This window comes from Streptomyces odontotermitis (assembly GCF_050510915.1).
Lineage (GTDB): Bacteria > Actinomycetota > Actinomycetes > Streptomycetales > Streptomycetaceae > Streptomyces.
Map to the genome: position 1 here is coordinate 226914 of NZ_JBNJLS010000011.1, position 57671 is coordinate 284584.

Genomic DNA, 57671 nt, shown 5'->3' on the forward strand with positions numbered 1-57671 from the left:
CGCCTTCGGGTAGACGAGGGAGACCCGGCGGGCGATCGAGGGCAGGTACAGGACCCGGTCCCCGGCGCGCAGTTCGCGGGCGGCGACGGCCGAGATCGCCGCGTGCCGCTCGCTCCCGTGCCCGGCCGCCCTGTCCTGCCGCAGCACCGGCAGCTGCCACCAGAAGGCCCCCACGACCCCCACCACCCCCGCGACGACGGCGGCCCCCGGCCGCACCACCGCCCCGCTCCGCCGCAGCACCGCCCCCGCCGCCCCCGCGACCCGGTCCGCCCCCGCGGCGACGAGCAGCGGCGCGCCCGCGAGCGCGAACAGCACGTACCGCTCGTGGTAGAGCGGCGCCCGCTGCGACACGGCGAACAGCACCGCGGGCGGGACCAGGAGCAGCGGCAGCGCCACCGTGGCCGCCGAGAGCCGCCCCGGCCGCGGCAGGGGCGCGGCCACCGCGCAGAGGGCGAGCAGCAGCTGCGCCACGAACAGCGGCTCGGGGTACCCGAGGAACGAGTGCAGCAGCCGGTCCGCCTCCTGCCCGTCGGGCGCCCGCAGCCACGCCACCTGCCCGGCCTGCCCCCGCGAGACGAGCAGCAGCGGCAGCAGCGCGAGCGCGCACCCGCCCGCCGCGGCGCCCCAGGCCCGCCACACGGCGCGCGGCACCCGGGAGAGGAGCAGCGTCGCGGCGTGCGCGAGCAGCAGCAGCGCGGCGAGTTCGTGCAGCAGCGCGGTCCCGGTGACGGCCGCCCCGTACGCCCACCAGGCGCGCCCCCCGGTGCCGGTGCGCGCGACGGCCCGCAGGAGAAGGAGCGTCGCGCCCACGGCCCCGGCGGCGACGGCGGCGTAGGAGCGGCCCTCCTGCGCGTAGTGCCCGGCGACCGGCGTGATCGCGTACAGGAGCCCGGCCCACAGGCCGACGCGGGGGCGGACCAGCCGGGCGCCGAGCACGGCGACGAGCCCGGCGGCCGCGGCGGCCGCGGCCACGGACGGCAGGCGCAGCATGACCTCGCCCGGGTGCAGGGCGAGCACCGGGTGCATGAGGAGGTAGTAGAGGCCGTGCACCGCGTCGACGTGGTGCAGCAGCCACCAGATCTCCGGCAGGGAGCGCCGCGCGACCTGGAACGTGGCCCCCTCGTCGCGCCATATCGTGCCCCGGTCCAGGCCCCAGAGGCCGAGGGCGGTCATCACGGCGACGGGCACGAGGACGGGCACGACGGCGGTGCGCGTCCGCCGGGACGTGAGGGCTTCCGTGACCTGCATGAAGCCGAGTTTGTGCTATTTACTCACTTTTGCTGAGCATTGACGCCACGTCGGCTTCGACCAAACAGTCTTTATCGGATAATTATCAGCAAGCCCTAAGATTCCTCCCGTGGAACGCACAGCGCCCCAAGAGCCCACCGCAGACCTGGCCGCCGACCAGGTCTGCGTCGTTGTGATCGGCTACAACGACGCAGCGCACGTCACCGACGCGGTGCGCTCCGCCCTCGCCCAGGGCCCCGCCGTGCGCGAGGTCATCGCCGTCGACGACTGCTCCACGGACGACAGCGAGAGCCTGCTGCGCTCCCTCGCCGCGGCCGAGCCCCGCCTCAAGGTCGTGCGCCGCGCGACCAACAGCGGCGGCTGCGGCACTCCGCGCAACGACGGGATCGACGCCGCCACGGCCCCGTACCTGATGTTCCTCGACAGCGACGACGTGCTCCCGCCGGGCGCCGTCGACGCGCTCCTCGCGGCGGCCGTCACCCAGGACACCGAGGTCGCCTCCGGTCTGTGCATGCGCCGCGAGCTCCCCTCGGGGCGCGAGGTGCCCTGGCAGCCGGTGCTCTACAAGAAGGCGCGCTTCGTGGCGCGGCCCGAGCTGCGGCCGCGCCTCGTGCACGACACGCTCTGCGTCAACAAGCTCTACCGCACCGACTTCCTGCGCGCGCACGCGATCCGCTTCCCCGAAGGCCCCGTCATCTACGAGGACTTCGTCTTCACCGCGCGCGTGCTCGCCGCCGGGCCGCGCATCGCGCTGATCCCCGACACCGTCTACATCTGGCACGTGCGCCGCGCCGCCGCCAAGCTGTCGATCTCCCTCGACCGCTCCGGCATCGCCAACTGGCAGGCCCGCCTGGAGGCACACCGCCAGTCCGTGGAGATCCTGCGCGAGTCGAGCGGCTCCGGGGGCAAGCAGCTCGCGCGGGCGGGCCGCGCCAAGTTCATCGAGCACAGCCTGCGCATGTACACCCGCGAACTGCCCGCGCGCGGGCCGGAGTACCAGCGCGAGTGGTGGGCGCTCACGCGCGCGTACCTCGCGGAGTTCGACACCGCCGACCTGGAGGCGGCGCCCGCGCCCGGCCGGGTGATCGCCCGGGTCCTCCTCGCCTCCGAGCAGCCGCGCGACCTGACCCGGCTGAGGCAGGTCGCGGCACGTCCGGCACGCCTCGTCCCCCCGTACGTGAAGGACCGGGCGGGCACTCCGGTCTGGTCGGACGAGCTGCCGCAGGTCACCCTGGAGCACCTCCTGGTCCGCCCGATGCGGCTGCTGCCGCTCGCCGTCGACGGTGAACTGCGGCCCCGCGCGGGCGGATCGGCGCTCGCACTGCGCCTGCACGAGCTGTACGGGCGGGTCGCGGACGCGGGCCCCGAGTCGGTCGACGTGGAGCTGGTCGACCGCTCGGGCCGCGGGCCCACGCTGCGGCGCACGGCGGCCTTCCGCCCGGACGGCCCCGACGTGTGGGCGGCGCAGGTCCTGCTCGACCTCGGGACGCTGCCGGGGCGCGGGGTCTGGGACGTCCGGCTGCGGCTGCTCTTCGCGGACGGCACGGCGCGCGACTCGACGGCCCGCGCCGTCGCCGGTCCCGGGCTGCTGCGGCGCGCCGTGGTGCCGAGCCGTCGCCGCGGGGTGCTGCTCACACATCCGTACGCGACGCAGGCGGGCAATCTCGCGGTGCGCGTCGCCCCCGGGGTGCGCGGGGTCGCGGGGATCGCGCGGGGGCGGCTCTCCCGGCTCCTGAAGAAGGCGGCGGGGGCGGGCCGCTGAGCGGGGGCCGCCGAACGGGGCCACCGAACGGGGGCCGCCGGGCAGGGGCCGCGGGGCCCTCTGCGACACTGGACGCGCTGGACGAGCAAAACCGACAAGACAGGACAAGCTGACCATGACCTGGCTGATCACCGGCGGCGCCGGATACATCGGGGCCCATGTCGTCCGCGCCATGACGGAGGCGGGCGAGCAGGCGGTCGTGTACGACGACCTGTCCACCGGCATCGCGGAGCGCGTCCCGGACGGCGTGCCGCTGGTGGTCGGTTCGGTCCTCGACGGCGAGACGCTCGCGCAGGTGCTCAAGGAGCACGCGGTCACCGGGGTCGTGCACCTCGCGGGCAAGAAGCAGGTCGGCGAGTCCGTGGAGCGGCCGCTGCACTACTACCACGAGAACATGGAGGGGCTGCGGGTCCTCCTGGACGCCGTGGTCACCGCGGGCGTCGAGTCCTTCGTCTTCTCCTCCTCCGCCTCGGTGTACGGCATGCCCGACGTCGACCTGGTGACGGAGGAGACGCCCTGTCTGCCGCTGAGCCCGTACGGCGAGACGAAGCTCGCGGGCGAGTGGCTGGTGCGCGCGACGGGCCGGGCGACGGGCCTGCGGACGGCGTCGCTGCGCTACTTCAACGTGGCGGGCGCGGCCCGCCCCGACCTGGCCGACACCGGTGTGTTCAACCTCGTGCCGATGGTCTTCGAGCGGCTCACCGCCGGGGAGGCGCCGCGCATCTTCGGCGCCGACTACCCCACGCCGGACGGCACCTGCGTACGCGACTACATCCACGTCGTCGACCTGGCCGAGGCCCATGTGTCGACGGCGCGGAAGCTGGCGGGGGCGCCCGGCGGCACCGATCTGACACTCAACATCGGCCGGGGCGAAGGGGTTTCGGTCCGCGAGATGGCCGAGCTCATCAACGAGACCACCGGCTACGACATCCCGCCCGTGGTGACCGCGCGGCGCCCCGGCGACCCGGCACGGGTCGTCGCCTCGGCCGGCCGGATCGCCACGGAGCTCGGCTGGCACGCCCGGTACGACGTCCGGGACATGGTGACGTCCGCCTGGGCGGGGTGGGTGCGGCTGCACCCGGAGGCGGCCCGCTCCTGAGCCGCTCCGGGTGCAGCCGCACCCACCCCGCCAACGTCGCCTCACGGGCGGCGCAGGCCCTCGATGGCCCGGCGGGGCGGCCGTTAGGGTGACTCCGTGCCTGCCATCGCCGAGTTGATCACCTATCCCGTCAAGGGCTGTGCCGGACGGCCGCAGCCACGCGCCACCGTGGCCCGGACCGGCCTCGCGCACGACCGCGCGTTCCTGGTCGTCGACGGCGACGGCGTCTTCCGTACGCAGCGCAACGAGCCCCGCCTCGCGGTGATCACACCCGAGGTCGGCGCCGACGGCCGCGAGCTCACCCTGAGCGCGCCCGGCGCCGAGCCGCTCCGCCTCGACGTGGACACCACCTCGCCCCCGCGCGCCGTCGAGCTGTTCGGCGCGACCCACCAGGGCATCGACCAGGGCGCCGCCGTGGCCCGCTGGCTCTCCGAAGTCCTGGGCGCCGAGCGGCGGTTGGTGCGGGTGCCGCCGGAGTACGAGCGGACCACCGACGGCCTGGTCCCCGGCCGTTCCCTCTACGCCGACAGCGGCTCCCTGCACGTCCTGTCGCGGGCCAGCTTCGACGAGCTGAACCGGCGCATCGTGGCGGCGGGCCGCGCGCCGCTGCCCCTCTCCCGTTTCCGGCCCAACATCGTGCTCGACGGCTGGGCCGAGCCGCACCTGGAGGACCAGGCCCGGCACGTCACCGCGGGCGGCACCGAACTCGCCTTCGCCAAGCTCGCGGTGCGCTGCGCGGTCACCCTCGTCGACCAGGAGCGCGGCGAGCGGGCCGGACCCGAGCCGCTGCGGACGCTCGCCACCTACCGGCGCGTGCCCGAGGGCAAGGGCGTCTCGCTCGGCGCCAAGTACACGGTCCTGCGCACCGGCGAGCTCGCCGTGGGCGACGAGTTCGCCGTGCGGGAGTGGGCGGTGGAGAAGCCCGGGGACGCGGCCGAGAAGGCGGTCTAGGGCCTGATCCGCCGGACAGGCCCTAGCGCGCCTCGGCATCGACCGTGATCTCGTGCACCGAGTTCCGGGCGCCGGGCGGGGGCTGGACACGGCCGGTGCGGTCGGTGGCGCGGGAGCGGACGCGGTGCGGGCCCGCCGTGAGCGGCCGGGTCAGGGTGAAGCGCTGCCAGACCGGGCCGTCGTCGGCGCCGAGCTCGTCGAGCGCGGCGCGCTCCCAGGGGCCCTCGTCGACGGACACCTCGACGGCCGCGACCTCCGTCGTGCTCCAGGCGTGGCCGGTGATCTCCACGTCTCCCGCGGGAAGCCGGGCACCGTCGGCCGGAGCGGAGAGCTTGCTGTTCACGTCGACGTCGCGCACGGGCGTCGGGGCGTCGGCGCCGGGCAGGACGCGGGTGTAGAAGCGGGTGGTGAACATGTGCTCCGGGCGCCGCTCCGCCAGCACTACGCGCGTCAGCCACTTCACCGAGTTCGTGCCGAACATGCGCGGCACCACCGCCCGTACGGGAAAGCCGTGCTCCGCCGTGAGCGGCTCGCCGTTCATACGGTGGGCGAGGAACACGCGGCCGTGCGCGTCCTCCAGGGGCAGGTCCTTGGTGTACGTCAGTCCGTCCTCGCCGTGGAAGGAGCCGGTGTCCACGCCCTCGAACCACACGTGCCGGGCCTCGTCCGACGGCCGCGCCTCGTCGAGGAGTTCGGCCAGCGGGAAGCCGGTCCACGCCACGTTGGCCACCGCGCGCGTCGGCACGTCGGGGGCGAAGGGGCTGCCGAAGCACTCGTGGACGGCGGCGAGCCTGCGGGCGGGCCGGGCGAGGACCTCGGCCAGATCCAGCCGCAGGGGCCGCTCGACGAGCCCTTCCACCGACAGGGTCCAGCGGTCGGGGTCGACGTCGGGGACGCCCATGTGCGTGCGGACGAAGACGTCGGGGACGGGCGTGAAGAAGTCGGGTGCGCGTTCAGGGCGGAAGCCGGGCGCGAAGTCGGGTGTGAAGTCGGGTGCCTGATCCATCTCCGGGTGACCCGATGTAGGGGGCGTAACCATGCAATGACCCTAACGCGCGCGGGAGTTGGGCGCAGCCCCCGGATACCGCCCCCGCAGCACCGCCCACGCGGGCGGCAGCGTGCCCGCGAGGGCCGTCGCGGCGACCACGGCGACGATCGGCGCCGCCTGCGCGAGCGGCAGGTGGGGCACCGTGCGCGCCGTCGCCAGGCTGAACGCGAGCAGCGGCACCGACGCCGCCGCCGCGCCCACCACCAGTCCCGTCACGGCCGTCGCCGCCGCCTCCAGGCGGAGCATGCGGCGCAGCTGGCCCCGGCCCGCGCCGGCGAGCCGCAGCAGGGTCAGTTCGGGGCGCCGCCCGACCGTGATCAGGGCCAGGGTGCTGAGGACGGCGATGACCGTGTAGCCGCCGATCGCGCCGACCGCCGCCACGGTGACCACCTCGCCGAGTGCCTGGTCACCGGCCTCGACGCGGACGGGCTCCGGGTGCCGCAGCACCTGGGCGCCGGGCACCGCGCGGGCGAGGGCGCCGACGGCCCGCCGCTCCGCCCGGCCTCGGTCGGTGGCGACCAGGACCTGCTCGCCCCGGCCGGGCGCCGCCGTGTGCCGGGCGAGCTCCTCGCGGGAGAGCAGGAAGTCGCCCAGGGCGAGGGCGCGTTCATAGGTCGCGACGACCCTGAGGCGGGCCTCCTGCCCGTCCCCGAACCGCAGCGTCACCGTCGAGCCGGGGTGCGCGTCGAGGGCGCGCGCCCGGTCCCCGCCCACGGCGACGGTGCCGGGCCGCAGCGCGCGCAGGTCCCCGCCGGTCACCTCCGGGTCGAGGGTGCGCTCCAGGCCCTGCGGGGTGACGCCGAGCACGGGCAGCCGCTCCAGCTTGGGCGACCCCGTCTCGCGGCCGGCGAGGACGACGGTGCCGCGCAGCACGCCGGTCGCCGCCCGCACGCCGTCGACGGCACGGATCCGCTCCACCGCGTCGCCGGGCAGGCCGCCGTCCGCGCGCACCGCGAGGTCCGCCCGGGCCGCCCGCTGTGCCTGCCCGTCGCCCGCGTGGGTGAGGGTGGCGCCCGCCGAGAGCTGCACCGCGGCGAACGCCGTGACCAGCACGATCGGCGTGATCGCCGCCCCCAACCGCCGTGCGGACGCGGCACAGTTGGCGGCCGCGAGCGCACCGCCGACACCGCCGAAGCGGCGCATCGGAGTGCCGAGGACCCGCAGGGCGCCCTGGGCGATCCAGGGCCCGAGCAGGGCACAGGCGATGACGAGGGTGACGGTGGCGGCACCCGCCGCCGCGGCCGCGGCGGCGCCGTGCTGCAGGGTGGCGGTCCCGGCCGAGCTGAGGCCGACGAAGAGCAGCACAAGTCCGCTGATCCGCCGGGCCGTTCCGGGTGCGGCGTCCCGCAGGGCCTGCGCCGGGCGCACCTTCGCGGTCCGCGCGCAGGCGATGAGCGCGGCGATCCGCGCGACCAGGACGGTGAGCCCGGCGGTGACGAGGGGCGCGGCCAACAGATAGGGCGGCAGCGGCAGTTCGAACCCCTCGGGGAGGGCGCCGCGCGCGTGGAGCAGGGCACGCAGCCCGACGTACACGGGGACGGCCCCGACCGACCCGACGAGCGCCGCCCCGGCGGCGATCCGCCCCACCTCCCGGCCGACGGCGCCGCGCAGCTGCCGCGGCGTGGCACCGACGGCACGCAACAGGCCCAGCTCATGGGCGCGTTGCTGCAGGGCCTGCACGATCGTGGAGGAGACGACGAGCAGCGCGACGAGGACCATGGTGGCGGTGACGGAGGCGAGCAGCCCCAGCATCTCCTGGCGCGCGGGCGCGACCCCCAGGAACTCGGCCGCGCCCCGCCCGTCGCCGGTCAGCACGCGCAGCCGGGCGGAGTCGCCGTCGGCCCGCCGGCCGACGCTCTTGAGGCGCTTCTCGTCCAGGGCGTGCCGCACGCGCTCGTACAACTGCTGGGCGGATACGCCGGGTTGGGCGCGGATGCCGATGGCGGCGAGGGAGCCCGGGTGGCCGGCGAGGCGGTGGGCCTGGGCGGCGGAGAAGTAGACGGCGGTGTCGGCGTCGCCTTCGGTGCCGGTACCGGTGCCGGCAGGGATGCCGGTGGGGATGCCGGTGTCCGGTCCGTGGGTGCGTCCGACGACGGTGTACGGGCGGTCGGCGCCGCGCACGCGGACGGTGACGCGGTCACCGAGCCGCACACGCCGACCGCTGCGACCGTCACCCACGGCGACTTCGTCCGCGGTGCGCGGGGCGCGCCCCTCGCTGAGGCTGTAGGGCGCCAACTGGGCCGCTTCCCAAGGGCGTCCGACGCCCGCGCGGCCGCCGATCCCGACGGGGAACACCTCATCGGGAACGGCCACGCGCACGCCCGGGACCTTCCGCACGACGTCGAGGGCCGCCGCCGGAACCCGTACCCGCTCGGTGAGCCCGGCCTCCGCGGTCTCCGGGTCGCTGCCCCACGGCTTGGCGGTGTAGCGGGTGCTCTGGTCCCCGGCGACGACGAGGTCGGCGGCGGCATACCGCTCCACGCGCGCGTGCCCGAGCCCCGCGGAGGCGAGGGTGAGCGCGAAGGCGCCGAGGAGGAGCGAGGTCAGGGCGAGCGCGGCGAAGACGGCGGCCCAGGCGCGGCGGTGGGTGCGGGCGGCGCGGACGGCGAGAAGGCGCGTGACGGTGCGGGCGGCGGGGAGACGCGGGGCGGTGCTCATGCGTGCACCTCCTGGGTGGCGGTCGCCGCACGCCTGCCCAACTCCCGCATGATGCGCCCGACTTCGGCGGCACCGGGCCGGGACAGGCGTCCGGCGACCCGCCCCTCCGCGAGGAAGAGCACCTCGTCCGCCCAGGCCGCCGCCGTCGGGTCGTGGGTCACCATCACCACGGTGTGGCCGTCCGCGTCGACGGCCCGGCGCAGGAGCGCGAGGACGTCGTCGGCGGTGGCGGGGTCGAGGGCGCCGGTGGGTTCGTCGGCGAAGACGACCTCGGGGCGGGTGACGAGGGCGCGGGCGATGGCGACGCGCTGGCGCTGGCCGCCGGAGAGCTCGGCGGGCCGGTCGTCGCCGCGGTCCCCGAGCCCGACGGCGTCCAGCCCCGACCGGGGCCGCTCTCCCGGGTCCTCGCCGCCGAGGAGGAGGGGCAGGGCGACGTTCTCGGCGACGCTGAGGGAGGGCACGAGGTTGTGGGCCTGGAAGACGAACCCGACGCGCTCGCGGCGCAGGCGCGACAGCTTGGCCTCGCCGAGTCCGCCGAGGGCGGTGCCGCCGATGCGGACGGTGCCGGTGGTGGGGCGGTCAAGGCCCGCGGCGCACTGAAGGAGGGTCGACTTGCCGGAGCCCGAGGGGCCCATGACGGCGAGGAAGCGGGCGCGGGGGACGGTGAGGTCGAGGGGGTGCCGCGCCGGTAGGTCCGGCTGACGCCTTCGAGGGTGAGGGCGTCGAAGGTGCCCTTCATGTCCGTACGTCCTTCCAGTGGTCCTCTTGTTCCACTGGAGACGCTAGAAAGTGCAGGTCAGAGGGGCGAGAGAGCAGGGTCCCGGATGCGGGGTGGAGCTGGCTACACCCCGCCACGCCCCCGCCCCTCACCCCTTGTTCAAGTAAGCCAGCACAGCCAGAACCCGCCGATGCCCCGAATCACTCGGCGGCAGCCCCAGCTTCAGGAACACATTGCCGATGTGCTTGCTGACCGCCCGGTCGGAGACCACCAGCGTGGACGCGATCGTCGCGTTGTCCCGCCCCTCCGCCATGAGTTGGAGTACCTCCCGCTCCCGGGGTGTCAGCGAGTCGAGAGGGTCGTCCCCCCGCCGGGTCAGGAGCTCCGTCACCACCTCGGGGTCGAGCGCCGTCCCCCCGTCCGCCACCCTCTCCAGCGCGTCCAGGAACTCGTCCACCCGCCCCACCCGGTCCTTGAGCAGATAGCCGACCCCGCTCGCGCCCCCGCCCAGCAGCTCCGCCGCATACGTCTCCTCGACGTACTGGGAGAGGACGAGCACGGGGAGCCCGGGGATCTCGGTGCGCGCCGCGAGCGCCGCCCGCAGCCCCTCGTCCCGGAACCCCGGCGGCATGCGGACGTCCAACACCGCGACGTCCGGCCGGTGTTCGAGCAGAGCGGGCAGGATCTCGGGCCCGGTCGCGGCCACCGCCGCCACCTCGTGGCCCGCCGACGTGAGCAGCAGCACCATCCCCTCCCGCAACAGGGCGTTGTCCTCGGCGATCACCACGCGCACGGCAGCTCCACTTCGATCACGGTCGGCCCTCCGACGGGGCTCGACACCACCACGGTCCCGTCGAGCGCGGCGACCCGGCGCCGCATGCCGAGCAGCCCGCTGCCACCCGCGTCATCGGCGCCACCCCGCCCTTCGTCCCGTACGGAAATCCTCAAGCCGCCCGCCTCCCGGGCCAGTTGGACGGACGCCCGCTCGGAGCCACTGTGCTTGGCCGCGTTCGTCAGCGCCTCCGCCACCACGAAGTACGCCGCGGCCTCCACGGCGGCGGGCGGCCGCGGGCCGTCGGCCACGCCCTCGTCGGCCACCGCCACGTCGAGACCGCTGCTGGCCGCCAACGCCCGCACCGCGCCCACGAGTCCACGGTCCGTGAGGATCGGCGGGTGGATGCCGCGCACGACGTGGCGCAGCTCGGTGAGGGCCTCCTCGGCCTGGTCCTGGGCGTCGTCGAGGAGCTTGCGGGCGGCTTCCGGGTTCTTCTCGTACGCGCGCTTGGCGAGCCCCACCCGCATGGAGAGGGAGACCAGGCGGGCCTGCGTGCCGTCGTGCAGGTCCCGTTCGATGCGGCGGAGTTCGGCGCCGTGCGCGGCGACCGCGTCGGCGCGCGTCACGGTCAGCTCCTCGACCCGCTCGGCCAGGTCCACGGCCCGCTGCGCCTCCGGCGACGGCGTGAGCAGCGCCCGCGACCACGTCGCGTCGAGGTCGGCGAGGCGCGGCACGAGGCGCAGCAGCACGGGCGGCTGCCGGAAGAGTCCGCACCACACGCCGTCGACGATCAGCCCGACGACGGTCAGCGGCAGCGCCGCGTACAGCAGGAGCCAGCCGTACGCGAAGTGCGCCACCAGCCACCGCAGATCGCGCCAGGTGCCGGGGTCCCGCAGGGCCTTGGCGACCCGCTCCCGCACGTCCCCGGTCAGCGGCGCGTACGCCTCGGGGACCGGCTCGCCCGTCCACTCGGCGATGAACCGCCGCTTGAGCCCCGCGGTCCTGCGCAGCAGCAGCACCGTCTCGGGCAGCACGGCCGCGCCGACGACGAGCAGCGTGACGACGGCGGTGAACAGGATCAGCGCCATGAAGAGATACGAAAGGAGCGCGAGAACCGCCGCCCTGACCAGCTGACCAAGCGCGAGGCCCGCCCGGCGCACCGACTCCCACCACATGCCGCAAGGCTAGGCGACCCGGGCAGGACGCACGGGCGCGGCCGCTCCCCGGCCGATGGTGTAGCCCACTACACCCCCGGTTCGGGAGGGTGCTCCCTCGTCGCGGCGCGCGGGCGGTCGGCAGGATGGATCACGAACACAGGGCGCGGCACGGTGCGGCGCCCTCCCCGTCCCCCGGAAGGAACCCCGTCATGAAGGCCCTGCTCTGGCTGATCCTCGTCACCGCACTCACCGTCAACATCGCCACGAGCTTCGCCTTCGACGGCGTGCAGCAGGCACTGATCAGCGTCGGCACGGGGGTGGCGGCACTGGCGGCGGGCATCACGCTGGTCGTGACGCGGGAGAGGCGGTCGGAGGGGTGAGGGCGCGGCGGCGAGGGGGGTGGAGCGGCGCGGCGGAGAGGGAGAGCGCGGCGGTGCGGGGGCGGAGCGGCGCGCTGGAGAGGGAGAGCGCGGCGCGGAGCGCCGGAGCGGCGGGGCCGCACCCGCGTCGCAGAGGAACGGGTGGGCCGGGTGGGAGACCCGCCGCGGAGCGGCGAAGCAGTCACGCCGCGGAGCGGCGGGGAAGGAACAGCCGCGGGGCGGCGGGGTGAAAGCCGGCGCGGAGCGGCGGGACAAGAGCCACCGCGGAGCGGTGGGAAAAGCCCGGCGCGGAGCGGCGGGACAAGAGCCACCGCGGAGCGGTGGGAAAAGCCCGGCGCGGAGCGGTGGGAAAAGCCCGGCGCGGAGCGGCGGGGAAGGGCGCCCCACCCCCTAGAGCCCCCTGAGCGCCGCCCCCGTGGCCACCGCCAGACTCCCCAGATACCCCGCCGGCAACGGCGCCCGCACCACCACGGCCCGCCAGTACAAGGGCCCCGAGATCAGGTCGAGGGCGAGGTCCTCGTCGACCCCCTCGGAGAGCTCACCGCGGGCGACGGCCGCCTGCACGATGCCGCTGGCCACCCCGTGCTGCCCCTCCCGCAGCGCCTTCTGCAACGCCTCCGCGATCTCCGGGTTGCGGGCCGCCTCCGCCTGGAGGTCGGGGATCACCTGAGAGGCCACGGGGTGCCGGAGGGCGCGCGAGGTCACCTCGTACAGCAGTCGCAGGTCGCCGTCCAGCGACCCCGTGTCCGGCGCCGGCAGCCCCTGCACCGCGAGCGCCGAGACCAGGTCGAGGACCAGGTGGAGCTTGGAGCGCCAGCGCCGGTAGACCGCGGTCTTGCCGACGCCCGCGCGGCGCGCGATCCCCTCGATGGACATGCGCGCGTAGCCGACCGCCGCGAGCTCCGCGAAGACGGCCGCCCTGATGGCGTCGGTCACGTCCTCCCGCAGCACGGCCGCCCCCGCGGGCGCCCGCTTGCCCGCCGGTCGCTGCGCCTTCTTGGGCGGCTCTCCGCTGCTGTCTGCGCTGGTCGTCATACGGACAGCATAAAGCGTGACGACGATACGGTTGCGTTCCGACGTAACGACGCCCTACTCTCATCGTTGCGACGATACGGTCCCGTCCCGACGTAACCACGTCCTGACGCGACGACGATGCAACGACGAAAGCAGCGGATGTGAGCCAGGTCCTCGACGCACCGCCCCCGGCCTCCCGGACGGCCCCGCCCCAGCCCCCCGCCCCCCTCACCCCGGCGGAGCTCGCCGCGCACCACGGCCTGACCGTCAGCGGCGCCCGCCCGTCCCCCGGCCAGTACGTGCGCCAGCTGTGGGGGCGGCGCCACTTCATCACCGCCTTCGCCACCGCCAAGCTCACCGCGCAGTACAGCGAGGCCAAGCTCGGCCAGGTCTGGCAGCTGATGACGCCGCTGCTCAACGCGGCCGTCTACTACTTCATCTTCGGCATCTTGATGGGAGTGAACCGGGGCATCCCCGACTACATCCCGTTCCTGGTGACCGGCGTCTTCGTCTGGAGCTTCACCTCACAGACCGTCACCAGCGGCACCCGCGCCATCTCGGGCAGCCTCGGCCTGGTCCGGGCCCTGCACTTCCCGCGCGCCAGCCTCCCCATCGCGTACTGCATCCAGCAGCTCCAGCAGCTGGTGTTCTCGATGGGCGCGCTCGCGATCATCGTGGTCTGCTTCGGGGTGCCGATCACCGGGGCCTGGCTGCTCGCGGTGCCCGCGCTCTTCCTGCAGACCGTCTTCAACACCGGTCTCGCCCTGCTCTTCGCCCGGCTCGGCAGCAAGGTGCCGGACACGGCGCAGCTGATGCCGTTCATCCTGCGGGTGTGGATGTACATGTCGGGCGTGATGTACAGCCTGTCCGGGCAGCTCAAGCACAGCTCCATGCCGCACTGGGTGGGCGAGGTCATGCAGCTCAACCCGGCGAGCATCTATCTGGACCTGATGCGGTTCGCCCTCATCGACAGCTTCAAGGCTTCGCAGCTGCCCCCGCACGTGTGGGTGCTCGCCGCGGGCTGGGCCCTGGCCGCGGGCATCGGCGGCTTCATCTACTTCTGGCGCGGAGAAGAGGAGTACGGCCGTGGCTGACCGCATCGAGAACCACATCGAGGACCGCATCAAGGACCGCATCAAGGAAGCCGTCCCCACCGTCATCGCCGACCGCGTCGACATCGTCTACCGCGTCAACGGCACCGGCGCGGGCCGGGGCAGCGCCACCGCCGCCCTCAACCGCATCATCGGCGGCCGCAAGCGCGCCGAGAAGCGGGCGGGGGTGCGGCGGGTGCACGCCGTCAAGAACGTCTCCTTCACCGCGTACAAGGGCGAGGCCATCGGCCTGATCGGGACGAACGGCTCCGGCAAGTCCACGCTCCTCAAGGCCGTCGCGGGCCTGCTGCCCTGCGAGAGCGGGCGGATCTACACCAACGGCCAGCCCTCCCTGCTCGGCGTGAACGCCGCCCTCATGAACGACCTGACGGGCGAGCGCAACGTCCACCTGGGCGGCCTCGCCATGGGCATGAGCCGCGAGGAGGTGCGCGAGCGCTACGACGACATCGTCGACTTCTCCGGCATCAACGAGAAGGGCGACTTCATCACGCTGCCCATGCGCACGTACTCCTCCGGCATGTCCGCCCGGCTCCGCTTCTCCATCGCCGCCGCCAAGGACCACGACGTGCTCCTCGTCGACGAGGCCCTGGCCACCGGCGACCGCTCCTTCCAGAAGCGCTCCGAGGAGCGGATCCGCGAGCTGCGCGAGCGCGCGGGCACCGTCTTCCTGGTCAGCCACAGCAACAAGTCGATCCGCGACACCTGCGACCGCGTCCTGTGGCTGGAGCGCGGCGAGCTGCGCATGGACGGGCCGACGGGCGAGGTCCTGGAGGCGTACGAGGCGTTCACCGGCGGCCCCGACAAGAAGTCCGGCCCCGACAAGAAGGTCACTAAGGAGCCCGTAAAGGCGAAAAGGGAACCAAAAGCCCCAGAAGCGCTTCTTACTGCGTGAGGCGTGGGGACTGTCGCCCGGCCGCCGGGGCCGCCCGGACCATCCGGGCCGCCCGGACTGCCCGGACAGACCGTCCCCTTTGTCCGCCTTGAGCGCGGCTCATTACACTATGGGTGCGTTTACCTACAGAACTGCAGAAATGCAAGGAGCCCCGTGCAGCCGCGCCTGAGTGTCGTCGTCCCCGTCTACAACGTAGAGCTGTACCTCGACGAATGCCTGGAGTCCCTCGCGGCCCAGACCTTCACGGACTTCGAAGTGCTCATGGTCGACGACGGCTCCACGGACTCCAGCGCCGCCATCGCCGAGCGGTTCGCCGCCGCCGACCCCCGCTTCCGCCTGATATCCCAGGAGAACAAGGGCCTCGGCGCCGCCCGCAACACGGGTGTACGGGAGATGGCCGACGCCAGCGAGTACCTGGCCTTCGTCGACAGCGACGACACCCTGCCCGCCACCGCGTACGCCCTCCTCATCGACACCCTCGACAAGACCGGCTCGGACTTCGCCGCGGGCAACGTCACCCGCTTCCGCTCCGCGGGCCACGTCCAGTCCCCGGTCCACCGCGTCCCCTTCGCGGCGACCCGGCTGCGCACCCACGTGTCGAAGTTCCGGCCGCTGCTCACCGACCGCACCGCCTGGAACAAGGTCTACCGCCGCACCTTCTGGGAGAAGCACCACCTCGCCTACCCCGAGGGCATGCTCTACGAGGACGCCCCGGTCTCCGTCCCCGCGCACTACCTCGCCGAGTCCGTCGACGTCCTGAGCGAGCCCATCTACAACTGGCGCGAGCGCGAGATCGGCGAGCGCTCCATCACCCAGAACCGCACCAACCCACAGGGCCTCGTCGACCGCGTGAAGTCGATCCGCATGGTCCGCGACTTCATGCTCGGCCACAGCGACCCGATGTACGCCGAGCACCTGGCCGTCTACGACAACAACGCCCTCGCCGAGGAGATCCCCCTCTTCTGGAAGGTCCTGCCCGGCTCGGACGCCGCCTACCAGGAGGCGTTCCTGGAGCACGTGGGCCGCCTGGTCCGCGAGATCGGCCAGGACGCGGTGCGCGCGCTGCCCGTGCCGCACAAGCTGAAGCTGTACCTGACCGTGCACCGCCGCATGGACGAGCTGATCGAGCTCCTGGAGTTCGAGAAGGAGCACGGCGGCTCCATCCCGGTCACCGGCACCCTGCACCCGAAGGCCGACTACCCCTTCCTCGACACCGCCGCGCACCCGATCCCCGACGCGGTGCTCCGCCTCGACCAGGAGCTGCGCCTGCGCAGCCGCCTCGACGAGGCCGCCTGGCACGACGGCAAGCTGTGGCTGTCCGGCTGGGCCTTCGCGCGCCAGCTCGGCGCCGAGTCCCGCGCCAAGTCCCTGAAGTCCCTGATCCTCAAGGAGAAGGGCAGCCGCCGCACGGTCCTCGTGCCCGCGCGCTCCCACCTCGACCCGGAGGCCACGGTCGCCTCCGGCGCCGAGTTCCGGCACGCCGACTGGGCGGGCTTCGGCGCGCTCGTGAACCCGAACCGGCTCAAGCACCGCGGCAAGTGGGTCGACGGCCGGTGGTACGTGCGCATCGCCGTCGCCGGTACGGGCTCGACGCCCCGCCGCGGCCCCGTCCAGGGCGCGGGCACCGGCACCGGCCAGACCCCGCCCGCCCACTGGGTCACCGAGGACGTCCGCATCGCCCCGCAGATCCAGGACGGCGAGCTCTGCATCCGGGTGGAGAACGCACACGCACGCTGCCTCGAAGTCCGTTCGCAGGACGGGCAGTTGACGGTGCGCGGCATCCTGCGTACCGCCCCCGACGGGCCCACCCGACTGCGGCTGCGCCACCGCGAGTCCGGGCACATCCTGACGGTGCCGCTGGACCTGGGCGCCCCGGCCGGCGGCCGCGTGCCCTTCACGGCCACCGTCGACCTGACCGAGCTGACCCACGTACGCGAAGACCACGAGCGCCTCCGCCCCACGCAGGCCGAGCGGTCCATCGCCCGCTGGGACAGCTCCGTCGAGGTCGGCCCCGTCGCCGAGTCCCCCGAGGGCCCGCACCCCACCCGCCTCGCCCTGGTCCTGGACGACCGGGAGGGCTGCTCCGGCGCCCAGTTCCCGTACGAGGGACGGGCCTTGTACGCGCGCCGCAGCCCCGGCGGCTACCTCCAGCTCTGTGACCAGCCCGCCCAGCCGCTGATCGAGCACGTCGCCGTCGCCCCCGACGGCACGGTCGCGCTCAGCGGCACCTACCCGGCGGGCGGCGAGCACGAGCTGCGCCTCGTCCTTCGCCAGACCTGGTCCGGCCATGAATTCACCTTCCCCGCGCGGGCGGTGGACGGCCGCTTCGAGGCCCGCTTCGTGCCCGCGCCCACGTACCGCTATGCCGCGACGCCGCTGCGCGCCGGCTTCTGGTGGCCCTCGGTGGAGCGCCCCGACGGCGTCCGCACCGCCGTGCAGCTCGCCCCGACCGTGCAGGCCCAACTCCCCCTGGAGGTCAAGGCGCACGGCAAGCGGGTGGAGCTCCAGGCGCGCCAGTACGACCAGTTGGCGCTCCTCGCCCACTCCGAGCTGCGCCCCGAGGAGCGCTCCCGGTACCGCCAGACGCGGCTGCGCACCGAGACCTACCCGGCGGCCCGGCACGAGCCGCTGCGCGAGGCGGTCCTGTACGACGTGTTCGGCGGCCGCATGTACGGCGACTCGCCGCGCGCCATCCACGAGGAGCTGGTCCGGCGGGGCACGCCCGTCGAGCACCTGTGGGTCGTCAAGGACGGCCAGTGCGAGGTCCCGGCGACCGCGCAGGCCGTCCGCGTGCACAGCCCCGAGTGGTACGAGGCGATGGCGCGCTCCCGCTACATCGTCGGCAACACCCACTTCCCGCGCTGGCTGGAGCGCCGCGAGGGCCAGCAGATCGTCCAGACCTGGCACGGCACCCCGCTCAAGCGCATCGGCTTCGACTTCGACAACGACCACTTCGCGTCCACGCAGTACCTCGCCGACCTGGACCGCGAGCGCCACCAGTGGACGATGCTGGTCTCCCCGAACCGCTTCTCCACGCCGATCCTGGAGCGCGCCTTCCGCTTCCAGGGAGACGTGGAGGGCGAGCTGGTCGAGACCGGCTACCCGCGCAACGACGTGCTGCTCGCCCCCGACCGCGCCAAGCGCGCCGAGAAGGTGCGCCGCGCGCTCGGTCTGCCCGAGGGCAAGAAGGTCGTCCTGTACGCCCCGACCTGGCGCGAGGACAAGCAGCGCCACCGCGGCGGCTTCCTGCTCGACCTGCGCATCGACCTGGACGCCGCACGCCGTGAACTCGGCGACGACCACGTCCTGTTGGTCCGCCCGCACGCCCACATCGTGGAGCCGGTGCCGGGCGCGGGCGACGGCTTCGTGTGGGACGTGGCGGGCTACCCCGACATCATGGACCTGCTCCTGGTCGCCGACGTCCTGATCACCGACTACTCCTCGGTGATGTTCGACTTCGCGGTCACGGGCAAGCCGATGCTGTTCTTCACCTACGACCTGGAGCACTACCGCGACCGGCTGCGCGGCTTCTACTTCGACTTCGAGGAGCGCGCCCCCGGCCCGCTGCTCCAGGAATCCGGCGCCCTGGTGGCGGCGGTGCGGGACGTGACGGCGGCGACGGCCCCGTACGCGGAGGCGTACGAGCGGTTCCGCGCCGAGTTCTGCGACCTGGAGGACGGGCACGCCGCGCGCCGCGTCGTCGACCGGATGCTGGCACACCGGGGCGGGGCCGGGGCGGGCGCATGAGCACGGGAGACAGCACGGGAGACCGTACGGGAGCGAGTACGAGAGAGGCGGGCACCGCAGTGCCACAACCGAGCGTCGCCGAACCGCAGTTGACCGTCGTCGTGTACGGCCGCAACGTCCAGGGCCGCCTGGACGAGTGCCTGGACAGCGTCACCGGGCCGGCCGCCCCCGCCGGCACCGAGGTGATCGTCGCCGCCGTGGGCGCCTCCGCGCGCTCCGCCGCCGAGCAGTACCCCGGCGTCACGGTGGTCCCGCTGCCCGACGGCACCCCGGACGGCGCGGCCCGCGCCGCCGGCGCCGAGCGGGCGAACGGCCGCCGTCTGCTCTTCGTGCACAGCAAGGACACGGTGGTGACCGGCGCCCTGCGCGCCGTCACCGAGCGCGCCGCCGAACTCCCCGACACCGTCGACGTCCTCCTCCTCGACCACGTCCGCTCGACCTGGCGCCACCAGGGCATGCCCAGCGAGGACGGCCCGCACCTGGCGAAGGCGGGCCACCGCGCGCCGGCCCTCGCGGACTGCCCGGACCTGCTGAAGGTCACCCCGCTGCTCGGCAACCGCGTGCTGCGCACGGACTTCTGGCGCGCGCACCGGGAGCAGCTCTCCGGCAACGGCGGCGGCGAGCGGGCACAGCTCTCCGGCGACAGCGAGATGGTCGCCGCGTACGCCTCCCTGCTCCTCGCACGGCAGGTCGCCGCCCTCGACCAAGTGGCCCTGAACAGCCTGGAGTTGCGCCCCGAGAGCCGGCCGCGGCCGAGCACCGAGGACCGCTTCCGGCTGATCGAGGAGTACGAGGATCTGCTCGCCCTCGCCGCCGATCCGGGCCCGCGCCGGGTCCTCTACAACATCATGACGGCCACCTGTCTGCGGATCGTGGCCCGCGAGCCGATGCCGGAGAAGGTCGCCCGCGAGTTCTTCCACCGCGCCTCGCGCGCGGCCGTCACCTGGCGCCCCGAGGGCTACCAGCCCCCCGGCGGCCTCGAAGGGGTGCGGCGCAGACTCCTCGAAGAGGACGCGTTCACGAAGTACCGCGCCTTCCAGAGCGCCAACCAGAAGCGCCGCAAGCTCAAGTCGGCGGTCGTCGCGCGCAAGCACCAGCTGGGCAAGAAGGTCCGCGACGTCCGCTACCACCGCGACCTGAACAAGCCCGTCGACCCCAACCTCGCCGTCTTCACGGCGTATTGGGACCGCGGCGTGGCCTGCAACCCGGCGGCGATCGCGGCGAAGCTCGCGGAACTGGCCCCGCGGATCCACCCGGTCTGGGTGGTCTCGGCGGCGAACGTCCCGCTCCTTCCCCCCGGCACGGACCACATCGTGCCCGGCACCCGCCGCTACTGGGAGGTCATGGCCCGCGCCAAGTACCTCACCAACAACGTCAACTTCCCCAACGCCGTGGTGAAGCGCCAAGGCGCGATCCACCTCCAGACCCACCACGGCACCCCGCTCAAGCGCATGGGCCTGGACCAGCTGGACTACCCGGCGGCGTCCAAGGGCCTGAACTTCTACAGCCTCCTGTCGCGCGTCGACAAGTGGGACTACAGCGTCTCCGCGAACAGCCACACCACGCAGATGTGGGAGCGCGCCTACCCCGCGGACTACGTCTCCCTCGACTACGGCTACCCGCGCAACGACGTCTACTACAGCGCGACGGCGGCGGACGTCCTCTCGATCCGCGAGAAGCTCGGCATCGCCCCCGGCAAGCGGGCCCTCCTCTACGCGCCCACGCACCGCGACTACGAGGCGGCGTGGACCCCGCGCCTGGACCTGGCGGCCCTCGCCGAACAGCTCGGCGAGGACACGGTCCTCCTCGTGCGCGGCCACTACTTCTACGGCGGCGAGGCGTCCCCGCTCTCGGGGCTGCGCCGCAGCGGCCGGGTCATCGACGTGTCGTCGTACGACCCGGTGGAGGAGCTGGCCCTGGCGGCGGACGCCCTGATCACCGACTACTCGTCCATCATGTTCGACTACGCCAACCTGGACCGCCCCCTCGTCATCTACGCGGACGACTGGGAGACCTACGCGAAGACCCGCGGCGTGTACTTCGACCTGATGACGCACGCGCCGGGCCATGTGGCCCGCACCCAGGACGAGTTGACGGAGATCTTCACGTCGGGCGCCTGGCGGGACGAGGCGGCGGCGAAGGCCCGTGCCGCCTTCCGGCGCACGTTCTGCGAGTTCGACGACGGGCGGGCGGCGGAGCGCGTCGTACGCCGTGTGTTCCTGGACGAGGCGGAGGAATCCCTGCCGCCGATCGTCCCCGTCGACGAGCGCACCCCGGCACCGACCCCCGAGGAGGCGGCAGCCCGATGACGACCACTCCCGACGTGACGGTGACCGTCATCGTCTACAACGACGCGGACCGCCTCCCGCGCGCGGTGGCCTCCCTCCTGCGCCAGACGCACACGAACATCGAGATCGTCATCAGCGACGACCACTCGACGGACCACACCCCCGAGGTGGCCCGGCAGTTGGCGTCGGCGGACGACCGCATCACGTACTTGCGGCTGCCGGAGAACAGCGGCGGCTGCAGCGCCCCGCGCAACCGCTCCCTGGACATCGCGCGCGCCCCGTACGTGATGTTCCTGGACAGCGACGACGAACTCCCCGAGCGGGCGGTGGAGTTGCTCCTCGCCGCCCACCGCGAGCGCCCGGAGATCGACTTCGCGATGGGCGCGGTGGAGCGGGTCCGCGTGGACACGGGCCGCACGTCGACGTGGATGCCGCACCTGGTGGCGGAGCGCCGCACGGTGGACGGCATCGAGTCCGAACCGGCCCTGTTCTTCGAGCACTTGTCGACGAGCAAGATGTACAAGAAGGAATTCCTCGACCGGAACGGCCTCCGCTTCCCGGAGGGCATCCACTACGAGGACCAGCTCTTCTCGGCCCAGGCGTACTGCCTGGCGAAGTCCTTCACGGTGATCCCCGACCCGGTCTACCGCTGGTACATAGCCCCCTATGAGGCGGCGGAGTCGGCCTCGATCTCGAACCAGCGCCACAAGCTGACGAACGTCCGCGACCGCATCCACGTCCAGGGCCTGATCGACGAGTTCCTGGTGACGAGCGGCCACGAGGGTGTTCGGGAGGCGAAGGACTACAAATTCCTCAAGCACGACTTCCGCATGTACGCGGGTGACCTGCCGTACCGCGACGAGGAGTGGCTGACGGGCTTCGCTGAGATCGTGAACCCGTACTTGGCGGAGCTCTCCCCGGATGCCTACGCCCGCCTCCCCCGCGCGGAGCGTGTCGTGCTCCAACTGGTCCGGGACGGCCGCCTGTCCGACGCGCAGCTTGCGGCGCGGGGCCTGGGCCACGGGGTGGCGCCGCGGACGACGGTGACGGACACGGACGGCCACGTGTACTGGGGCGAGGTGCTCCCCTCCTCCCCCCTCTCCCGCCGCGAACTGGACCTGACGGACCAGGGCCTGGACACGCGCCCGTTCCCCGGCGCCCAGTTCCGCCACGAGATCACGCGCCTGGACCGTGGCCCCGGCGCCTCCCTCGACCTCTCGATCCGCACCTACGACCCGGGCCTGCGCCTCCCGGTGGGCCCGCAGATCGCGTCCCTCGTGGTGGCGCCGGGCCGCCGCCGCATGACGACCCGCTTCCGCCTGGACCCGGTGGCCCCCGGCGTCTTCGAGGGGACGGTCCGCCTGGACCTCGCCTCGGCCCCCGTCCCGGTCAACGGCTTCGAGGGCGCACGCCACCCCCTCGTGCAACTCGTCTCCCCGGACAACCTCCGCAACACGGGCCTGCTCCTGGCCCCCCTGCACTTCCCTTCCCTGACGGCCCGGGTGGACTACAAGGGCGGCACCCTGCCCCACGAGATCACGGTGGAACCGGAGGGCCGCGCCTCGGGCCGCCTCCAACTCCGCTGGACGCCGGTGGGCGTGACGTCACGGGTGATACGGCCGGTGGCCCGCAGGGTGAGCGCCCGCACGGGCACCCGCGTCCGCAGAGCAGCCAAACTCCTGGCCAGCGTGGCCCGTTGAGCTCAGCTCGGTTGGCGGCCATCTGTGTTACTCACGAGGTGGCCGCCGCCTGCCTGGAGGGAGCCTCACACCAGCAGCCCTCTCCAGGCGCCACGCACATCGCACTGCCCGAGCGCGCACCCGCCCCCTGCCGCGGATCTCGCTCGCGCCGACTGTCCGCGCACCGCACCGCACCGCACCGCTTTGCGCCGCACCACCCGTGCGGCAACGCGTTCGTGGCGAGCTCGGAGACGCAGAGCCGGATGTCGTCCTGCCGGTCAGTGACACCCCACTCCGCGAGCGTCTCGACAGCAAAGGTCCGCGCCGCACTCACCGACCCGCGTGCGAGGTGGCCGACCTGCTCGGCGTTCGCGCCGGGGAGCCTGTCGTCGTCCGCCGTCGCATCATCCAACTCGACGGTGAACCCTGCGAGTTGACGGACACGTACTACCCAGTGGAGATCGCGCGCGGCACCCCTCTCGCCGAGACGGGGAAGATCCGGGGCGGAGCCATGACGTTCCTGGCCGAGCTCGGCCACATCGGCGTACGCGTCCGCGAGGACGTGACCGCCCGCATGCCGGACGCCGACGAACGCGAGGCACTGCGTCTCGGGCAGGACGAACCCGTGCTTCGGCTGAGCCGAGTCACCCTGGACGGCGGCGAACGCCCGATCCAGGCCGACATGATGGTGATGCCCGCCCACCACCAACGGCTGCGCTACGAGATCAGGATCGGGTGACGCGGATGGCCCGGTGCCCCGGACGCCCGGTGGCCAGGTGACCCCACCACCTCGAACAACACCTGCCCCCGAGGCCCCACCCCCACCCGCCGCAGCGCGGGATCGTCCGCCGGCAGTCCCCCGTCACCCGGATACGCCACCACCCACCGCACCCCGTACCGGTGCAGCACCTCAAGGCGCTCGGCCCGTGACGTACCCGCGGCGAAGTACCGGTTCACGGCATCCAACCGCCGCTCCTGATCCGGCAGGAAGAAGTCCGGATACCCCGGAGCCACCGTGTACGGCCCGTACGCGGGAATCTGCCGGGCCGGGAACGTCTTGGCCATCACCACGTCCCCGTACCGCACCCCCCGGTCCATGATCCACTGGTAACCCGCCCACGGTGCCTTGTACTTGGCGGCGACCCGCGGCGGCAGGTCCCGCTTCGGGATCACGTAACCCAGCGTCCCCACCTGCGTCCAGGCACCCACCAGCAGCGCGAGCCCCAGCACCCCCGCGAAGAGCCCCCGCATCCCGGCCTTCCGTGCCCCGGCCCGCCTCCCCGCCTCGAACACCTCGAGCGCCGCCGCCAGCTGCGCCGGGATCAGGGCGGCCGGCAGGACCCGTCCCCACGAGTAGTGGCCGGTGAGCCCGCCCGCCGCGAACATCAGGGCGCCCAGCGCGAGGAAGATCACCAGCGGATCCCGCCGGTCCCGGCGCCAGCGCAGGGCGAGAGCGGCCACCCCCACCAGCACCAGCCCGAAGTGCCCGAGCAAGTGCCGGTAGAGCGAGCGGTGGATCTCCTCCAGGCCGCCCACCCCGAACAGGTCGAAGAAGGAGTAGTACGGCCAGGCCAGCAGGACCACGAAGCCCAGCGCCAGGCCCCCGCCGAGCCGCAGCAGCACCGCCCGCGACGGCCACGGCCGCGCCCCCGCCACCATCGCGAGCGCCCCGAACGACGCGACCACGCCCGTGAACTGGTGGCTGAGCAGGATGACGGACCAGAGCAGCCCCAGGCCCAGGAAGACCGGCACGCCCGACCCGGAGCGCAGGGCACGGCGCAGCAGCGCCCACAAGTGGAAGGACAGCCCCAGCGCGAACGTACTCGGATACGAGATCGTCAGAGCAAGGGAGTTGAGCCCGAGGAAGCCGCTCCAGTTGAAGAGCGAAGGGCCCCAGAGGAGGAGCAGGCACAGAAGGGCGAGCGGCGGCGCCGCCCGTCGCGTGCTGAACGTCCGTACGAGATTCCAGACCCCCGTCACCAGCAGGGCGAGCCCCGCCACCGCCGCCATCCGCAGCACCACGAACGTCCCGAGCCCCGTCACCTTGGCCAGACAGCCGAGCAGCAGCATCCAGGGGGAGTAGTAGGGGCTGGGGGTGTTCGCGTCGACGAGGGGGTTGCCGGGGTCGACCAGGTCGTGGCGGAGCCGTTCGATCGTCGCCGCGTGGACGCCGAGGTCGCCCGCCCAGGGCAGCCTGGCGATCACGGCGACGAGCAGGATCAGCAGGAGCAGGGCGGGCAGGGCGGGCAGGGCGGCCGCCAGGACCGCCCAGGAGGGGGTCTTACGCGCGCCGCGCATCACGCTTCGCGTGCTCCTTGTGCCCACGGTGTCCACGGTGCTGGAACACCCACGTCCGGTACACCAGGAAGCGGAACGCCGACGCCAGCACGATCGACAGCGCCTTCGCGATGTTCGAGCCGAGCGGCCCGCTCATGCCCGCCAGGTGGTAGCCCGCGTAGAACAGCGCGCTCTCCATCACCACGCCGATCCCGCTGAAGACGAAGAACAGCACGATCTGCCGCTTCGTGCGCGCGGACCGGTCCCGGTAGGTGAAGAAGCGGAAGCCCAGGTAGTTGGTGCCCATGGCGATGCAGCTGGCCAGCACCGTCGCGGTCATCGGGCCCCAACCGAGGCCGTGCAGAAGGAGGTTGAAGACGACGAAGTTGACCAGCACGCCGCTGCCGCCGACCACGCCGAACTTCACCAGCTCGAGGGTGAGGCGGCGCAGACGCGCGAAGGTGAGACGGCCGCCACCCGTGTGCGCGGGCTCCACGCCGGGCGCGGGCGCCCCGGGGGTGGCGGAGGACGTCGTGGGGGCCTGGTCCAGCATCGTCATCGTCGCGACCTCGCCCGCAGCTTCCACGGCATCGCGATCGACTCCAGCTGCACCATCAGGTTCATCTTCGACTCGCCGACCGTGCGGTCCTCGAAGTGGATCGGCACCTCCACGACGTCGAAGCCGCGGCGCAGCGCCCGGTACTTCATCTCGACCTGGAAGCTGTAGCCCGCGCTGTCCACGGACGCCAGGTCGATGGCGCGCAGCGCGTCCGCCCGCCACAGGTTGAAGCCGCCGGTGATGTCGCGGACGCGGGTGCCGAGGATGGTGCCCGCGTACGTGTTGGCCCAGCGCGAGAGCAGCTTGCGGTGCGCGCCCCACGCGTCGGAGAGGGTGCCGCCCTGCACATAGCGGCTGCCGATGACGACGCCCGCCTCGGTGGAGAGGGCGACCCCGAGCAGCTCGGCGATCTTGTCGGCGGGGTGGCTGCCGTCCGCGTCCATCTGCAGCACGTACCGCGCGCCGTCCGCGACGGCCTGCGCCATCCCGGCCGCGTAGGCCCGGCCGAGGCCGTCCTTCTCGGTGCGGTGCAGCACCGAGATCCGGGCGGCGCCCTCGCGCTCCGCGTACTCCTGCGCCTTGCTCTCCGCGAGGTCGCCGGTGCCGTCCGGGCTGGAGTCGTCGACGACGAGCAGGCGCAGCCCCGGCAGCGGGAGCGCCATCAGCGCGTCGGCCATCCCGGGCAGATTGCCCGCCTCGTTGTACGTCGGCATGACGACGGTCAGCGGCGTCCGCGCCCACGCTTCGGGCAGACGCCCCGTATGGCGCTCGGAGATGTTCACAGTCACGCTTGAGCCCTTCCTCGGTCCGACCACTGATCGCGGAGACGTCCTGGAAGACGTCTGGATACCGGAAGACGTTCAGCCGGACCTTCCTCGTACGGCCTCGTACGGGCCCCGCAGACCTCCGTCAGACAATCTCATCCACCTTAGCCCATATGCCCGAATTATTGGGATATGGCAAATCTCATCACCCGTTCCGCGCCCCGGAGACAACCTCCCGCCCCGCGATACGCTCCGCTGCATCACCGGCGACAGGGACCGAACCGGCGACAGTGACCCACAGGGACACGGACAGGGACACGGACAGGGACGGGGAGCAGCCATGGGGGGCGCGGTACCGAAGCCGCTGCGGGAGCAGGACCCGCGCGAGGTGTCCGGCTACCCGGTGCGGGCCCGGATCGGCGAGGGCGGCATGGGCACCGTCTACCTCTCGTACAGCCGCGGCGGCCAGCCCGTCGCCCTGAAACTGATCCGCGCCGAGTACGCCGAGGGCTCCGGCTCCACCGCCTTCCGCGAACGCTTCGCCCGCGAGATCGCCGCCGCCCACCACGTCGCGGGCTACCACCTCGTGCCCGTCGTCGACCACGACGCGCACGCCGCCCGCCCCTGGCTCGCCACCCGGTACGTCCCCGGGATCCCCTTGGACGACGTCCTCGACGACCACGGGCCGCTGCCCGCCGCCACCGTGCTCCAGCTCGCCGCGTGCACCGCCCGCGCCCTGTCCGCCGTGCACATCGCCGGGGTCATCCACCGCGACGTCAAGCCGGGCAACCTGCTGCTCGCCGCCGACGGCCCCTGGCTCCTGGACTTCGGCATCGCCCGCGCCGCCGGGGCCGCGACGCTGACCACGGTGGGCCGCCTCGTCGGCACGCCCCGTTACATGTCTCCCGAGCACGCCCTCGGGCGGCCGCTCACGGCCGCCGCCGACGTGTTCGCGCTCGGCCTGGTCGCCGCCGAGGCCGCCACGGGCCGCCATCCCTTCGGGCGCGGCAACGGCCTGGCCATCGCCGCGCGCATCGCGGGCACCGACCGCGAGCCCCCGGCACTGGACGACGTACCGGAGCCCGTCCGCACCCTCGTCCGCTCCTGCCTGGCGGCCCGCCCCGAGGACCGGCCGACGGCGGCGCGGGCGGCCGAGCTGTTCGCCGCGGCGTTCAGGGAGACGGCGGGCCGCACTGAGGCGACGGGCCGGACGGAGACGACAGGCCGAACGGAGACGACAGGCCGCGACGTGCGGGACTTCACCGGCTGGCTCCCGGCCCAGGTCGCCGCCGACGTGACCCGCGTCGAGGCATCCCTCGCCCCGGCGCCGGCGCCCGCCCCGTCCCTGGCGGACGCGGAGACCGTGCGGGCGCTGCCCCCGACCGCGCCCCTCACGGTGCGGGACGAGTCGGGCAGCTCGTCGGAGTGGTCACGCCGGGTGCGCCGCGAACCCTGATCCCACGGCGCCCACGTAACTCCCCCCCCCACGCAATTCCCCGCGTAACTCCCCCTGTACGAACGGAACTTCGGCACCCTCAACAGTGTCGTAAGCTCTGTACGCTTCAGCGGCGCCGCACGGCACAGGCGCACCGCATGTCACCGGGGGAGGCACTCACACCATGAGCGGCAGCGCACCACAGGGCGGCGGCGCACCACAGGGCAGCGGCGCGTCACAGGGCGGCACCGGCAGCCGCGGCGGCGGCAACCGGCGCGACATCCTGAGCCCCCTCGGGCCGCAGGACCCCCGCGAGACCTCCGGCTACCGGCTCCTCGCCCGGATCGGCGAGGGCGGCATGGGCACCGTCTACCTCTCCCACACCCGCGGCGGCCAGCCCGTCGCGCTCAAGGTGATCCGCCGCGAGTACGGCCAGGACCCCGACTTCCGCCGCCGCTTCGAGCAGGAGGTGCAGGCCGCCCGCCGCGTCCAGGGCTACCACCTGGTGCCGGTCGTCGACCACGACACCAGCGGCGAACTCCCCTGGCTCGCCTCGGCGTTCATCCCCGGCATCCCCCTCGACGACACCCTGGCCGTGCACGGCCCGCTGCCGCTGCCCGCCGTCTTCCAGCTCGTCGGCTGCGCGGCGCGCGCGCTCTCCGCGATCCACAGCGCGGGCGTGATCCACCGCGACCTGAAGCCCAGCAACATCCTGCTGGGTTCCGGCGGCCCGTACGTCATCGACTTCGGCATCGCCCGCGCCGCCGACGCCACCCAGCTCACCCAGTCCGGCGGTCTGATCGGCACCCCGCAGTACATGTCGCCCGAGCACGCCCTCGGCGAGCAGGTCACCGCGGCCGCCGACGTCTTCTCGCTCGGCCTGATCGCCGCGATCGCCGCCACCGGCCGCCACCCCTACGGCGACGGCGGCGCCATCACCATCGCCGCCCAGATCGCCAACACCGCCCACCGCCCGCCCCAACTCACCGCATACGACGAGCAGTTGCGTCCGCTCCTGGAGCGCTGCCTCACCGGTGACCCGGCCGCCCGGATCGGCACCGCCGAGCTCGCCGAGTGGTGCGAGCGGGCGTCGGGCCGTGCGCTGAGCGACTTCGGCGACTGGCTGCCGCTCGCCCTGGCCGAGGAGATCGCCCGGCGCGAGCAGACGGCCCAGAACCCGCCCCCGCCCCAGGCTCCCGCCGCCCCGCCTGCACCCCCGACGACGGCGCCCACCGCCCCGCCCGCGACGGGGTACGGCTACCCGGCCGCCCCGGCGACCCAGACCTTCGGCGCCCCGGCCGACCCGCAGACCTACAACCTCTCCCCCGCTCCCGCCCCGGCCGCGCCACGGCGCCGGGGCCGTGGCCGCCTCGCCCTGATCGCCGCCGCCCTGATCATCGCGGTCGGCGCGGGAGCGGGCGCGGCGGTGTGGGTGCTCGGCAAGGACGACGGCAAGAGCGGCGACGAGGCGAAGGGCAACGACGACAAGCACGCGTCGTCGCCCGCCAACTCACCCAAGGAGGAGGAGAGTTCCGAGCCCGGCGACCCCACCGGGGAAACCTCGACTCCCCCCGCTGGCACCACGTACAAGGCGCTGTTCAATGACCGGCCGATGACGCTGCGCACCCCGGCCGGCTCGCTGGACCGCACCTATGTGGACCTCGACGGCCCCAAGGTCGACCCGACCGGGAACATGGACAGCGAGGACTACGACTTCTCGGCGGAGTACCAGGAGCTGACGTTCGACCACCCCATGGGCAAAGCGGCCGGCGCCACTCCCGAGCAGTGCCGGGAAGGCGCCGAGCAGAACCCTTTCAGGGAGACCCTGAGCGGCGACGCGATCAACAAGTCCCAGCAGATCGTCAAGGGCGACCGGCTCTGCATGATCACCGGCGACGGCAACCTCGCCATGTGGACCATCACCGACGTCGACGCCCCCAGCGACCCCGACTACCTCCCCGATCTCAAGGGGACGGTCACCGTCTGGGAGACCGGCACCTGACCCCGGAAACCGGCACCTGATCCGCCCGGCCGGACGCACGCGAGGGGGCGCCCACATCACTCGATGCGGGCGCCCCCTCGGCGCGGCAGGGCCTACGAGTGCGTACGCAGCAACGTACGCATGGTCCTCATGGCCACGGACAGGTTCGCCAGATCGAACGCGTCCGAGCCCTGGATCTCGTCCAGCGTCGTCCGCGCACGGCCCAGGATCGCCGCGTTCTTCTCCTCCCACGCCTTGAACCGCTGCTCCGGCGTCGACGCGCCGTTGCCCACCGACAGCACGTCGGACGTCAGCGCCGCGTGCGCCGCGTACAGGTCCTCGCGGATCGACGCGCGCGCCATGGACTGCCAGCGGTCCGCGCGCGGCAGCTCGATGATGCGGTCCATGAGCTGGGTGATGTGCAGCCGGTCGGCGAGGTCGTAGTACACCTCGGCGACCGCCATCGGGTCCTTGTCGGTGCGGTCCGCGATCGCGACGATGTCGAGCGCCGGGAAGACCGAGGAGAACCCGGCGACCCGCTGCGCCAGCTCCTCCGGGACCCCGGCCTCCGTCAGCTCCTCCCGGATGCCCTGGTACCACTCCAGGTCCGAGCCGCTCAGCAGCTTCGGCAGCTCCGTCCAGACCTGGGCGACGCCCTCGCTGAAGAAGCCGATCGTGTCGGCGAGCTGCAGCGGCTGCGGCCGGTTGTTGAGCAGCCAGCGCGTGCCGCGCTCCACGAGGCGGCGCGAGTGCAGCCGGATCTGCGTCTGGATCTCGGCCTGCACCTCGTTGTCGAGGGACTCGACGGCGTCCCAGACCTCGCTGAGGCCGAAGATCTCGCGCGCCGCGAGCTGCGCCCGCACGATCTCCTCGAGGGAGGCGCCGGTCTCCTCGCGCAGCCGGTGCAGGAAGGTCGAACCACCGGTGTTCACCGTGTCGTTGACCAGCACCGTCGTCACGATCTCGCGGCGCAGCGCGTGCCCGTCGACCTGCTCGGGGAACTTCTCGCGCAGCGCCTTCGGGAAGTAGGCGTGCAGCAGGCGGCGCAGATACGCGTCGTCGGGCAGCGTTGTCTGGATCAGCTCGTCCGCCGTGGTGATCTTCGTGTACGCGAGGAGCACGGCGAGCTCCGGCTGCGACAGTCCGCGCCCCGCGTTGAGCAGCTCACGGATCTGCCGGTCGCTGGGCAGGAACTCCAGGCCCCGGTCGAGGTGGCCCTGCTTGCCGAGCCTGCGCATGAAGCGCTGGTGGGCGTGGAGCAGCGACGGCGACTGGGCGACGGCGTTGGCGAGGGCGGTGTTCTGCGCGTAGTTGTTGCGCAGCACCAACTGGCCGACCTCGTCGGTCATTTCGGCGAGCAGCTTGTTGCGCTGCTTGACCGTCATGTCGCCGTTGGCCACGACCGCGTTCAGCAGGATCTTGATGTTCACCTCGTGGTCGGAGGTGTCCACGCCCGCGCTGTTGTCGATCGCGTCGGTGTTGATGCGGCCGCCGGAGCGCGCGAACTCGATGCGCCCGAGCTGCGTGAGCCCCAGGTTGCCGCCCTCACCGACGACCTTGACCCGCAGCTCCTGGCCGTCCACGCGGATCGCGTCGTTCGCCTTGTCGCCCACGTCGGCGTTGGACTCGGCGCTCGACTTCACGTACGTGCCGATGCCGCCGTTCCACAGCAGGTCGACGGGGGACTGGAGGATGGCCTTCATGAGGTCGGCCGGGGTCATCTTGGCGACGCCCGTCTCGATGCCGAGGGCCTCGCGGATGTGCGCGTTGAGCTGGATCGCCTTGGCACTGCGCGGGAAGATCCCGCCGCCGGACGAAAGGAGCTCCTTGTTGTAGTCGGCCCAGGAGCTGCGCGGCAGCTCGAACAGGCGGCGCCGCTCCGCGTACGAGGTGGCCGCGTCCGGGTTCGGGTCGATGAAGATGTGTCGGTGGTCGAAGGCCGCGACAAGCCGGATGTGCTCACTCAGGAGCATTCCGTTGCCGAAGACGTCGCCGCTCATGTCGCCCACGCCGACCGCCGTGAAGTCCTCGGTCTGGGTGTCGTGGCCGAGCTCCCGGAAGTGCCGCTTCACGGACTCCCAGGCGCCGCGCGCGGTGATGCCCATGCCCTTGTGGTCGTAGCCGGCCGAGCCACCGGAGGCGAAGGCGTCCCCGAGCCAGAAGTTGTAGCTCTCGGCGACCTCGTTGGCGATGTCGGAGAACGTGGCGGTGCCCTTGTCGGCGGCGACCACGAGGTAGGTGTCGTCCTCGTCGTGCCGCACGACGTCCGCCGGGGGCACGACCTCTCCGGCGACGAGGTTGTCGGTGATGTCGAGCAGCGCCGAGATGAAGATCTTGTAGCAGGCGACGCCCTCGGCCAGCCACGCGTCCCGGTCCACGGACGGGTCGGGCAGCTGCTTGGCGACGAAGCCGCCCTTGGCGCCGACCGGCACGATGACGGTGTTCTTCACCATCTGCGCCTTCACCAGGCCGAGGATCTCCGTACGGAAGTCCTCACGGCGGTCGGACCAGCGCAGACCACCGCGCGCGACCTTGCCGAAGCGCAGGTGCACGCCCTCGACCCGCGGCGAGTACACCCAGATCTCGTACGCCGGGCGGGGCGCAGGAAGGTCCGGGATGGCCTGCGGGTCGAACTTCATGGAGACGTACGCGTGCGGCTTGCCGCCCGCCGCCTCCTGGAAGAAGTTGGTGCGCAGCGTCGCCTTGATCACGGTGAGGAACGAGCGCAGGATGCGGTCCTCGTCCAGGCTCGCCACCTGGTCGAGGGCGCCGTCCAGCTCCTCCAGGATGCCGTCGATGAGCTCGGTGCCGGCGCTCTGCCGGTCCGGGGACATCCGGGCCTCGAAGAGGGAGATGAGCAGCCGCGTCGTGTGGACGTTGTTGCGGAGGGTGTCCTCCATGTAGTCCTGGCTGAACGTGGAGCCCGCCTGGCGCAGGTACTTGGCGTAGGCGCGCAGCACCATCGCCTGCCGCCAGCTCAGCCCGGCGCCGAGCACCAGGGAGTTGAAGCCGTCGACCTCCGCCTCGCCGGACCAGGCGGCGGCGAACGCCTCCTGGAAGCGCTCGCGGGCGTCGTCGGCCATGTAGTCGCCGTTGCCGTTGATCGCGTTGGGCATGCGCAGACCGAAGTCGTAGACCCACGCGTTGGTCCGGTCCGAGCAGCGCAGCTCGTACGGGCGCTCGTCGGTGACCTCGACGCCGAGGCGCTGCAGCACGGGCAGGACGGCCGAGAGGGAGACCTGGCCGCCGAGCCGGTAGATCTTGAAGCGGCGCTCACCGGGGGCGGCGCCCACCGGCTCGTACAGGCTGAGCGCGAAGTCGCCCTTGCCGTGCGTCAGTTGCTCCAGGTGCACCAGGTCGGCGACGGCGGCACGCGGCGTGTGGTCCGCCTTGTAGCCCTCGGGGAAGGCGGAGCCGTACCGGCGCAGCAGCTCCGCGGCCCGCTCCTCGCCGCACTCGGCGGTCAGCGCCTCGGCGAAGCCGTCGGCCCAGGAGCGGGCGGCCTCGACGAGACGGGCCTCGATGCGCTCCTTGTCGGCGTCGGACAGCTCCGGGAGCTCGCTGCCGGGCGCGACACGGACGACGAAGTGGATGCGGGAGAGGATCGACTCGGTGTTCCAGGCGGTGAAGTCGACGCTGGTGCCGCCCAGTTCCTCCTTGAGGATGTCGATGATCCGCAGCCGTACGCCCGTGGTGTAGCGGTCCCGGGGCAGGTAGACGAGCGCCGAGTAGTAGCGCCCGTACTCGTCCTGCCGCAGGTAGAGGCGCAGGCGCCGCCGCTCCTGCAGGTAGAGAACGCTCGTGACGATGGAGCGCAGCTCGTCGGCCGGGGTCTGGAACAGCTCGTCGCGCGGGTACGTCTCCATGATCTGCAGCAGGTCACGGCCGTCGTGGCTGTTGCGCGAGAACCCGGCGCCCTTGAGGACCTCGTCGACCTTGCGGCGGATCACGGGGACGCGCAGCACCGACTCGGTGTACGCGGCCGAGGAGAACAGACCGAGGAAGCGGCGCTCACCGATGACGTTGCCCTCGGCGTCGAACTTCTTCACGCCGACGTAGTCGAGGTAGCTCGGGCGGTGCACGGTGGCCCGGCTGTTGGCCTTCGTCAGGACCAGGAGCTTGTGCTCGCGGGCCTTGGCGCGGGCGTCGGCGGGCAGCCGGCTGAAGGACGGGCTGACGGGGTGGTGGTCCTCGCCGTCGTGCGGCGGGTCGGCGCGCAGGATGCCGAGGCCGGTGCCGGGGACCGCGGTGAGGGAGTCGTCCTCGGTGAGGTCGTACTCGCGGAAGCCGAGGAACGTGAAGTGGTTGTCGGCGAGCCAGCGCAGCAGCTCGCGGGCCTCCTCGACCTCCTGGTCGCGCAGGTCGACGGCGGTCGGCTCGCCGGGCAGCTCATCGGCGATGCGCAGCGCCGCGTCGCGCATCTTCTCCCAGTCCTCGACGGTCTCGCGGACGTCGGACAGGACGCGCACCAGATCGGCGGTGATCTGCTTCAGGTCGGCCCGGTCGGTCTCGCGGTCCATCTCGACGTGGATCCACGACTCGGTGAGCGCGTCGTGCGGGCGCTCCGTCGAGGCGTCGGCGGACAGGACCTCAAGGAGCTTGCCCGTGACGTCACGGCGGACGATGACCTGGGGGTGGATCACGACGTGGATGCCGCGGCCCTGGCGGGAGAGCTCATTGGTGACGGAGTCGACGAGGAACGGCATGTCGTCGGTGACCACCTCGACGACGGAGTGGCTGCACGTCCAGCCGTTCTCCTCGACCGTCGGGGTGTGCACCCGGACGTTGGCGGTTCCCTGCGGGCGGTTCTCGGCCAGCCGGTAGTGCGAGAAGGCGGCTCCGAAGACGTCGACCGGGTCACGGTCGGCGAGGTCCTCGGGGGCGGTGTGCAGGTAGTAGCGCTGGAGGAACGCGAGTGCGGTGTCCTGGTCGGGCGCGGCCTCGCTCGTCGACCCGGTCGGAGCCCCCGTGGGTAGGCGCCCCCCCACCGGGCTGTTCTCAGCTACCCGGGCGGCCCGTGCGAGCAGCTCGGCCTTGGCTTCGTCCAGCTTGGTCTGCATTGTCCTCTGACTCCTGTCGCGCGCCGTTGCGTGACGTAGAAGGAAGTGATGTGACATAACGCCGCGACGCGGGGTCTCCGGTCCAGGTCGACGTTATGCCGCGATGAGCGATGAGCGGGCGGTTATCCGCCAAATTCAGCGGCTTCGCTGAGTGGCTTGCCGGCCGGCTCGGCCGGCCGTACCGCGAGGAAGCGTCAGCGACCGCCCGGGCACGGATGTACTCCGTGGCTCCCGGGCGCAGGGCGGGGACACTCGTGCCCCCGCGGGATATCGCGCTGATCACGGGACAAGGCTATCGCCCCGCACCGGTAACCCGTCATGAGCCGCATGTGTACAAAAGATGAGGCGAAACTTTGCCACTCTGCACAGAAACCAGCCATGGCTGAGCCACTCCCCCTGCCCTTGCCTCGTGGACGCTCTCGTGGACTGGACGCTCTCGTGGACGGTCGCGCGGACGGCTTCCGGCTCTCTTGCGGCTTCCGGCTCTCTCCGACTTGCGGGTGGCCCTCTTGGCAAAGGGCCGCGGTGGAGGCACGTTGGCCAAGGCGATCCGCCCGACGGGCGGGCGGGCCCGGCCGAGGGGAGTGCGGCGAGATGCCAGCGAAGATCCTGATAGTGACCGGTGACGCGGCGGAGTCACTGGAGGTGCTCTACCCCTACCAACGGCTGCGCGAGGAGGGCTACGACGTCGACATCGCCGCCCCCGCCCGCAAGAAGCTCCAGTTCGTCGTGCACGACTTCGAGCCGGGCTTCGACACCTACACCGAGAAGCCGGGCTACACCTGGCCCGCCGACCTCGCCTTCTCCGAGGTCGATCCCGGGCAGTACGCCGCCCTGGTGATCCCCGGCGGCCGGGCCCCCGAGTATCTGCGCAACGACCCCGAGCTCCGGAAGATCCTCAAGGCGTTCTTCGACTCCGACAAACCAGTGGCCCAGATCTGCCACGGCCCCCTCCTGACCGCGGCCATCGGCGGGCTCCAGGGCCGCCGCGTGACCGCCTACCCGGCCCTCGAGCTGGACATCCAGTCCGCGGGCGCGACCTTCCAGGACGCCGAGACGGTGGTCGACGGCACCCTCGTCTCCGCCCGCGCCTGGCCGGACCACTCCCGCTGGATGCGCGAGTTCCTGACCGTGCTGCGGGCGAAGGCACCGGTCACCTGAGGCAGCCCCTGAGGCACCCGCACCCCGACGCGGGCGACGGCCCCGGCGCGGCCCGGCTCAGGCGGTCCCAGGCGGTGCCAGGCGGTGTCAGGCAGCCTCAGGTCGGCTCAGGCCAGCTCATGCCGCGAACGCCTCCGCCACCCGCACCGCCTCGGCCAGCGTGTCCACCACGGGCACGCCCGCCTCCTCCAGGCTGGCGCGGCTGTGCGAGCCACCGGTGTAGAGGACCGCGCGAGCGCCCGCGTGGGCCGCCGCCACCGCGTCGTCGACGGCGTCACCGATCACCACCGTGCGCGCCGCGGGTATGCCGTCGAGCGCGGCGAGGTGGCGCACCATGCGGTCGGCCTTGCCCGCGTGCGAGGTGTCCATCCGCCCGTCGATGCGTATGAAGTGCTCCTCGATGCCGTGCTTGCGGACGATCGGCACCAGATGTTCGTGCGGGGCGAGCGAGAGCAACGACTGGGTGTGCCCCGCCGCCCGGCGCTGCGCGAGCAGCTCGGCCGCGCCGTCCGCGAGGCCGCAGGACTCCGCCCGCGCCCAGTAGTGCTTGTGGAACACGGCGTCCATCACCTCCCACTCGGCCTCGGTGGGCAGCCGCCCCATGAGCCGCTCGTAGAAGCGCGGTATGGGCACGCAGTACAGATCGCGGTACCGCTCCAGCGTGATCGGTGCCAGGCCGATCTCCGCGAACGAGGCGTTGGTCGCCTCGATCACCGTGTGGATGTCGTGCAGGAGCGTGCCGTTCCAGTCCCAGACGATGTGTGCTGCGTGTGCGTGCTTCCCCATGTCGAAGAACGTACCCGCCGCCACCGGCCGCCCACCATCGGCAGATCCCTGACCGTCCCCGGACCCGACCCTGATCACCACCAAGGGTCGCTCAGGCCAAAGCTCGACCGGCGCCCCGCGAGAACTGCGCCCCGTGAGAACTGCGCCCGACCTGCCCCCGCGCCGAGCCCGAGCCCGGCCCGCACACAGCCGCACCCGGCCGCACCCGGCCACACCCAGTCGGTCAGCAGCCGCTCAGCCGACCAGCCCCGGAATCTCCTGCGTCGCGAACCACAGCAGCTCGTGGTCCTCGGCCCCGTCCACCGTGAACCGCGCGTCGTCGTCACCCTGGTCCGCCGCACCCAGCGCCGCCGCGGCCGCGGACACATCGGCCTCCGCGTCGTCCGCGTCCACATGCACGGCCGCCGCCTTGGCCAGCGGCAGCGCACCCTCGATCCGCACCTCGCCGAGCGCACCCTCGTCGAGGCCCCGGTCGGGATCGGCCATCGCGGCACCGTCCGGCACGTCCGCCGCCACGACGACCCGGCGCCGCACCGCCGACGGGTCCCCCGCGAGCAGCCGCAGCGAGGCGAGTGCGGCCCGGTTGAGCGCCGCGTACTCCAGTTCCTCGATGTCGTCCGAGACGTACCACTCCCGCAGCGCGGGCGTGACGGCGTACGCGGTCAGCGGCCCGGGCCCCAGCTCGCCCGCCTGGTGCGCCTCCGCGAGCCGGGGCAGGGTCAGAGGGACATAGACGCGCATGGCTGGCCGCTTTCGTTCGGGGGACCGCTCCCGCCGGACTGCCGGCAGGCTCCGGGAAGGGCCTTCAGGATACGTGCGGCGTCCCCGATCGGGCTGCCGCCCAAGCCCGTTCCGGCGTCAACCCACGCCCCGTTCCTCACTCTGTCCACCCCCGGGATTTCGGGGATTCGGCCCGCCCGAAACACCTGATAGGTGAATCTCCCGGCCACCCGCCCCGGGCTCCGTGCCGCCTTGCGGAGGCCGCCGCCACCCCCGTACAAGATCTTCCGACGGAAGTTACCTCCCGGTACCCGAGATGGGGGCCGGACGTCCGAGCGGAGGCGATGCAGCGTGCGCAAGGTGATGACCAGGCCGAGGTCACGACCGGGCACCCGGCCCCCCGGCGCCCGGCCGGGCACGGGTCGGCCGCCGGGCCGCCAGGACACCCGCCACCCCGGCGGCCGCCCCCTGCGCACCCCGCCCCGGCCCCCACAGCCCCCACCGCACCCCACCGAGCTGTTCACGGACCGGCTGCTGCTCGTCCTCAGCGGACAGCGCCCGATGCACTGGGTGGCCCGCCACATCGCGCACACCGCCTACGACGACCTGGCCGAGCTCGCGGAACGCCGCCCGCTGAACGTGAACGGCCACGCCCCCGCCGTCCACCGCATCGGCCACTACCAGCCGCAGCCCGGCGTGTACGAGGTCTTCGCCCGCATCGGCGCGGGCACCAGCCTGCGCGCCCTCGCCTTCCGCCTCCACCTGGGCGCCGACCAGAGGTGGAAGTGCACCGCCGTCCAGACCGGCTGAGGCAAGGAAGCGCCCCGGCACGGCGAAGGGCCGGGCGCTCAACAGCGCCCGGCCCTCAGCCGGTTCGGGCCCCGCCCTCTCGGAGCGGGCGCCCTCACCTCATGTCACTTCTTGCGGCGACGGCCGCCCTTCTGGGCCTTACGGCGCTCCGCGCGCGTGAGGCCGTCCGCCTCGGAACGGACGCTCCCGTCCGGCTCCGTGGCGAAGTCGCCCTCGTCCACGCCGCCTTCGGCGTTCGGCGCCTGGAAGTGGAGCTGAGCCGGGCGCTGCGGGGCCTCCAGGCCCTTCGCACGGATCTCCGGACGCCCGGCGCCGGCGGGAACCGCGTCCTGCGCGCCGTCCTTGTCCAGCGAGGGCTGCGCGGCGTCCTCGACCGGCACCTCCTCGACCTGCTGCTCGACCTGGACCTCCAGGTTGAACAGGTAGCCGACCGACTCCTCCTTGATGCCCTCCATCATGGCGTTGAACATGTCGAAGCCCTCGCGCTGGTACTCGACCAGCGGGTCCTTCTGCGCCATCGCCCGCAGGCCGATGCCCTCCTGGAGATAGTCCATCTCGTAGAGGTGCTCACGCCACTTGCGGTCCAGGACCGACAGGACCACGCGCCGCTCCAGCTCACGCATGATCTCGGAGCCGAGCTGCTCCTCACGCGCGTCGTACTGCTGGTGGATGTCGTCCTTCACGGACTCGGAGATGAACTCGGCGGTCAGACCCTGACGGTCGCCCGCCGCGTCCTCCAGCTCCTCGATGGTGACCTTCACCGGGTAGAGCTGCTTGAAGGCGCCCCACAGCCGGTCCAGGTCCCACTCCTCGGCGAAGCCCTCGGCGGTCTCCGCCGAGATGTACGCGTCGATCGTGTCGTCCATGAAGTGCTGGATCTGCTCCTGCAGGTCCTCGCCCTCCAGGACGCGGCGGCGCTCGCCGTAGATGACCTCGCGCTGGCGGTTGAGGACCTCGTCGTACTTGAGGACGTTCTTCCGGGTCTCGAAGTTCTGCTGCTCGACCTGGGACTGCGCGGAGGCGATCGCGCGGGTCACCATCTTGTTCTCGATCGGCACGTCGTCCGGGACGTTCGCCATCGCCATGACGCGCTCGACCATCTGGGCCTTGAACAGGCGCATCAGGTCGTCACCGAGCGACAGGTAGAAGCGGGACTCGCCGGGGTCGCCCTGACGGCCGGAACGACCGCGCAGCTGGTTGTCGATACGGCGCGACTCGTGCCGCTCCGTGCCCAGCACATAGAGCCCGCCGAGGTCCTTGACCTCCTCGAACTCCGCCTTCACGGCCTTCTCGGCCTTCTCCAGGGCGGCGGGCAGCGCGGCGGCCCACTCCTCGATGTGCTCCTCGGGGTCGAGGCCGCGCTGGCGCAGCTCCGCCTCGGCGAGGTCGTCGGGGTTACCGCCGAGCTTGATGTCCGTGCCTCGTCCGGCCATGTTCGTGGCGACGGTGACGGCGCCCTTGCGGCCGGCCTGGGCGACGATCGTCGCCTCACGGTCGTGCTGCTTGGCGTTGAGCACCTCGTGCTGGACGCCGCGCTTGGAGAGCTGCTGCGAGAGGTACTCGGACTTCTCGACCGAGGTGGTGCCGACCAGGATCGGCTGGCCCTTCTCGTGCTTCTCGGCGATGTCGTCGACGACCGCCGCGAACTTCGCGACCTCGGTGCGGTAGATCAGGTCCGACTGGTCGGCGCGGACCATCGGCCTGTTGGTCGGGATCGGCACGACGCCGAGCTTGTAGATCTGGTGGAACTCGGCGGCCTCGGTCATGGCCGTACCCGTCATGCCGGACAGGCCGCTGGCGTAACCCTCACGCTTGTAGAGGCGGAAGAAGTTCTGCAGGGTGATCGTCGCGAGCGTCTGGTTCTCGTCCTTGATGTCCACCCCTTCCTTCGCCTCGATCGCCTGGTGCATGCCCTCGTTGTAGCGACGGCCCGCGAGGATACGGCCGGTGTGCTCGTCGACGATCATGACTTCGCCGTCGATGACGACGTAGTCCTTGTCCTTCTTGAAGAGTTCCTTGGCCTTGATGGCGTTGTTCAGGTAACCCACGAGCGGGGTGTTCACCGACTCGTAGAGGTTGTCGATGCCCAGCCAGTCCTCGACCTTGGAGACACCGGACTCGTGGATGCCGACGGTGCGCTTCTTCTCGTCGACCTCGTAGTCCCCGGTCTCCTCGATGCCCTTGAGGGGCTCGCCCGCCTCGCCCTTGGTCAGGCGCGTCACCAGCTTGGCGAAGTCGCCGTACCACTTGGTGGCCTGGTCGGCGGGACCGGAGATGATCAGCGGCGTACGGGCCTCGTCCACGAGGATCGAGTCGACCTCGTCGACGATCGCGAAGTTGTGGCCGCGCTGGACGAGCTCGTCCTTCGACCACGCCATGTTGTCGCGCAGGTAATCGAAGCCGAACTCGTTGTTCGTGCCGTACGTGATGTCGCAGTTGTACTGCTCGCGGCGCTGCGCCGGCGTCATGTTGGCCAGGATGCAACCGACCGTCAGGCCAAGGAACTTGTGGACGCGGCCCATCATCTCGGAGTCGCGCTCGGCCAAGTAGTCGTTGACCGTGATCAGGTGCACACCCTTGCCCGACAGGGCGTTCAGGTACGCGGGCAGCGTGCCGACGAGGGTCTTGCCCTCACCGGTCTTCATCTCGGCGACATAGCCGAGGTGCAGGGCGGCTCCGCCCATCATCTGGACGTCGTAGTGCCGCTGGCCGAGGACGCGCTTGGCGGCCTCACGGACCGTGGCGAACGCCTCGGGGAGCAGGTCGTCGAGGGACTCGCCGTCGGCGTACCGCTCCTTGTACTCATCGGTCAGGGCACGCAGCTCGGCGTCGGAGAGGCTGACGAAGTCCTCTTCGATGGACTTGACCTGGTCCGCGATGCGGTGCAGCTTGCGCAGGATCTTGCCTTCGCCTGCACGCATGATCTTCGAGAGGACGGACACGGGGGTTGGTCTCCTTGCCGGTCGGGCCTGGCACGGTCGGTTTACTCGTAGGGCAACGGCCATCGTAAGCGAGGACCCGGCCGCGCCGGGAGGTCTGCCATGACGTCAACGGACGGGGAGCGCCGAAGGTGCCGGATCCGACCACGAAAAGTGATGACCTCCTCACAGAGACCTCACAGACATCCAAAAATCATGGCGCCCCCGGGCACCGTCCACGCAGAATCAGCCGATGGAGCCCGTCACCCTGACCACTGAACGCCTGTCGCTGCGCGCCGTCACCCCCGAGGACACCGACGAGGTGTACGCCGCGTGCCAGGACCCGGAAATCCAGCGCTGGACCACCATCCCCTCCCCGTACTCCCTCACGGACGCGGAAATCTTCACCGGCCGCATCGCACCGGAGGGCTGGCGCGACGACACCGAGTACGTCTTCTCCGTACGCCCGCACGAAGGCGGCCCCCTCGTCGCCGCGGCCAGCCTGCACCACCCGCGCGCGGGCAGCTGGGAAGTGGGCTTCTGGACGGCCAAGGAACACCGCGGCCGCGGCTACATGACGGAAACCGTCCTCGGCCTCGCCCGCTGGGCCTTCACCGACCTCTCCTGCACCCGTCTGGAATGGCGTGCGGAAGTCGGCAACACGGGCTCGCGCGGCGTCATCGAGAAGGCGGGCTTCCGCGTCGAGGGCGTGCTCCGGGCCGGCCTGTTCAACAAGGGCACACTCCGCGACTGCTGGGTCGGCGCCCTGCTGCCCGCAGACGTCGGCATCGTCTCCCGCCTGCCGTATCTGCCGCCCCGTGCCTGATTGTCAGTGCCTCCGCCTAAGGTTCCCGACATGACGATCCTGCCGCCCGTCACCACGCTCTCCGCCGACGAGGCCCGCCGCATCGCGCTGCGCGCCCAGGGCTTCCTCGGCGCCCCGGACCGCAGGGCGGGCGTGCGGGGTGTGCTCCGGCACCTCGGCGCCGTCCAGCTCGACACGATCTCCGTGCTCGCCCGCTCCCACGAGCTCATTCCGTACGCGCGCCTGGGCGCCGTCGGCCGCGACAGGATCGAATCGGCGTACTGGAGCACCCCGTCCGACAGCGCGTCACCGGCACGACCCCACGCCTTCGAGTACTGGTCGCACGCCGCGTGCATCCTGCCCATCGAGGAGTGGCCCCACTTCGCCTTCCGCCGCCGCGCCTACCGTGACCGCCCGCACTGGCACCACCACCTGCCCGACGGCGCGTACGACGCCGTGATCAAGCAGCTCCACGCCGAAGGCCCCCTCACCGCCACGGAGTTGGGCGGCGCGAAGAACAAGGGCGAGTGGTGGGACTGGTCGGACTCGAAGGTCGCCGTCGAGCGGGCGCTGATGTACGGGGAGGTGGTGTGCACCGAGCGGCGCAGCTGGAAGCGGGTGTACGACCTCGCCGAACGTGCCATCCCCGACGACCTGTTCCACGACGACCTGGAGGACGCCGAGTGCCTGCGCCGCCTGGTGCGCCTGGCGGGGCAGTCGCTGGGCGTCGGCACGCGCGCGGACATCGCCGACTACCACCGCCTCAAGGGCGAACAGTTCGACCAGGTGGTCGCGGACTCGGGCCTGGTGCCCGTCACCGTGGAGGGCTGGTCCAAGCCCGCCTGGGCCGATCCAGCGGCCCTGGAGAGCGCCCCGCGCGGGCGGCACCGCACGACCCTCCTGTCGCCCTTCGACTCCCTCATCTGGGAGCGGGCCCGCACGGAGCGGATCTTCGGCTTCACCCACCGCCTGGAGGCATACGTCCCCAAGCCGAAGCGGGTGCACGGCTACTTCGCGATGCCGCTGCTCTCCGGCGGCCGCCTCATGGGCCGCGTCGACCCCGCGCGCGAGGGCCGCACCCTGGTCGCCAAGCAGGTGTCGCTGCACTCCCCGAAGGCCGTCGAGCCGATGGCCCAGGCCCTGGTCGAGGCGGCGCAGTGGGTCGGCTGCGACTCCGTGCGCGTGGAGCGCATGGACCAGCCGGAACTGGCGGGCCCGCTGGTCAAAGCCATCGGCTAGCCGACCGGCAGGGCCGCGCGACCGACAGACGGGGCCCCCGACTAGCGGATCTCGAGGATCTTCTCCCGCATCGCGTAGACCACGGCCTCCATCCTGGAGTGCAGCTGCAGCTTCTCCAGGATGTTGCGCACATGGTTCTTCACGGTGTTCTCGGAGATGAACAACTCCTTCGCGATGTCACGGTTGTTCATCCCCGTGGCCACCAGCTTCAGGACCTCCAGCTCACGGTCGGTGAGCCGCGGCGCGGGCACGAGTCTGCGCTCGTCGGTGCGCTGGATCATCGACTTGAACTCCGTGAGCAGCTTGGACGCCATGGACGGGCTGATCTGCGACTGCCCGTCGGCCACCGCGCGGATCGCCGTGGCCACCTCGTCGGTGGAGATCTCCTTCAGGAGATAGCCCGTGGCGCCCGCCTTGATCGCGTCGTAGAGGTCCGCCTCCTCGTCGCTGATCGTCAGCATGATGATCTTGGCGCTCGGGGCCACTTCCTTGATGGACGTGCACGCCTCGATGCCGCCCCGCTTGGGCATGCGTACATCCATCAGCACGATGTCCGGCAGCAGGTCGGCCGCCTTGTCCACCGCCTCGGCGCCGTCCCCGGCCTCCCCCACCACCTGGATGTCCTCCTCGGCGGCGAGGACGATCTCGAGGCCCCGGCGGAAGAGCGCATGGTCGTCCACCACAAGAACCCTGATGGGCTCCTTGCGCGGGACGCCCGCATCCGTGCCGATGCCGATGCCGTCGTCGGCATCACCGTCGCGCATCGGACCGAAGCTGTCCGCCATCGTTCCTCCCCCTGAAGGCCATGGCCTGTCTTGCCTTGGCTGCGCCAACCCGACGCAGCAGCACACCGGTTGGACCGGAGCGCCCATGATTTCATGCCGGGCGACAGAGCGCTGCTCGCAGTGGTCGCACGTTGGTGCCCCTGGGGGCGCACATACGCTCCAGGGGCACCAAATCAGCCGTCACCGGGGCCCGTCAGCCGCCGAGCGCTCCACCGCCGCCCGCCGACTCGGCCTGGGCGACCATGGGGTCGGTGTTGAGGCGAATGACGCCGTAGTCGTAGGCGTGGCGCCGGTAGACGACGCTGGGCTCCTTCGACTCGGAGTCGACGAACAAGTAGAAGTCGTGCCCGACCAGCTCCATCTCGTAGAGCGCCTGGTCGAGCGTCATCGGAGCGGCTACGTGGGTCTTCTCCCGGACCACGAGCGGGCCTTCGCCCTGGATCTCGAGCGATCCGATCCTGGTGGTGGGAATCGCGTCCGCGGCCTCTTCTGCGGCCGTCTCGCCCTCTTGGTTGAGCGAGGCCACACCGGGCACCACGTCCACGACTTCGGCCGCGGAGAGGCGGCCGTTGCCACGGCGCGTGCGGCGCTTGTCGTGCTGCTTGCGCAGCCGGGCGTCGAGCTTGGCCGTGGCGAGGTCCAACGCCGCGTACGGATCGGCAGCCGATGCCTCCGCGCGGATCACGGGCCCCCGGGTGCGGACAGTGATCTCCACACGGTCGGAACGGTCGGCCTGACGCGGGTTGGCTTCCTTGGACACCTCGACGTCCAGGCTGATCACCTTGCCGTCGAGCTTCTGGATCTTCTCCAGGTTCAGCTTCTCGGCCACGTGCTTGCGGAACCGCTCGGGCACCTCGGTCTTGCGGCCCTTGACGACGATGTCCACGCAGAACTCCGTTCCCGGATCGCCCCGCTCCTGTGGCGGAGCATCTCCCTTTTGCACCAGACTCCGGTGAATCCCGGAGCCTCGGACTCGGTGACTTCCACCTCCTCCTCCCCCGTGGGCAAGATCTCCACCCCACCGGTCCGGGTGATTGCAGAAAACCCAAAGACCGGCATTCCGATATGCGAGGGACAGCGTCCGCCATTCCTCACAACCGAACATATCTCGCCCGGGCGGATGTCGTCACCCTCTACTGCCGCGTACCTCCATTCGGATGACTGAACCCACTCACTACCTGCAACGACGCAAGTTCTCTATCAGTTCCGGTTTATTTCGAAGGATTCCGGTGAAGCGGCGACAACGGCCGCGCCGACCACGTTCACGGACCCCCTATCCCCGCTATCCCCGCCCGCCGACAGGGCCTCCTCGGCGCCCTCTTCCCTGGTACGCCGCGTGGTTCCCGCACCTCTCCCCACACGCCTTTCCGCACGTACGGAAAACATGCCCACGGCACCTACCGCCCGCGCGGCCTCGGCCAGCGAAGCCCCCGTCGTCATGAGATCGTCCACGATGACGACCTGGGCACCCGGCTCCGCACCAGACCTATGACAGGAACGGGCACCGGGAGCGGCACTGGCACTGGCACTGGCACTGGCACTGGCACTGGCACTGGCCAACAGCCTGGCCCCACCCGCCGAAACCTCCAACGCACCGCTGAGATTGGCCAGCCGCTGCCGTGCGTCGAGCCCCGACTGATCGGCCACGACGCGACGTTGACGCAGCACAGCCAGCACCCGGGCCCGCACCCCGCATCGCCGCAGCTCCCCCGCGGCAGCCAGCGCGATCCGCCGAGCCGGGTCATGTCCCCGAGCTCTCACGGCACTTGGGGCGGAGGGGACCGGGACGAGGAGGAGGGAAGAAGCCGATCCGACGGTGAAGGTTCCGGCGGGGCCCTCTCCCCCCACCCCACCCCCCGCCTCCGCCACGCTCGCCCGCACTGCCCCCGCCAGCGCTACTCCCAGCGGTCCCGCGAGCCCCAGCACACCCCTCTCCTTGTGTGCGAGCAGCACTGCTCGCACCGCGTCCTCGTACGGGGCTGCCGCGTGCACCACGGGCAGCCCCGGCGGCATCGGTATTGGTCGCACCCGGCGCGGTGCGGCTCCGTACAGGGAGGCACGGCACTCCTCACAGAGCGTCGTCCGGGGCCTCCCGCAGCCTCCGCACTCGGCCGGCAGCACCAGATCGGTGAGGTCCTGCCACCAGCCCCGCATGTCCACCACTGTGCCAAGAGGTGAGCCGTGCGGCCAGCCCTGTGGATAACCCCTGTGCACAACTCCTGTACCCCACACGGGTGTTGTGACAAGCCGCTCGACAGCGGACACCGGCGCGGGGCGGGTACCAGTACCCGCCCCGCACACCACGCCTCAGCCGCTCAGCCGCCCAACGGGCTCAGCCGACGCGACCGTTCACCGTCTCAACCGATCGACCCTGCCGCCCCCCGCCGACCCCGCCGACTACCCGGGATAGACCGGCGACTTGCCCTTCTCAACCACCGTCTGCCACTGCGCCCCCGTCGGCAGCCGCACGATCCCGTCGTCCGAGTGCGCGAGCAGCGGCTGCCGGTCGTCCTCGGACGCGGCGATCTCGTCGACGCCGGTGAGCCCGGGCAGGTTCGAGGTCGTCGGCGCCGAGCCGTCGCACTGGACGTAGCGCATCTGCTGCACCCCGCCGTACTCACGCCCGACCACCACGAGCCTGCTGCCGCCGGCCCAGGACATCGCGGTGACCTCTTCCATCTGCGGTGCCGCCTGCCGCAGTCCGTCGACCAGGATGTCGGGCTTGTCGCCGTCGCCGCCCTGCCGCTCGATGCGGCCGATCTTCAGGGACGTCTTGCCGTCCTTCCGCACGATCAGGGCGATGCGCACACCGTCGGCCGCTACCCGTACCGCCTCGATACGCCCGTCGAGGTCCGGGGTCCTGACATCCACCGGTTCGCCCGCGCCCTGGGAGAGCCAGAGGAGCCGGGAGTCCTCCCCGTCGCGGTCGGCCACCCACAGATCACCTCTGCCGTCCCAACTGGGGGTAGACAGACGGTCCTCCTCCGACTTTGCCTTGCTGTGCACCTCCGCCTTGCCGAGCTCACCGCCGGAGACCAGCGACCCCATGTAGAGCGACTTGCCGTCCAGCGACACCCCGGCCGCGCGCTCCTCGTCCCGCGACACCGCGGCCGAGCGCAGCGGCTGCTCACCGCTGCCCAGCGGTCCGGACACCGGGGAGGGGTCGGCACCGCGGCGCGCGTTGGCCGACATCCGTACCAGCCGGCGCTTGTCGTCGATGAAGTACTGGTAGTCGGGGTGGTCGGCACTGCGGTACGACGCGACGCTCTCGGCCTGGTCCTCGCTCAGCACGCACAGCTGGGAGCCGTTGGACCGCTGCAGCTCCACGCTCTTCACGCCCGACGACGTCAAGTCCTGGAGGGTGAACAGGAGTTGCGCGGCCATCTTCCGGCACAGACCGAGGCCGACCGGGTCGGCGCGCTCGTTCAGCGGCACGACCAGCTTGCCCTGGTCGTCGGGGGCCAGCGTCTTGGTCCCCTCCTTGAGCTGCGTCCGCGTCGGGAAACGCGTCTCCACCACCGGGCGGAGCCACGTGGTGGGCCCGTCGAGGAGCGACTTCACCGTCTGGGTCACCGGGTCTATGCGCTGGCGCACGTAGACCGGGTCGGCGACGAGCCCTTCCGGGGCACCCGCGCCGGACGAACTCGAGGCGAAGTAGAACTTGTTGACCGACTGATAGGTGCGCTGAAAGTCGGACTCACCCAGCACGACACCCTGCGGCAGGGTGTTGATGCGCCACTCGCTGCCGTTCGCCCCCTTCACCTGGACGAGGTGGATGTTTTCCCCGTACGGCTGCCCTTGGGGCCGATACGCGTGCTGCCCGTCCACCTGCGCCACCTCGGTGCCGCTCAGCGGGTAGTTGCGGCCGCCCTCCCGGTCGTTGGACGCCTTCGCCGGGTCCGCGTTGGGGCCGTCGGCGAGCACGGTGGTGGACACGTCGGGGTTCCAGCGCTTCGACGCGCTCTTGGTCAGGTACTTGCGCGCGATCTCGAACCCCGGATCGTCACTGGTCAGCGCCTCCAGGAAGCCCTGCACGATCTGGAGCGGCCCGGCGCCCTCGGGCGGCGGCATCGCGTAGACGCGGACCTGCGACTGGGAGTCCGGCCGCTGGGAGGCGTTGACCGGGTTGAGGTTGCCGCTGTCGGGCATGGAAGCGCAGCCCGCGAGGAGCACGGCGCAGACGCCGAGCAGCGCCCCGGTACGCAGCAGGGGTCGACGACGGCCGCGCCGTCGCAGGTCAGCGGTCACGTGTCGACTCCCCGTCCGGGTGCGGTCGAGCTTCTCCGGCGCCGTCGCGCGCCGGTCCCGTCGACTCCCCACGCCGCCCCTCCGCTGCGTCGTCCTGTGCGTCTTCCTGTACGGGTCCCTGGCCCGGGGCCCGCGTCTCATGGGCTCTGCGGGGGACGACCCGCGCGCCGTTGCCGGGCAGGGCCGTCGGGTCCGCCGCCGCCGTCTGCGCGAGCCGCGGTGCGACCGGTGCCCGCGCCGGTACGGACGGTGGCATGCGCTCCGCGGACGCCTGGGCCGGGACCGTGGCGAGCTTGGCGCCGCCTCCGGTGGGCAGCCCGGCGTCGTTCAGGCCGCGGTGGCGCCTGGAGTCGTCGGGTTCCAGCGGTATCGGCGACCCGCGCAGCGCCTCGTCGGCCGTACGCGGCAGGGTGAGCCGGAACTGCGAGCCGCCGCCCGGCTCGCCCCACGCCTGCAGCCAGCCGCCGTGCAACCGCGCGTCCTCCAGGGCGATGGAGAGGCCGAGGCCCGTGCCACCGGTGGTACGCGCGCGTGCCGGATCGGCCCGCCAGAAACGGCTGAACACCCGGGTCGCCTCGCCGGGCTTGAGCCCCACCCCGTAGTCCCGCACGGCGACCGCGACCGCGCCGCCCGCCGCCGCGAGCCGCACCATGACGTCCTTGCCCTCGCCGTGCTCCACGGCGTTGACCACCAGGTTGCGCAGGACCCGCTCCACGCGGCGGGCGTCGGCCTCGGCGACCACGGGCTGCTGGTCGCCGACGATCCGGATGTGGGTGCCCTTGCGCTCGGCCAGCGGTTCCGCGCCGCCGACGACCCGTCGTACGACCTCCCGCAGGTCTATCGGCTCGGCCTCCAGGGCGGCCGCGCCCGCGTCGAAGCGGCTGATCTCCAGGAGGTCGGCGAGCAGCGACTCGAAGCGGTCCAGCTGGTCGGCGAGCAGCTCCGCGGAGCGCGCCGTCACCGGGTCGAAGTCCACGCGCGCCTCATGGATGACGTCGGCCGCCATCCGCACCGTGGTCAGCGGCGTGCGCAACTCGTGCGACACGTCGGACACGAAGCGCCGCTGCATCCGCGACAGATCCTCCAACTGCTGGATCTTCAGCTGGAGGTTCTGCGCCATCTTGTTGAACGCCTCACCGAGGCGCGCGATGTCGTCCTCTCCGGTGACCTTCATGCGTTCCTGGAGCCGCCCGGCGGACAGCCGCTCGGCGATCCCTGCGGCCATCCGTACGGGCGTGACGACCTGGCGCACGACGAGCCAGGCAATGGCGCCGAGGAGCACCACGACGAACAGTCCGGCCGTCGCGAGGGTCCCTCTGACGAGCTTGAGCGACTCCTCCTCCTGGGTCAGCGGGAAGAGGTAGTAGAGCTGGTACGGATCTCCGTTGAGGTCACTCAGGCGCTTGCCGATGACGAGGCCGGGCTGGGACTCCTTGCCCTCGCGGTACACGATCCGCGTGTTGCTCTGGTACGCCCCCGTACCCTCGTCGACGCGGCGGCGCAGCTCCTCGGGCACGCTCAGGATCGGCTCCACGCCGCCCGAGGCACGCGGCCCGCGGACACTCCCTGAGCCCCCTGTGGAGGCGGGGCTGAGCGTCACCACGGCGAAGGCGTTCTGACCACCGCTGGCCAGCTGCTCGACCAGGTCGGACATCCAGACGGCAGCGTTCTGCCCGGTGCGCCCGTCGGCCGTGCTGTTCCCGCCGTCCCGCGCAGCGCCCTGCCGCGCGGAGTTGGCGGTGTCCTGAGCAGCCCGGAAACCACCGTCGGCCTGGCTCTGCGACGCCTTCACCTTGGCCTTGAGCAGGCCGTTGTTCACGGAGCTCATGACGGCGAAGCCCAGCATCAGCACGACGCCGAGCGACATCAGCAGCGTGGTCACGACGACCTTCAGCTGAATGTTGCGTCGCCACAGCCGCAGGGCGGGCAGGAGCGGCCGCCGCACCCAGCGCACGAACAGGCGCACGACGGGGCTGCCCTGCATCCCGCCCTGGAGCAGCAGCCCGCCGTCCACGATCCGGCTGAACCCGGCAGAACGCCGGGACGGCCGTACAGTCCGCCCCGGGCGGCCTCCGGAATCCCCGGGCCCCGCAGGGGAACTGTCCCGGGACATGTCAGCTCGGTCCGGCCTTGTAGCCAACGCCGCGGACCGTCACCACGATCTCCGGCCGCTCCGGATCCCGCTCGACCTTGGAGCGCAGCCGCTGCACATGCACGTTGACCAGGCGGGTGTCTGCCGCGTGCCGGTAGCCCCACACCTGCTCGAGGAGGACCTCGCGGGTGAAGACCTGCCACGGCTTGCGTGCCAGCGCCACCAGCAGGTCGAACTCCAGCGGTGTCAGCGCGATCGACTGCCCGTCCCGCTTCACGGAGTGCCCGGCCACGTCGATGACCAGGTCACCGATGGCGAGCTGCTCCGGCGCAGGCTCCTCGGACCGACGCAGGCGTGCCCGGATCCGGGCCACCAGCTCCTTCGGCTTGAACGGCTTCACGATGTAGTCGTCGGCCCCCGACTCGAGGCCGACGACGACATCGACGGTGTCGCTCTTCGCGGTCAGCATGACGATCGGCACGCCGGACTCCGCCCTGATCAGGCGGCACACCTCGATGCCGTCCCGACCGGGCAGCATCAGATCGAGCAGCACCAGATCCGGCTTGGCTTCCCGGAAAGCAGCAAGCGCCTTGTCGCCATCAGCTACGAACGACGGCTCAAAACCTTCACCACGCAGCACAATCCCGAGCATCTCGGCCAGTGCGGTGTCGTCGTCGACGACAAGGACTCGTCCCTTCATGCCTGACATCATCCCATTAGCTAATCGTTACCTGGCGTGACCTGGCACACAGCTCGGCAAGGCCCTCTGTTGTCACGGGCGAAACAACGCCCTGTTCGGTGACGATCGCCGTCACCAGTTCGGGCGGCGTCACATCGAAGGCGGGGTTGTACGCCTGCGTCCCCAGGGGTGCCACCGGTATGCCGCCTCCCGCTTCCGTCCCGGCCACCGGCGCCTGGGGTGCTGTGACCTCCGTCACCTCATGTCCGGCCCGCTGCTCGACCTCGATGCACGCGCCGTCCGGGGTGTCCGGATCCACGGTCGTCACCGGCGCCACCACGATGAACGGCACGTGGTGGTACCGGGCGAGGACCGCGAGCGGATAGCTCCCCACCTTGTTGGCCACCGAACCGTCGGCCGCGATGCGATCCGCGCCGATCAGCACGGCATCCACCTCACCCGCCGCGAACAGCGACCCCGCCGCATTGTCCGTCAGCAGCGTGTACGCCATGCCGCTGCGCGCCGCCTCGTACGCGGTGAGGCGCGCTCCCTGCAGCAACGGCCGCGTCTCGTCGACCCACAGCCTGCGCAGCCGCCCCTCCCGGTGCGCGGCGAGCGCCACCGCGAAGGCCGTGCCCTCACCGCCGGAGACCAGCGCCCCCGTATTGCAGTGCGTGAGGACCCGGTGGCCGCCACCGGGCAGCAGCTCGTCGAGCAGCGTCAGACCGTGCACCGCCATGCGGGCACTGGCCTGGGCATCCTCGTCGTGCAGCGCCCTCGCCTCACGGAGCACCGCCGCCGCGGCCCGCTCGTCATCGGCACCGCCCGCGCACGCGCTGCGATAGGCCGCGAGAGCGCGGTCCACTCCGTACGCGAGGTTGACGGCGGTGGGCCGCGCCGCGGCCAGTGCCGCCGCGGCCTCGTCCACGTCGTAGCCCCGAGCCGCGGCCAGCGCGACTCCGTATGCCCCGGCGATGCCGAGGAGCGGAGCGCCCCGCACGGCAAGGGTGCGGATCGCCTCGACCAGGGCCGGAGCATCGGTACACACCAACTCGGTCTCTTCGGCCGGCAGCCTGGTCTGGTCGAGGAGAACCAGTACGGGGCCCTCCGGTGGTTCGTCCCAACGGATCGCGGGGATCTCCGACGGCCGTACGTCCTCGCTGAATTGCACGCCCTGATCAGCCATCCGCCCAGTCTGCCCCGTACCTGACGGACAATTGAAGGTGTGCAGCCCATACGGTGCCCGGTCCCGCGCCGGGCACAGCGTGACACGATGGCTGCCAACCTGCCGCCGCACCTGCGGACGGGCGGCACTGTGAAGGAGCGACGATGAACGACACTCCGGGCTGGGCCTCGCCCGGATCTGCACCCTCCGACGGCCAGGACTCCGGCACCCCGGAGCCGACCGAGCCCGCGGACCAGGAGACCGGTCCGGGTTCGAAGTGGTCCAAGGAGCAGCCGCCGCCCGCCCAGTGGTCCGCCCCCAGCGCGCCCGCCCCCGGCCAGGCCCCGCCTCCGCCGCCCGCTCCGACGAGCGGTCAGGGCTGGGGCGGCGGGCAGTCCGGTGGCCCGGGCGGCCCCGGAGGTCCGGCCGGTCCCGGCGGCCCCTACCGCGGCTGGGGTGCCTGGCAGGGCCCGCCGCCCGCCGCCAAGCCCGGTGTCATCCCGCTCCGACCCCTCGGCGTCGGCGAGATCCTCGACGGCGCGGTGTCGACGATGCGCGCGCACTGGCGCACGGTGCTCGGCATCTCCCTGACCGTCGCCGTGGTCACGGAGATCATCGTCATCCTGCTGCAGGGCCTCGTCCTCGACGACAGCGGCAGCACCGACGCCCTGAACGACCCGAGCGCCACCGCCGGCGAACTGTCCCGGGCGCTGGGCGACACCATGCTGAACTCCGGCGTGGTCTTCCTCGTCGCCCTGCTCGGCACGATCGTGGCGACCGCCCTGCTGACGATGGTCACCAGCCGTGCCGTGCTCGGTAAGTCCGTCACCACCTCCGAGGCATGGCAGGACTCCCGGCCTCAGCTGCTCAGGCTGTTCGGCCTGACGCTCCTCCTCCCGCTCATCGGTGTGGGAATCCTGGCCATCGGCACGCTCCCCGGCGGGCTGATCGCACTCGCCGGATCCACCGAAGCCGGTCTCGGCCTCGCCTCGCTGGGGCTGCTGGGCGCCGCGGTCGTCGCCGTCTGGCTGCTGATCCGCTTCTCGCTCGCCTCGCCCGCGCTGATGCTGGAGAAGCAGGGCGTGAAGAAGTCGATGATCCGCTCCGCCAAGCTGGTCCGCGGCTCCTGGTGGCGGGTCTTCGGCATCCAGCTGCTCGCCGGGGTCATCGCGAACATCGTCGCGTCGATCATCGTCATCCCCTTCACCCTCATCGCGGGCGCAGTGAGCGGGGAGGGCGTGACCGGCTTCCTCAACAGCGGCACGAGCGACCTCGGGTGGACCTTCCTGATCATCAGCGGAATCGGTTCGGTGATCGGCTCCACGCTCACCTTCCCGATCACCGCCGGGGTCACGGTGCTCCTCTACATCGACCAGCGCATCCGCCGCGAGGCACTCGACCTCGAACTCGCCCGCGCCGCCGACACCACCGGCACCACCGGCCAGGCAAACGGCTCCGGCGCCTCCGACACCCCAGGGAGCTGATGCGGTGACCGCGGCGGGGGCAGTTCTCAGGGCGGCACAGGCATCGCTGCTGCCCCGCACCGGTGACGAGCCGCCCGTGACGATCCCGCGCGACCCCGCGCGGGAGGCGGCCGAACGCGAGCTGTCCAAGCCGCGATACCACCAGGACGACCCCAGCCTCCTCCAACGCGCCCTCGACCGCTTCTGGGACTGGGTCGGCGACCTGTTCAACGCGGCCTCCCAGGCCACCCCGGGCGGCGGACTCGGCCTCCTGGTCATCGTCGTCGCCGTGATCCTGCTCGTCGTGGCCCTCTGGTGGCGCCTCGGCACCCCACAACGCACCCCGGCGATGTCCGCCGCACTCTTCGACGACCGCCCCCGCAGCGCCGCCGAGCACCGCGCGGCCGCCGAGGCACATGCCGCCCAAGGCCACTGGAACCAGGCCGTGCAGGAACGCATGCGGGCCATCGTCCGTGCCCTGGAAGAGCGCGCCCTGCTCGACCCCCGCCCCGGCCGCACGGCCGACGAGGCAGCAGCCGAAGCAAGCCGCACCCTGCCCGCCCATGCAAGCCAACTGCACGCCGCGGCCAGAGAGTTCGACGACGTGACATACGGCGGCCGCACCACCGACCGACCGGCGTACCTCCGCCTCACCGAACTCGACCACGACCTGGACCGCACCAAGCCGACACTCGCCGACACCAGCGCGGCCCACAGCAACGGACCCGCCGTATGACCGGCGCTCCCGCCCCGCGCACCGAGCCGCCCGCGACGGCCCCGCAGCCGTCCACCACCACCTCCACCGCGGCCTCGCCCCGCCAGGTGTGGACCCGCACCCGCGGCATCCTCCTCGCGCTGGTCATCCTCCTCGCAGCCGGTATCGCCATCGCCGCCGTCCGCTCCGGCGCCCAGCACGGCCGCCTCGACCCGCGCTCCGCCGACCCCTACGGCAGCCTCGCCGTCGCCGAACTCCTCGCCGACCGAGGAGTCTCGACCCGCGTGGTCACCACCACCGAAGAGGCCCGGACCGCCACGGGCCCCGACACCACTCTCCTGGTGACCAACCCCGACCTGCTCACCAAGCACCAGCGGTCCCAACTCCACGACGCCACTCAGGACTCCGGAGGCCGCACGGTCCTCCTGTCCCCCGGCCCCTCGTCCGTCGGCACCCTCGCCCCCGGAGTCACCGCGGACGCCACGCCCAGCATCGACTCGAAGCTCTCCCCCAGCTGCTCCCTCCCCGAGGCCCGCCGCGCGGGCACCGCGGACGTGGGCGGCATCCGCTACGACACCCTCGCCCCGGAGGCCGACGCCTGCTACCTCAGCGACGGCCTGCCCAGCCTGCTGCGCCTCCCCGACTCCGACGGACCAGGCGACACCGTTGTCCTCGGCGCCCCCGACATCCTCTTCAACAACCGCCTCGACAAGCACGGCAACGCCTCGCTCGCCCTGCAACTCCTCGGTTCCCGACCCCACTTGGTCTGGTACCTCCCCTCGCTCTCCGATGACGCCGCGGACAACTCCGACGACCGCCGCGGCTTCTTCGACCTGATCCCCTCCGGCTGGCTCTGGGGCACACTCCAACTCACCATCGCCGCCGCACTCGCCGCCCTGTGGCGGGCCCGCCGCCTCGGCCCCCTGGTCCCCGAACGGCTCCCCGTCGCCGTACGCGCCTCCGAAACCGTCGAAGGCCGTGCCCGCCTCTACCGCAAGGCCGACGCCCGCGACCGCGCGGCCACGACACTGCGCTCGGCCACCCGCACCCGTCTCGCCCCCCTCATCGGTGTCTCCCCCACCCAGGCACACACGCCCGAGACCCTGATCCCCGCCCTGACCTCCCGACTCCCCAGCCCCGGCCAGGACTTGCACGCCCTCCTCTTCGGGCCCCCGCCCGGCAACGACGCAGCACTCATCTCCCTTGCCGACCAACTCGACGCCCTCGAGAGAGAGGTACGCCACTCATGATGGACCCGACCACTGACAACGCCGGGCCCACCGGAGACCCCCGCGACAGCCGGGCCGCACTCGAGGCCCTGCGCACCGAGATCTCCAAGGCAGTGGTCGGCCAGGACCCCGCCGTCACCGGACTCGTCGTCGCCCTGCTCTGCCGGGGCCACGTCCTACTAGAAGGAGTCCCCGGGGTAGCAAAAACGTTGCTCGTCCGCGCGCTCGCGGCCAGCCTCGAACTCGACACCAAGCGCGTCCAGTTCACGCCCGACCTCATGCCCAGCGACGTCACGGGCTCCCTCGTCTACGACGCCCACACCACCAAGTTCTCTTTCCAGCCCGGCCCGGTCTTCACCAACCTCCTCCTCGCCGACGAGATCAACCGCACCCCGCCCAAGACCCAGTCCTCCCTCCTCGAAGCCATGGAGGAACGCCAGGTCACCGTCGACGGCACCCCCCGCCCGCTCCCCGAGCCCTTCCTCGTCGCCGCCACCCAGAACCCCGTCGAATACGAGGGCACCTACCCCCTGCCGGAAGCCCAACTGGACCGCTTCCTCCTGAAACTCACCGTCCCCCTCCCGTCCCGACAGGACGAGATCGACGTCCTCACCCGGCACGCCCACGGCTTCAACCCACGCGACCTGCGCGCCGCCGGCGTCCACCCCGTAGCGGGCCCCGCCGACCTCGAAGCCGCCCGCACCGCCGTGGCAAAGACGGCGGTCTCCCCCGAAATCACCGCCTACGTGGTCGACATCTGCCGCGCCACCCGCGAATCCCCGTCACTGACACTCGGCGTTTCCCCACGAGGCGCCACGGCGCTCCTGTCCACGGCACGCGCCTGGGCCTGGCTGACCGGCCGCGACTACGTCATTCCGGACGATGTGAAGGCCCTGGCCCTGCCGACGCTCCGCCACCGCATCCAACTCCGGCCCGAGGCCGAGATGGAGGGGGTCACCGCCGACTCCGTGATCAACGCGATCCTCACCCACGTCCCGGTCCCCCGCTGATGGCGCTCACCGGCCGCACCGCGCTCCTCGCCGCCCTGGGCTCACTCCCCATCGGCATCCTGGAGCCCAGCTGGACAGGCATCCTCGCCGTCAACGCCCCCCTGGCTCTCGCCTGCGCCTGCGACTTCGCCCTGGCCGCACCCGTACGCCGTCTGAGCCTGACCCGCTCAGGCGACACCTCCGTACGCCTCGACGAATCCGCCGACATCCAGCTCACCGTCACCAACCCGTCACGCCGCCGGCTCCGCGCCCAGCTGCGCGACGCCTGGCCCCCCAGCAGCTGGCAGCCCGGCACCGAAGTCACGGCATCCCGCCACGCATTGGCGATCCCCGCAGGCGAGCGCCGTCGACTCACCACACGCCTGCGCCCCACCCGCCGCGGTGACCACCAGGCCGACCGCGTCACCATCCGTTCCTTCGGCCCCCTCGGCCTCTACGCCCGCCAAGGCAGCCACCGAGTCCCCTGGACCTTGCGCGTCCTACCGCGCTTCGCGAGCCGCAAGCACCTGCCGTCCAAGCTGGCCCGCCTCCGCGAACTCGACGGCCGCACCAGCGTGTTGACCCGCGGCCAGGGCACCGAGTTCGACAGCCTCCGCGACTACGTGCCAGGCGACGACACGCGCTCCATCGACTGGCGCGCCACCGCCCGCCAGTCCGCGGTGGCCGTCCGCACCTGGCGGCCCGAACGCGATCGCCACATCTTGCTGGTCCTGGACACCGGCCGCACTTCCGCGGGCCGCGTGGACGACGCCCCTCGCCTCGACGCCGCGATGGACGCCGCTCTGCTCCTCGCCGCCCTGGCCACCCGTGCAGGCGATCGCGTCGATCTCCTCGCATACGACCGTCGTGTACGCGCCCTGGTCCAAGGCCGCACTGCCGGCGACGTCCTGCCTTCCCTCGTGAACGCGCTGGCCACCATCGAGCCCGAACTCGTCGAGACGGACGCCCGGGGCCTGACCGCCACGGCCCTCCGCACGGCCCCCCGCAGCTCACTGATCGTCCTCATCACCAGCCTCGAAGCAGCCCCCGTCGAAGAGGGTCTCCTCCCCGTGCTGTCCCAACTGACCACGCGAAACAAGGTCTTGGTCGCTTCGGTCGCCGATCCTCATATCGAGCGCATGGCAACGTCCAGAGGAAGCATCGATGCGGTGTACGACGCGGCAGCGGCCGCTCAGGCCCAGTCAGAGCGCCGCCGCACAGCGGAACAACTCATGCGCCACGGGGTCACGATCGTGGACGCCA

The 57671-nt window shown here is 72.1% G+C and carries 41 protein-coding genes and 1 pseudogene (2 of these 42 cut by a window edge); 21 read left to right on the forward strand and 21 right to left on the reverse strand.

Annotation, left to right across the window (positions count from 1 at the left end):
* Positions 1 to 1248 carry the 5' portion of a glycosyltransferase family 39 protein gene (locus tag ACQB60_RS28350; RefSeq protein ID WP_496928911.1) on the reverse strand. Its footprint begins 270 nt before the window's first position, so 1248 of the gene's 1518 nt are visible here — the first part of the coding sequence; it begins with the start codon at positions 1246 to 1248; the stop codon falls past the left edge of the window.
* A gap of 109 nt (positions 1249 to 1357) precedes the next feature.
* Here ACQB60_RS28350 and ACQB60_RS28355 point away from each other — a divergent pair, with 109 nt between their 5' ends.
* The 3 genes from ACQB60_RS28355 to ACQB60_RS28365 all read left to right on the forward strand — a co-directional run bounded on the left by ACQB60_RS28355 (position 1358) and on the right by ACQB60_RS28365 (position 5060).
* Positions 1358 to 3010, forward strand: a complete 1653-nt coding sequence (locus tag ACQB60_RS28355) for a glycosyltransferase (protein ID WP_496928912.1) — start codon at positions 1358 to 1360, stop codon at positions 3008 to 3010.
* 115 nt (positions 3011 to 3125) lie between these two features.
* Positions 3126 to 4109 carry a UDP-glucose 4-epimerase GalE gene (gene galE / locus ACQB60_RS28360; RefSeq protein ID WP_496928913.1) on the forward strand — a complete coding sequence of 328 codons (984 nt, stop codon included), beginning with the start codon at positions 3126 to 3128 and terminating at the stop codon, positions 4107 to 4109.
* A gap of 96 nt (positions 4110 to 4205) precedes the next feature.
* Positions 4206 to 5060 carry an MOSC domain-containing protein gene (locus ACQB60_RS28365; RefSeq protein WP_496928914.1) on the forward strand — a complete coding sequence of 285 codons (855 nt, stop codon included), beginning with the start codon at positions 4206 to 4208 and terminating at the stop codon, positions 5058 to 5060.
* 22 nt (positions 5061 to 5082) lie between these two features.
* Here the strand turns inward: ACQB60_RS28365 and ACQB60_RS28370 are convergent, their stop codons facing one another.
* The 5 genes from ACQB60_RS28370 to ACQB60_RS28390 all read right to left on the reverse strand — a co-directional run bounded on the left by ACQB60_RS28370 (position 5083) and on the right by ACQB60_RS28390 (position 11434).
* The gene (locus ACQB60_RS28370) at positions 5083 to 6066 is read right to left on the reverse strand and encodes a molybdopterin-dependent oxidoreductase (RefSeq protein ID WP_496928915.1); all 984 of its coding nucleotides are present in this window, start codon (positions 6064 to 6066) and stop codon (positions 5083 to 5085) included.
* A 42-nt stretch (positions 6067 to 6108) separates the two neighbouring features.
* Entirely contained in the window at positions 6109 to 8766 is a 2658-nt protein-coding gene (locus ACQB60_RS28375) for an ABC transporter permease (RefSeq protein WP_496928916.1), read from the reverse strand.
* Positions 8763 to 9401 carry an ABC transporter ATP-binding protein gene (locus ACQB60_RS28380; protein ID WP_496928917.1) on the reverse strand — a complete coding sequence of 213 codons (639 nt, stop codon included), beginning with the start codon at positions 9399 to 9401 and terminating at the stop codon, positions 8763 to 8765. Before ACQB60_RS28380 ends, ACQB60_RS28375 begins: the two co-directional genes overlap by 4 nt.
* A 231-nt stretch (positions 9402 to 9632) precedes the next feature.
* Positions 9633 to 10277 carry a response regulator transcription factor gene (locus tag ACQB60_RS28385; protein WP_496928918.1) on the reverse strand — a complete coding sequence of 215 codons (645 nt, stop codon included), beginning with the start codon at positions 10275 to 10277 and terminating at the stop codon, positions 9633 to 9635.
* A complete protein-coding gene (locus ACQB60_RS28390) occupies positions 10265 to 11434 on the reverse strand; it encodes a sensor histidine kinase (RefSeq protein ID WP_496928919.1) in 1170 nt (389 codons plus the stop codon). Before ACQB60_RS28390 ends, ACQB60_RS28385 begins: the two co-directional genes overlap by 13 nt.
* Before the next feature lie 191 nt (positions 11435 to 11625).
* Between ACQB60_RS28390 and ACQB60_RS28395 the strand changes: the two genes are divergently transcribed.
* Complete coding sequence (locus tag ACQB60_RS28395) at positions 11626 to 11796, forward strand: hypothetical protein (protein ID WP_496928920.1); 171 nt, start codon at positions 11626 to 11628, stop codon at positions 11794 to 11796.
* Positions 11797 to 12186: 390 nt separating this feature from the next.
* On the opposite strand, the gene ACQB60_RS28400 is transcribed toward ACQB60_RS28395, so the two are convergent.
* Positions 12187 to 12831, reverse strand: a complete 645-nt coding sequence (locus ACQB60_RS28400) for a TetR/AcrR family transcriptional regulator (protein ID WP_496928921.1) — start codon at positions 12829 to 12831, stop codon at positions 12187 to 12189.
* Positions 12832 to 12971: 140 nt separating this feature from the next.
* On the opposite strand from ACQB60_RS28400, the gene ACQB60_RS28405 reads away from it, so the two are divergent.
* From ACQB60_RS28405 to ACQB60_RS28430, 6 genes and pseudogenes are all read left to right on the forward strand, one after another.
* Positions 12972 to 13904, forward strand: a complete 933-nt coding sequence (locus tag ACQB60_RS28405; protein WP_496928922.1) for an ABC transporter permease — start codon at positions 12972 to 12974, stop codon at positions 13902 to 13904.
* Positions 13897 to 14814, forward strand: a complete 918-nt coding sequence (locus ACQB60_RS28410) for an ABC transporter ATP-binding protein (protein WP_496928923.1) — start codon at positions 13897 to 13899, stop codon at positions 14812 to 14814. Before ACQB60_RS28405 ends, ACQB60_RS28410 begins: the two co-directional genes overlap by 8 nt.
* Before the next feature lie 153 nt (positions 14815 to 14967).
* Positions 14968 to 18561 carry a bifunctional glycosyltransferase/CDP-glycerol:glycerophosphate glycerophosphotransferase gene (locus ACQB60_RS28415; RefSeq protein WP_496928924.1) on the forward strand — a complete coding sequence of 1198 codons (3594 nt, stop codon included), beginning with the start codon at positions 14968 to 14970 and terminating at the stop codon, positions 18559 to 18561.
* A gap of 59 nt (positions 18562 to 18620) precedes the next feature.
* Positions 18621 to 20870 carry a CDP-glycerol glycerophosphotransferase family protein gene (locus ACQB60_RS28420; RefSeq protein WP_496928925.1) on the forward strand — a complete coding sequence of 750 codons (2250 nt, stop codon included), beginning with the start codon at positions 18621 to 18623 and terminating at the stop codon, positions 20868 to 20870.
* Positions 20867 to 22549, forward strand: coding sequence for a glycosyltransferase family 2 protein (locus ACQB60_RS28425; RefSeq protein ID WP_496928926.1), 1683 nt, complete (start codon positions 20867 to 20869; stop codon positions 22547 to 22549). Before ACQB60_RS28420 ends, ACQB60_RS28425 begins: the two co-directional genes overlap by 4 nt.
* A 325-nt stretch (positions 22550 to 22874) precedes the next feature.
* Positions 22875 to 23267, forward strand: a pseudogene (locus ACQB60_RS28430) (UTRA domain-containing protein); the annotation flags it as partial.
* Here the strand turns inward: ACQB60_RS28430 and ACQB60_RS28435 are convergent.
* Genes ACQB60_RS28435 through ACQB60_RS28445 form a run of 3 tightly spaced genes read right to left on the reverse strand, consistent with a single transcriptional unit; the run spans position 23246 to position 26152 of the window.
* The gene (locus ACQB60_RS28435) at positions 23246 to 24826 is read right to left on the reverse strand and encodes a putative glycosyltransferase family protein (protein WP_496928927.1); all 1581 of its coding nucleotides are present in this window, start codon (positions 24824 to 24826) and stop codon (positions 23246 to 23248) included. The pseudogene ACQB60_RS28430 and the gene ACQB60_RS28435 overlap by 22 nt on opposite strands.
* Entirely contained in the window at positions 24810 to 25364 is a 555-nt protein-coding gene (locus tag ACQB60_RS28440) for a GtrA family protein (RefSeq protein WP_496928928.1), read from the reverse strand. Before ACQB60_RS28440 ends, ACQB60_RS28435 begins: the two co-directional genes overlap by 17 nt.
* Positions 25361 to 26152 (reverse strand): polyprenol monophosphomannose synthase, encoded by a 792-nt coding sequence (locus ACQB60_RS28445; RefSeq protein ID WP_496928929.1) that lies wholly within the window; start codon positions 26150 to 26152, stop codon positions 25361 to 25363. Before ACQB60_RS28445 ends, ACQB60_RS28440 begins: the two co-directional genes overlap by 4 nt.
* A gap of 316 nt (positions 26153 to 26468) precedes the next feature.
* Here ACQB60_RS28445 and ACQB60_RS28450 point away from each other — a divergent pair, with 316 nt between their 5' ends.
* Positions 26469 to 27584, forward strand: coding sequence for a serine/threonine-protein kinase (locus ACQB60_RS28450; RefSeq protein WP_496928930.1), 1116 nt, complete (start codon positions 26469 to 26471; stop codon positions 27582 to 27584).
* A 163-nt stretch (positions 27585 to 27747) separates the two neighbouring features.
* A complete protein-coding gene (locus ACQB60_RS28455) occupies positions 27748 to 29565 on the forward strand; it encodes a serine/threonine-protein kinase (RefSeq protein ID WP_496928931.1) in 1818 nt (605 codons plus the stop codon).
* Positions 29566 to 29657: 92 nt separating this feature from the next.
* Here the strand turns inward: ACQB60_RS28455 and ACQB60_RS28460 are convergent, their stop codons facing one another.
* The gene (locus tag ACQB60_RS28460) at positions 29658 to 34604 is read right to left on the reverse strand and encodes an NAD-glutamate dehydrogenase (RefSeq protein ID WP_496928932.1); all 4947 of its coding nucleotides are present in this window, start codon (positions 34602 to 34604) and stop codon (positions 29658 to 29660) included.
* A 594-nt stretch (positions 34605 to 35198) separates the two neighbouring features.
* Here ACQB60_RS28460 and ACQB60_RS28465 point away from each other — a divergent pair.
* A complete protein-coding gene (locus tag ACQB60_RS28465) occupies positions 35199 to 35765 on the forward strand; it encodes a DJ-1/PfpI family protein (protein WP_384838904.1) in 567 nt (188 codons plus the stop codon).
* A 117-nt stretch (positions 35766 to 35882) separates the two neighbouring features.
* Here the strand turns inward: ACQB60_RS28465 and ACQB60_RS28470 are convergent, their stop codons facing one another.
* On the reverse strand, positions 35883 to 36551 hold the full coding sequence (locus ACQB60_RS28470) for an HAD family hydrolase (RefSeq protein ID WP_496928933.1): 669 nt from the start codon (positions 36549 to 36551) through the stop codon (positions 35883 to 35885).
* Between the two features lie 234 nt (positions 36552 to 36785).
* Positions 36786 to 37292 (reverse strand): DUF6912 family protein, encoded by a 507-nt coding sequence (locus tag ACQB60_RS28475; RefSeq protein ID WP_496928934.1) that lies wholly within the window; start codon positions 37290 to 37292, stop codon positions 36786 to 36788.
* Positions 37293 to 37634: 342 nt separating this feature from the next.
* Between ACQB60_RS28475 and ACQB60_RS28480 the strand changes: the two genes are divergently transcribed.
* Complete coding sequence (locus tag ACQB60_RS28480; protein ID WP_384838894.1) at positions 37635 to 38081, forward strand: Rv3235 family protein; 447 nt, start codon at positions 37635 to 37637, stop codon at positions 38079 to 38081.
* 104 nt (positions 38082 to 38185) lie between these two features.
* Here ACQB60_RS28480 and secA read toward each other — a convergent pair whose 3' ends face one another.
* A complete protein-coding gene (gene secA / locus ACQB60_RS28485; protein WP_496928935.1) occupies positions 38186 to 41023 on the reverse strand; it encodes a preprotein translocase subunit SecA in 2838 nt (945 codons plus the stop codon).
* A 229-nt stretch (positions 41024 to 41252) separates the two neighbouring features.
* Here secA and ACQB60_RS28490 point away from each other — a divergent pair, with 229 nt between their 5' ends.
* Both ACQB60_RS28490 and ACQB60_RS28495 read left to right on the forward strand, forming a co-directional pair.
* On the forward strand, positions 41253 to 41825 hold the full coding sequence (locus tag ACQB60_RS28490) for a GNAT family N-acetyltransferase (protein ID WP_496928936.1): 573 nt from the start codon (positions 41253 to 41255) through the stop codon (positions 41823 to 41825).
* 30 nt (positions 41826 to 41855) lie between these two features.
* Complete coding sequence (locus ACQB60_RS28495; RefSeq protein WP_496928937.1) at positions 41856 to 43043, forward strand: winged helix-turn-helix domain-containing protein; 1188 nt, start codon at positions 41856 to 41858, stop codon at positions 43041 to 43043.
* 41 nt (positions 43044 to 43084) lie between these two features.
* Here ACQB60_RS28495 and ACQB60_RS28500 read toward each other — a convergent pair whose 3' ends face one another.
* From ACQB60_RS28500 to mtnA, 7 genes are all read right to left on the reverse strand, one after another.
* Complete coding sequence (locus ACQB60_RS28500) at positions 43085 to 43828, reverse strand: response regulator (RefSeq protein WP_384838882.1); 744 nt, start codon at positions 43826 to 43828, stop codon at positions 43085 to 43087.
* A gap of 193 nt (positions 43829 to 44021) precedes the next feature.
* Entirely contained in the window at positions 44022 to 44714 is a 693-nt protein-coding gene (gene hpf, locus ACQB60_RS28505; protein WP_384838879.1) for a ribosome hibernation-promoting factor, HPF/YfiA family, read from the reverse strand.
* A 314-nt stretch (positions 44715 to 45028) separates the two neighbouring features.
* Positions 45029 to 45982 (reverse strand): ComF family protein, encoded by a 954-nt coding sequence (locus tag ACQB60_RS28510; RefSeq protein WP_496928938.1) that lies wholly within the window; start codon positions 45980 to 45982, stop codon positions 45029 to 45031.
* A 243-nt stretch (positions 45983 to 46225) separates the two neighbouring features.
* On the reverse strand, positions 46226 to 48076 hold the full coding sequence (locus ACQB60_RS28515; protein WP_496928939.1) for an LpqB family beta-propeller domain-containing protein: 1851 nt from the start codon (positions 48074 to 48076) through the stop codon (positions 46226 to 46228).
* A complete protein-coding gene (mtrB, locus tag ACQB60_RS28520; protein WP_496928940.1) occupies positions 48066 to 50189 on the reverse strand; it encodes an MtrAB system histidine kinase MtrB in 2124 nt (707 codons plus the stop codon). Before mtrB ends, ACQB60_RS28515 begins: the two co-directional genes overlap by 11 nt.
* Position 50190: 1 nt before the next feature.
* A complete protein-coding gene (mtrA, locus tag ACQB60_RS28525; protein WP_189176211.1) occupies positions 50191 to 50880 on the reverse strand; it encodes a two-component system response regulator MtrA in 690 nt (229 codons plus the stop codon).
* Between the two features lie 4 nt (positions 50881 to 50884).
* The gene (gene mtnA / locus ACQB60_RS28530; RefSeq protein ID WP_496928941.1) at positions 50885 to 52033 is read right to left on the reverse strand and encodes an S-methyl-5-thioribose-1-phosphate isomerase; all 1149 of its coding nucleotides are present in this window, start codon (positions 52031 to 52033) and stop codon (positions 50885 to 50887) included.
* Between the two features lie 143 nt (positions 52034 to 52176).
* On the opposite strand from mtnA, the gene ACQB60_RS28535 reads away from it, so the two are divergent.
* The 5 genes in view from ACQB60_RS28535 to ACQB60_RS28555 are tightly spaced (at most 4 nt apart) and all read left to right on the forward strand, a layout consistent with a single transcriptional unit that may run on beyond the window.
* On the forward strand, positions 52177 to 53496 hold the full coding sequence (locus ACQB60_RS28535) for a DUF7847 domain-containing protein (protein ID WP_496928942.1): 1320 nt from the start codon (positions 52177 to 52179) through the stop codon (positions 53494 to 53496).
* Between the two features lie 4 nt (positions 53497 to 53500).
* Positions 53501 to 54211, forward strand: coding sequence for a DUF4129 domain-containing protein (locus ACQB60_RS28540; protein ID WP_496928943.1), 711 nt, complete (start codon positions 53501 to 53503; stop codon positions 54209 to 54211).
* Positions 54208 to 55440, forward strand: a complete 1233-nt coding sequence (locus ACQB60_RS28545) for a DUF4350 domain-containing protein (protein ID WP_496928944.1) — start codon at positions 54208 to 54210, stop codon at positions 55438 to 55440. The genes ACQB60_RS28540 and ACQB60_RS28545 overlap by 4 nt, the downstream gene beginning before the upstream one ends.
* Positions 55440 to 56429, forward strand: coding sequence for an AAA family ATPase (locus ACQB60_RS28550; protein ID WP_496928945.1), 990 nt, complete (start codon positions 55440 to 55442; stop codon positions 56427 to 56429). The genes ACQB60_RS28545 and ACQB60_RS28550 overlap by 1 nt, the downstream gene beginning before the upstream one ends.
* Positions 56429 to 57671, forward strand: the 5' portion of a protein-coding gene (locus ACQB60_RS28555; protein WP_496928946.1) for a DUF58 domain-containing protein. Its footprint extends 68 nt past the window's final position; only the first 1243 of its 1311 coding nucleotides appear in the window; its start codon is at positions 56429 to 56431; its stop codon lies off the right edge, out of view. The genes ACQB60_RS28550 and ACQB60_RS28555 overlap by 1 nt, the downstream gene beginning before the upstream one ends.

Excerpts from the sequence above, each read along its gene's own strand:
- ACQB60_RS28370 (WP_496928915.1), bottom strand. The coding sequence starts at position 6,066 with ATGGATCAGGCACCCGACTTCACACCCGACTTCGCGCCCGGCTTCCGC.
- ACQB60_RS28390 (WP_496928919.1), bottom strand. The coding sequence starts at position 11,434 with ATGTGGTGGGAGTCGGTGCGCCGGGCGGGCCTCGCGCTTGGTCAGCTG.
- ACQB60_RS28435 (WP_496928927.1), bottom strand. The coding sequence starts at position 24,826 with ATGCGCGGCGCGCGTAAGACCCCCTCCTGGGCGGTCCTGGCGGCCGCC.
- ACQB60_RS28450 (WP_496928930.1), top strand. The coding sequence starts at position 26,469 with ATGGGGGGCGCGGTACCGAAGCCGCTGCGGGAGCAGGACCCGCGCGAG.
- ACQB60_RS28440 (WP_496928928.1), bottom strand. The coding sequence starts at position 25,364 with ATGACGATGCTGGACCAGGCCCCCACGACGTCCTCCGCCACCCCCGGG.
- mtnA (WP_496928941.1), bottom strand. The coding sequence starts at position 52,033 with ATGGCTGATCAGGGCGTGCAATTCAGCGAGGACGTACGGCCGTCGGAG.
- ACQB60_RS28375 (WP_496928916.1), bottom strand. The coding sequence starts at position 8,766 with ATGAGCACCGCCCCGCGTCTCCCCGCCGCCCGCACCGTCACGCGCCTT.
- ACQB60_RS28400 (WP_496928921.1), bottom strand. The coding sequence starts at position 12,831 with ATGACGACCAGCGCAGACAGCAGCGGAGAGCCGCCCAAGAAGGCGCAG.
- ACQB60_RS28460 (WP_496928932.1), bottom strand. The coding sequence starts at position 34,604 with ATGCAGACCAAGCTGGACGAAGCCAAGGCCGAGCTGCTCGCACGGGCC.
- ACQB60_RS28470 (WP_496928933.1), bottom strand. The coding sequence starts at position 36,551 with ATGGGGAAGCACGCACACGCAGCACACATCGTCTGGGACTGGAACGGC.
- ACQB60_RS28535 (WP_496928942.1), top strand. The coding sequence starts at position 52,177 with ATGAACGACACTCCGGGCTGGGCCTCGCCCGGATCTGCACCCTCCGAC.
- ACQB60_RS28465 (WP_384838904.1), top strand. The coding sequence starts at position 35,199 with ATGCCAGCGAAGATCCTGATAGTGACCGGTGACGCGGCGGAGTCACTG.
- galE (WP_496928913.1), top strand. The coding sequence starts at position 3,126 with ATGACCTGGCTGATCACCGGCGGCGCCGGATACATCGGGGCCCATGTC.
- ACQB60_RS28455 (WP_496928931.1), top strand. The coding sequence starts at position 27,748 with ATGAGCGGCAGCGCACCACAGGGCGGCGGCGCACCACAGGGCAGCGGC.
- ACQB60_RS28480 (WP_384838894.1), top strand. The coding sequence starts at position 37,635 with ATGACCAGGCCGAGGTCACGACCGGGCACCCGGCCCCCCGGCGCCCGG.
- ACQB60_RS28380 (WP_496928917.1), bottom strand. The coding sequence starts at position 9,401 with ATGGGCCCCTCGGGCTCCGGCAAGTCGACCCTCCTTCAGTGCGCCGCG.
- ACQB60_RS28550 (WP_496928945.1), top strand. The coding sequence starts at position 55,440 with ATGGACCCGACCACTGACAACGCCGGGCCCACCGGAGACCCCCGCGAC.
- ACQB60_RS28510 (WP_496928938.1), bottom strand. The coding sequence starts at position 45,982 with ATGCGGGGCTGGTGGCAGGACCTCACCGATCTGGTGCTGCCGGCCGAG.
- ACQB60_RS28495 (WP_496928937.1), top strand. The coding sequence starts at position 41,856 with ATGACGATCCTGCCGCCCGTCACCACGCTCTCCGCCGACGAGGCCCGC.
- mtrB (WP_496928940.1), bottom strand. The coding sequence starts at position 50,189 with ATGTCCCGGGACAGTTCCCCTGCGGGGCCCGGGGATTCCGGAGGCCGC.
- ACQB60_RS28545 (WP_496928944.1), top strand. The coding sequence starts at position 54,208 with ATGACCGGCGCTCCCGCCCCGCGCACCGAGCCGCCCGCGACGGCCCCG.
- ACQB60_RS28475 (WP_496928934.1), bottom strand. The coding sequence starts at position 37,292 with ATGCGCGTCTATGTCCCTCTGACCCTGCCCCGGCTCGCGGAGGCGCAC.
- mtrA (WP_189176211.1), bottom strand. The coding sequence starts at position 50,880 with ATGATGTCAGGCATGAAGGGACGAGTCCTTGTCGTCGACGACGACACC.
- ACQB60_RS28500 (WP_384838882.1), bottom strand. The coding sequence starts at position 43,828 with ATGGCGGACAGCTTCGGTCCGATGCGCGACGGTGATGCCGACGACGGC.
- ACQB60_RS28490 (WP_496928936.1), top strand. The coding sequence starts at position 41,253 with ATGGAGCCCGTCACCCTGACCACTGAACGCCTGTCGCTGCGCGCCGTC.
- ACQB60_RS28425 (WP_496928926.1), top strand. The coding sequence starts at position 20,867 with ATGACGACCACTCCCGACGTGACGGTGACCGTCATCGTCTACAACGAC.
- ACQB60_RS28395 (WP_496928920.1), top strand. The coding sequence starts at position 11,626 with ATGAAGGCCCTGCTCTGGCTGATCCTCGTCACCGCACTCACCGTCAAC.